This window comes from Rhodococcus sp. 05-2255-1e, assembly GCF_002259025.1.
Taxonomy (GTDB): domain Bacteria; phylum Actinomycetota; class Actinomycetes; order Mycobacteriales; family Mycobacteriaceae; genus Rhodococcoides; species Rhodococcoides fascians.
This window is the reverse complement of sequence record NZ_NOZE01000039.1, coordinates 1-42,831: the sequence shown is the minus strand read 5'-3', so window position 1 is coordinate 42,831 and position 42,831 is coordinate 1. Positions and strand designations below refer to the sequence as shown.

Below are 42,831 nucleotides of genomic sequence, written 5' to 3'. Positions count from 1 at the left end.
GGCATCACTCGCCGAGACCTGAAGTCGGCCGGTGGCCTGTAAGCCATACCGGATCGGTCGACCCGCCCCCGATGGTCAGGGGCTGGGAAGAAGATAACGAGCGGCCTGTGTACCTCGACCTCGCAGCGACGGCTTCAACGTCAACCAGAGGCACGGCATGACCCCGATCAGAGCTACGACACCGACCCAAACCTGGCTGGACGCAGCCAGCTTCCTGCCGCCCGTCACCGGTGCAGCAGCAATAGCCGAACGACTGTTGCTGCTGCTGCACTACGGAATCAACTGGGACACCGGGTGGGTGGGACGCCGGAGAGAGCTGTACTGGGACCACCACCTGCCAGACCGAGTCCGGGTCGCGACATACACCGGCGGAGCCGACCTCGATCGATGGTGGAGCACCGTGGCAACCGATCTCGAGTCAGCGCCGTCGACGAAAGAACAACGCCTCGAACTATCGGTCCTTCTACGCGAGGAATCGATACCGGTCCTGACCCTCTTACGGGAAAACACCACCGCCCTCGTACTCCGAACACGGATCGTGGCCGAAGCTGTTCAAGCGCGCCGGGCCACCACAGCGACTGCTACATCGCCCAGGAGGCAGAAGTGACCTCGACCCTGCGCTGGCAGCTCGACATCACAGCGGTCTCGGCGATCTCGCACCGCGGTGAACACAGCGCCACCACAACGACCTTGTTCCGGCGCGAAAAAATACTGCAGCCCAACGGTTCCGCAGCCTTGGTTCCGATTGTGTCCGGCAACTCCTTCCGAGGGGCGCTCCGGCGGATCGGAGAGGAGCTATTACGGGACGCCCTTGCATACGAAGGGCTTCTCAGCTTGTCTGCAGCTCACACACTTCGGAACGGGGGCAGCCTGACCAAGGTCACCGGAGAGCCACTGTCCGGCGAACGGCTCCACCGGCTCCGTACATTGAACCCACAGGTCAGCGTCTTTGGCGGCAGCGGCGGCGGTCGAATGATCGACGGCTGTCTCCGCGTGGGCAAAGTGATTCCGCACGTCCTCGAAACCGACCACCTCATGAGCCGTCCCGCACCTGACCGTGCTGTCTTGAGCCAATTCGACACCATGGCGCTCGAACGATACAGCCGGTTCGACGATTCCACCGATCATGACTTCCCCACAGTCGCCCGAACCGACGCAGCCACCGTCGACGGTAGCTCTCTGATGCGTTACGAGATCGAAACACTGCCTGCCGGTACACGATTCGAGTCCTTCTTGCGTCTCGATCGCGCAACCGATCTGGACGTGGCCTTCTTCTCCGACGTCGTCGGCAGGTTCGTCGAGTCCGGAACCATCGGCGGGCGTACAGCTATCGGACACGGTCTCGTCCGCACCAGCTTCGAGCGGACCCTTCTCGCCGGCGACGACCCGAAGGAGCTCGACTGGCGAACCCATCTTCGAGAGCGCCGTGAGGAGGCGCTGGAAGTCATGGAGGCGCTGACGTGATGAGGCCGTTTGAGGTGAAAGCACACCTGGCGGTCGGACTTGCGCATGCAGCTCCATGGGCGACGAGCCTCGATGGCTTGCTCGCATCCGAGATGTGGGAAGACGAGAAAGCCGCTGCTCGGGGCCGCGGACAGTACCTCGAAGCCGCCGGCCCCGACGAAGTGCCCGCCGATCTGGATCTGCCACTCGCTCGGTGCACTCTGGGGGGAGGCGACGACTGGCATTGGTGCGCTACATACGCCTATCCCGAAGACCCGGTCGACGCCCCGGAAATCCATCACTGGAGCGGACGCCCCGACCACCGTGCGCTCGAGCAACTCTCGAGGTACCGACCATCGGTCATCTCCGACCGGCAGGGCCGATATCGCGCACGCCAGATGCCGCTCCTACTGACCTCCACGCGGACTGTGCTCTGGCGAGGTGTCGGCGACATCGACCGGGTGAGCGCAACCCTGGCATCGATCGATGCAATCGGGAAGAAGCGCAGCCAGGGTGAGGGGCAGGTGCTGAGATGGGAAGTGCATCCCGTCGACATCGATGCCTGGTCGGCCGGCCACCTCCATCCGAACGGCCACCTCGGTCGCCTGAGCCCACGGATCTGTCTGCAGGGCAAACCAACAGTCGAAACAGGCGGTTTGGGCCGAGGCGCGATACGGCCACCGCACATGCACTGGTCGAGAATGCGCGAGGTATGCATGCCATGGACACCCCAGTGACCCGTGAATCGGCACCGGAAACGTTGCGGGACAGCAACTTGTCGGAGTCGAACGCCATACTGACAACTATGCGAATCCGAACCCTCGATGGTCCACCGCTACCTGCCGAAATCTTGGCCCATGCGGCGCGCGCGGTCGTTCTTGCGGACCTTCTCGCCGGCCAAGACATCTCCTGCGGCGAGAAGCTTTCAGCGAGGAGCGACGCAAGTCGAGACGCTTCAACAATCAACCGCGGTTGACCGCGCCGACTATAACGGGGTCGGCATCACCGGGCAGGTTTGACCGGCGACTCGCGCGTTGATTCACGCTGTGCGGGAGCGTATTCGGTACACCTGCCGGGTGGTGATTCCGAGCTGGCTTGCGATGGACTCGACTGGGACGTTCTGGGCCGAAAGCGTGGCTATCGTGAGCGCCTGTTGTTGATGCCGGGTAGGCCGGCTCTCTGTGGCTGTGGTGTGCTGAAGCTCTTGGCGCTCTCGTGGTGTCTTTCCGCCCCAAATGCCGTGCTGTTCGTTGTACGTCAGTGCATGGGCGAGGCAAGCAGCTCTGGCGGGGCATTCTGCGCAGACCCACTTTGCTCTGCTGGTTGCTCCACCCGGGGGCGGGAAGAACTCCTCGGGGTCTGTCTGTGCGCACAATGCGTCCGAGCGCCATGACGAAATGTCCGCCGCCGCGGGCGGGGGCAGTGGCGCGGCGATGGCTGTTTCGAGCGGTGTCACGTGTTGGGTCCTTTCTTTCGGGCGACCCGGCCTTTTTCGAGTGGGTTCGACGATATCGAGGGACCCGGACACTTCACCCAGCACACGTGGCGGTCCGGTGCTTTTTGAGCCCGGACCGCCACTGTCCCCGGCACTGAGTGCGCCGGGGACAGTGGCGGTTGGTGTGACTGGGTGAAAAGCGTTCTGGCGCGGTATGATTGAGGCGTTCTGTTGTTGGCGAGACTGACCATCTTGCCCATCTTTCGAGGAGTTTCAAATGCCGGATTTGGCGACTGCGGTAACTGTTGTGGATGCGTGCGGAAGGGCTGGTGTCCCGTCGTTGTTGATTTCGGGGCCGGGTATGGGGAAGTCGAGCCTGGTTCGAGCACTTGCTGCATCCGAAGGGGTGTTGTGCGAAACGGTCTTGGGGTCCTTGCGGGAGCCTGCCGACTTCGCAGGCCTGCCGGTAGTCCGTGAGAGTGGAGTGAGATTGGAGGCCCCGGATTGGGCGCGACGGCTACATGCAGAGGGCGGGGGCTACCTCTTTCTGGACGAGCTGACCACGAGTCCACCGGCCGTTCAGGCTGCGATGCTGGCAGTCGCACTGGATTTGAAGGTGGGTGATCTGCAACTGCCGAAGGAGACTCGGGTCATCGCAGGTGCAAATCCGCCCGATTGCGCAGCAGGGGGGTACGAGTTGGAGGCCCCCTTGGCAAACCGCTTCTGCCACATCGAGTTCACGCCGTCTGTCGATGAATGGCTCGACGGCATGGCCACGGGTTGGGCAAGCACAGCCTATTCGCGTGCGGTGACCAGCGACGAGCAGCGGGAGGCGTTGGTGCGCAGTTCCATCATCGGGTACATCCAGCGTGCACCCGAGGCGCTCGATGCGTTCCCGAAGGTCGGAGTGCAGACAGGTGGCGCATGGCCGTCTCGGCGCACCTGGTCGATGCTCGCGAAGGTGTTGCCACATCTTCGCGACGATGACAACGCCGCGACCAACGCGGTGGTGTTCGGCCTGATCGGGGAAGGCACCGGTGTCGAGTTCCTCGAATGGCGTCGCAACGCCGACCTCCCCGACCCCGTAGCCGTTGTCGAAAACCCCGAGACAGCGTTCGATTGGCGCTCGCGTCCTGATCTGGTGTGGGCCGTGCTGTCCGGTGTGACGGCGTGGGCGGCCTCGCGCGGCACTGTCGAAGCGTGGCGCAACGCCTGGGGTCCGCTGATTGCCGCCGCCGAGGCAGGAGCGCCCGACGTAGCCGGGGCTGCGGCACGAACCCTGGCGAAAGCGCGACCGGCGAAGGCCTCCGTTCCGGCCAGCGCGCGCCGATTTGCACCGATGCTGGTGGCAGCGGGCTTGGTCGAGGCAGCGGCATGAGCGGTGTGCGCGCGCTCGAACCGGCTGAAATGCGAGCGTTCCGACTCGCACGGCTGGTGTCGGCCGAACACATGCCCTACTTCATGCGCGCCCTGTTCGCAGCCCAACCCGTGGCGGCACCGGGCCTGGGTACCTTCGCGGTGGATGCTCGGTGGCGGCTGTACTTGGACCCGGATCTGTTGATCGGGCCTTGCGCATGGCCGGTGCCGATGGTCGGTGCAGTGCTACTGCACGAGGTCGGGCATCTGTTGCGGGCACATGCTGACCGCGCCGCCGCTCTGGGGAAGCCCATCGATCACCTGGTGTGGAACTTCGCGGCCGACGCCGAAATCAACGACGACCTGTTGGCTGCGGGAGTCGGCCTGCCCGAAGGGGTGATCACCCCTCAATCGTTCGGCTGCCTTCCCGGAGACACAGCCGAGCAGTACTACGACTACCTACGTGACCCGGTTGTGCAACCGATTGCCGTCGAACTCGCTGGCGCTGAAGGCGATCCGGGATGCGGATCAGGATCGGGGTGCCCTGCGGTCCCCGGCGAACTCATCGGCTCGGGAGAAGTGATCACGGAGGGACTGGACAATGCGGAAGCGGACCTGGTGCGCCGATCTGTCGCGCAGGCAGTTCGCGAAGCAGCTGGTACCGGTCGAGGTAGTGCCCCGGCGGGACTGGTCCGGTGGGCAGCTGATGTTCTCGCCCCGCCGACTGTGGCGTGGGATCGTCTGCTACGGGCCGTAATTCGGCGTGCGTTGGCAGAGCAGGCGGGTAGGACGAACTATTCGTACTCCCGTCCCTCCCGTCGTCGCATTCCTGGAATCGTCGCCCCGGCTATGCGGGGGCCGTCGATCACGGTTTCGCTCGTCATCGACACGTCCGGGTCGATGACGAGCGCAGACCTCGATGCCGCGATGGGCGAAGTGGCGGGAGTTCTCAAAGCTGGTGGCATCGCACGCGACCGGGTTCGGATTCTGGCGTGTGACGCCAAATCCACTACGGCACAACACGTACGATCGGTCGCTGATGTGACGTTGGTTGGTGGTGGCGGAACCGATATGAGGGTGGGAATCGCCGCAGCCAACGCTGCGCGCCCTGCACCCCACGTCGTCGTGGTGCTGACCGATGGCGATACACCCTGGCCCGACCGGCCCACGAGGTCGCACCTGGTGTGCGCAATCATCGGCGGCGTCCAGGGTAGGGGCGTCACACCGGCATGGGCATCGACGGTGCACGTGCCAGTCGGATCGGGGGCCACGCGATGAACGAAAGCGGACCCGTGGAACTGCTCAAGTACGCAGACAGGGTGCTCACCGGCACTGGAATCGCCGCCGCCGATATCCGCATCGTCGTCGCCAGCGCAGCGGCCGACGCCGCCACAATGGCGTTGCGCGCAGGGTGGGAGTGCGCGAGCAACGCCCTGATCCTCGTCGACGGTGACGAGCGATGAGCGTGGAGTGGTTCGACCTCGCGCAACGCCTCTACGCCGCCGAGAAGATGCAACCGGTCCCTCGGCTGGCACATGCAACCTTCAAGCCGTCCACGACCGCAGTGGCCGTGCGTGCGGTCACGCGAGGAACAACGCTGGCCGTGTCCGTCGCTCGAGATGGATGCACCGAAGAGTCCGCGCACGACACCGAGGCTCTGGCCCTGCTCGCTCGCAACGGGGCAACGACGGTGGGTACGGCTGAACCGGCCATGCTGCTCACTGATGACGCCGCGACGATACCGAGCCTGCTGGCCCTGGCGCGTGCGCACGCCCACCACCCTGATCCGGACATAGCGGGGGCTGCCGCCATGATCGGATGGTGGGCCGATCGGGCCGACCATCCCGGAACGTCGGCGGTGATCGATCTGGTTGCTGCGTCGTCCTCGCGTCTGGTCCTCGGCACTGCGCCCGACGCCGAGCGAGCGGCCCGAACATGGCGTTCCTGGCTCGGCATTACCGACGAGAGCGTCGCAGGCCTGCATGAGTGGGCAGCGTGCATCGCAACGGGACCGCTGTTGCCGCTTCTCGATCCGATACACGACGATGACCGATACTCCTGGGATCGGACATTGTCGGCCACGACTGCGGGCCACGACTGGTCACGGCCGGACAACTCAGCTAGTGCAGCCATGGGACTACGGACCCGATGCGATGCCGCCGACCTCAAAGCCGCTGCGTTGCTGAGTGATCCACTGTGGCGAGTACGAGCGCTGCACACGGGACACGTGGCCCAGGGCATCGCATCGGTGGCGGCACCGCCGACAGGTTCACGCCGCCGCAACGTTTCGGTGTCGGTGACCTGCGACCGGCTGGACTCGAGGATGCGGGTTGATTCGGCAGTTACGGGATGGGTCGGATCAGCACTCGATCAATTCTTCGAGCGCTTCTCTGCCGACGTCACGTCCGCACAGGTGGTCAACGGCAAACTGACGCTCGGTCTCGGCTCGGTCGGAGCGCACGCACCGAACGACGGAGACCAGGTGACCTTGATGCCCCAACCGCCTTCACCGGCGACGATGCGAGCAGGACGGGCGAGGTACTGGAATCTGTACCGCGCTCGCCGTTCCTGGCTTTCGACCGGACAAGCCCCGAGCGCCGTGCGCCGCGAAGTCCCGCTCGATGTCCTGATAGCGGGTGCAGAGGATGTCCAGGATCACTAGGGGATCAAAAATGTTCACTGACAACACATTAGAAGAAGAACGGCACAACAATGCGTATCGTCGCACCCCGAACGGACACCCCGAAAACCGCCGCAACACCTTTCACGGGAACCGAACCGTCATCGCCCGCCCACTGGCCCGGATCACAGATCATGGCCGACCCGATCACTGCACGCGTGCTGTTCTCTGTGTGGTCCGGAGACCCCGCCGTCGTCGTCCCGTCACCACCGGGCGCAGGAAAAACTCGACTGGTCGCGTTGCTCGCCGCCGCCTTGGCCCATCGCGCAGACCTACGGGTGGGTATCGCGGCGCAAACCCGAGAACAAGCCGTGGAAATCGCACGTCGGCTCGGCGCGCTGACAGATCGAGCAGCGTTGATCTGGAAAGCGAAAGCGCCCCTCCCCGACAGTGGAAACACTCCCGTAGTGGCAGGACGAAAAGTGCGGTGGTCGAATGAGACTGGCGCAATTCTCATCGGTACCACGGCGCGGTGGCTCTTCTCGGACCCGGACCGAATCGGTGCCGATGTGTTGATCGTGGACGAAGCATGGCAATGCACCTACGCCGATCTGGGGGCGCTCGGCGCGATGGCTCGACAGGTCGTCTGCGTCGGAGACCCCGGACAGATCGATCCGGTGGTCACAGGAGACGTATCGCGGTGGGAGGGCAGCGAGACCGCACCGAACCTGCCTGCCCCCCTCGCTCTGCAAGCAGCTCACGGCGATTCGGTCGGCGTGGTCCGTCTGCAACACACCTGGCGTCTCGGCGCGAGGACAACGGCCCTCATTCAACCGCTGTTCTACCCCGGCCTGCCTTTTACTTCCCGTCGCCCACCGGAGCATCTGACCGATTCCAGCGGCCCCGACCTGCCTGAACTCGCGCATCGGCCAGTGCGGGTCATCGGAGGCCCAACCGACCCCGTCCTGGCCACACAGTGCGCCCTGCGCGCGCGAGAACTGCTGGACGCCGATGTGACCACACCGGACGGGCAGCGGGCCATGACAGCGGCGGACCTGGCTGTCGTCGTCCCTCATGTCACGCAGGCTGCCGCTGTCCGGGCCTTGCTCTCGGATCACCCCGACGTACTTGTCGGCACCGCAAACTCTCTGCAAGGCCTCGAACGCGCCGCCGTTGTCGTGTTGCACCCGCTTGCCGGGTACCGGACAGCCGAGCCGTTCAATCTCGACTCCGGCAGAGCGTGCGTGATGCTCACCCGCCACCGAGCCCACATGACCGTGGTCATCGATGACGCCACCGCCCACGTCCTCCAACACGCCGAACCATCCCCGGCTCACGCCATCCATACCGGCCTGATGGCCGCACTGCACTGCACGCCCATCGTGTAGCGATTCCCACAAAAAGAAAGGCACACAACATGTCCGACGCATCTATCGAGTACAAGGCCGAGCGACTACCTGGCATCGAGACGTCGAAAGAACTCCGCGCATCGGTCGAGGGACGCGAGCGTCCGCGCATCGGCTACACCCTCGATACCCGAAGCCGGGACAACGGTGTTCGAGCGGCCAACGCTGCCGAAGGGCTGATCGCATACGCCAGGCCGATCGGCCTCGAAACCGAGGAGCTGACAACGGTGTTCGGAGACTTTCTGGGCGACCTGCGGCACCTTGCCGACGCCGTCGGCGTCGATTGGGACGCCGTGGACGAACGCGGTCAAGACCACTACCGCTGCGAGCTGTACGGGACCGAGTAGGGGACGCCTTGGGGAGAGGAGTGAGCGGCGGTTCGGTGCGCCGGGTCGCTGCTCGCCCCAGGCCCGTCCCCGGCACTGGGTGCGCCGGGGACGTTTTCGCTGCTGAGCCCTAGCGAACTCCGGGTCCGGTGGGTAGTGTCCTGGCGTATCGGCTTGGTGGGTGGTTCCACGAAGCCGCGGCGTCGACCATTTCGTTGTTGTCGCCGTTTTCACCAGATGAGCGGACTGACCATCCGACTTCCGAGAAGAGCAGAGGTGTGTCGAATATGAGAGTCCTCGTCCGGATCGACGGTAGGAATCATGGACCTGCGAGCAGTTCGGGTTCGCCGCGAGACTGCGCGCTGGCCGTAGCGCGTGGTGTGGCGGCAGTGTTGGCGGTTTTTGCTGCATTTGCCGGATTGGCCTGGGCTGCACTGCTACGCCGGACCGACCATGCCGCCATCGACGGAGATCCGCGCCGTGTAGCGATGGTGTTCGCCGCTTCTTGCTCGGCGTGTGCTGTAGCAACTGGGATCGAGTGGCTGCTTCGACGCCGCAGTGGCGCAATGGATACCGATCCCGTCCAGGGTGTGCGACCACCGAGAGAGGCTTCGTCGCAGCGCCACCGGACTGTGAACTCGAACAGTCGGGCGGCAGGGGAGTTCGACAGACCGGAGCGTCTGGCCGGTGCGACATCGTGACGAGAAAATTCGCCCCCGCACTTCGGATCGAGGTGATCGTCGTCCGCGATCCAGATGGTCCTACCCACATCCAAGTCTTCGTCGACGGTGTTCCGGCTGCAGCAACACAATTTCACATCGACGCAGGAAGGGGATGGACGTGGGGCGACTGGGCCGACACACGAGACTGCGATCTCGCGGTCATCTCATCCGGAGCGCGGGGAGCGCTCGAAGACGCCTACGACGATCCCCCCGGTGGTGACGCCGTCCGCGGCAGGATCGGTGACTGGCTGGACGGCGCTGAAAGATCGGAAAATTAAGCAGCAGAGTGATATCGCGCCGCGTTGTTGGTCGCATAGCGGCACAGAGACCAGTCAGAAATTGATCGACAGACCGACCATCTGTCCCACAGAAACGGGAGTACCCATGCAATCCTCGATCTCGACAACGCGGCCGCCCTCGGTCGACCTCTCACCGCACGCACGAGCTGCCGGCAGTACCGGCTGCAGCTCGAACAGTAAGGCGCACAGCGCCATCGCCAGCGAAGTCCATCGCCGGATGCAACACGGCCTGTCTGAGAGGTACTTTGCTGCTACTCCGAACGCCGCCGACCGCTTCCGACCAACCGTTCCTGACCATGAGCTGACGGACCACGTTTTCGAGGTGGTTTTCGGATTGCGGTGGCGGCAGGTGTTCGACTTGGCGCGCACCCTCGACGTCGAGTCCGATCTGCTGGAAACCGCACCGGAGACGGTCAGCGCCGCGTGGTGGTGCGCACCCGGCTGGCGGAAAGCGACACACGCTGCCCACACGGCGGCCTGCGGCGACAATCGGCGTCACGAACTCACAGCGACCATGAACCTGCTCGGCGTCCTCGGATGCGGGGCTGCCAGAGTCGCTGCCCGCGATGTCGGCCGAGGCTTGGTCGTACGAGATCTGATCGGTTCCGATTTCACTCAAGAGCACTACGACTACCTGACCGGGCCGTGGCGTCGCAACGTCGGCCCGGTCCATCCCGGCGACCGGCCACTAGACCAGTACCCGACGGCCCCGAACTCGCAACGCTTGTGACACCCGGGCGCATATTGCCCGCCCGGTGCGGCCACAGGAGAACGCTCCTGGGGTGCGATTCAGTGGCCGGCTGTCACAGACCTCACCGCGACGCTATCTACCCCGTGCAGGACTGCGTTTGCTATCGCGCTCACTACGAAAGGACTCCCTGATGGACCCACAATCCGGCCGAGACGGCCTCATCCACGACGTAGAGCGCCACCTCGCGGCCGAAGATGGCCGCCGCGAGGCTCGCACTGTTGCGCTTGCATGTGTCGGCTACGTCGTCGGCATGCTCGCGATCTTCAACGGGGCTCTGCCGATCGTGAAGGATCTGGTCACCGTCAGTTTGGTCATCTCCTTGGCCGGCACGTTGCTCGCTGCCTTCTCGGCTCTGACTCTGGCACTACTGCATCGTTGGTCAGACCGTTCGGACCGTAGGCGGCGCGGAAGCTGCGGGCATGCCGACTTGCCGGCGGAGGCGGTTCGATGAGCGCGCGCGGACGACTCCGCATCGCGGTGCCCATCGTGATGGCCGTACTCGCGGTCGGGACGTACACGTTCGGAACGCACGCCGATCCGCTCTCACGACCAGCGGTGGTCGACACCCCAGACCCAGCCGCGGCGAGCACGCCTGTACCCATCGCGCAGCTCCTCGCTCAGCTCGAAACGGTGGACTCGCTCGCAGACGTCGATGGATACGACCGATCCTGCAAGAAGGGCTCAGGGTGCGTGTTCGGCCCGGCGTGGACCGATGACTCGTCCGCCCCTGGATCGCACAACGGCTGTGACACTCGAAACGACGTCCTGGCAACCCAACTGATCGACGTCGAGTTCAAGCCCGGAACCCGCGACTGCAAAGTCGCAGCAGGGATACTCCACGACCCCTACACAGGATCGACGATCGACGACCTCGGGAAGATTCAGATCGATCACGTGTACCCGTTGGCGAGGGCGTGGGACGCAGGGGCGTGGGCCTGGTCGATCGACCAGCGAACCGCCTTCGCCAACGCCGTCGACATCAACTTGCTCGCGGTGGACGGACGTACGAATCAGCAGAAGTCGGACAAGGGAATCGACACCTGGCTGCCACCCAACGCGCCATACCAATGCCGTTACGTCACTTCGTATCTCACCGTGGCCGCGAAATACGACCTCGACATCACCAGCGCCGATGCGCAAACAGCGTCGAGCGTCTGCAGCCAATGACCCAACGTTCGGAGGACGCCATGACCGAAACCGACCCCACCACCGACACAAACGCTGTCCCGCTCCACCCCAACCCATGGATCATCACGACCGCACCTGATCGAAACAGCTACACGATCGAATTGCCCAGCAGGGGGATCTCGTTCGCGATTGACGCCGATCTACGATTCCAGCTCCTCGATGCCCTCCACGACCCGGAAGAGCGATGATGGGCGACGCCACGGCCATCGAATGGACCGACGCAACCTGGAACCCGGTCACCGGCTGCACCGCAGTCTCGTCGGGCTGCGATCATTGCTACGCCCAAACCCTCGCTGAGCGGTTCCGCGGCACACCGGGGCACTACTTCGAGCACGGATTCGACGTCGAGATGCGCCCCGGCAAGCTCGACCAGCCGCTGCGATGGAGCCGGCCACGCCGGATTTTCGTGAATTCGATGAGCGACCTCTTCCATCCAGCAATCCCGGACGACTACATCGCCCGGGTGTTCGCGGTGATCGCGCTCGCCCGCCAGCACACCTTTCAATTGCTTACCAAGAGACCCGCTCGGATGCGGGCACTGCTCCAGTCCGATGCCTTCCGCCGCGCCGTCGACGACGCCATCGCTGGCGTCGTCGCAGCCTTCCGCCCCGCCGATGTCTGGTACCAGAGCTGGCCGCTGCCGAACCTGTGGATCGGCGTCTCGGCCGAAGACCAGAAGACTGCAGACCTTGCGAGTATGGGCGCTGCTGGACACGCCTGCAGCTCTTCGGTTCGTCTCTGCCGAACCGCTCCTCGGACCGATCGACTTCACGCGCCTACGACCCAGCAGAATCGGAGGAGCGCTGACTCGCGACGGGCTCCGTTCGGTCGAAGACTCGAAATGCGGCGGCGAGCGCGAACCAGCGCTTGACTGGGTGATCGTCGGCGGTGAGTCCGGCCGCGGGGCACGGCCTATGCATCCGCGATGGGTACGAGAGATCCGGGACCAGTGCACCGCTGCCGATGTGCCCTTTCTGTTCAAGCAGTGGGGCGAGTGGGCACCAGCGGAGGTGATCGCCAGATTCCGTGACTACCACCACTTCGACGACGGCACCGAAGTTCGACGAGTCGGCCGTAAGGCCGCCGGCCGGATCCTCGACCGACGGGTGTGGGACAGCGTGCCCGACGGAGCCGGACGATGAGTGGATCGCTCGACATCACGGCATCGGACTTCTTCTGCGGTGCCGGCGGATCCACGACCGGAATGATCGCCATCCCCGGGGTGAGGGTATCGGCAGCGTCGAACCACTGGGACAAGGCAATCGAGACGCACCAGTACAACCACCAGCACACCGAGCACATCCTCGCGGACCTCTCTCAGATCACTCCGAAGCTGTTTCCTCGCACGACAATCGGATGGTTCAGCCCCGAATGCACCTGGCACTCGAATGCTCGCGGGGCCAAGCGCCTCGCCGCGCAGATCTCGTTACTGTCCGACGACCTACCGTCCGAGGCCGCCGAGCGATCGAGGGCGACGATGTGGGACGTCGTTCGGTTCACCGAGTATCACCGATACGAATTGGTTTTCGTCGAGAACGTCGTCGAGATCTACTCATGGCCTCTCTACAGGCCATGGATCGCGGCGATGCACGCCCTCGTTTACGAACATCGCCTTATCTGCCTGAATTCGATGCACTCATGGACTTTTGGGACACCAGCGCCGCAGTCCCGCGATCGCCTCTATGTGTGCTTCTGGAAGGCCGGCAACCGGGCACCTGACTTCGAGACCGTGGTCCGTCCGCCGGCAACCTGCTCTCGCTGCGGGCCCGTGCGTGCGTTGCAGGCCTGGAAGAACCCAGGGGTGGCTGTGGGTAAGTACCGTAGCCAGTACTCCTACCGGTGCCCCGCACGTGCGTGTGCGGACACCGTGCTCGAGCCCGACTGGCTCCCTGCCTCGACCATCATCGACTGGACCAAGACCGGCCAGCGGATAGGGGACCGCACTCGTCCGTTGAAGCCGAAAACGATCGCACGAATCCAGGCCGGCATCGACCGGTATTGGGCAGCTCCGCATGCCGAGGACGCGAGAGAAGCCGCGGGCACGCTGTTCGAGTATCGGCAGGCAAGATCACGGCCGTCTGAGGGGCGGGCCCCGGTGTTCGAGCCGTTCGTGTCGGTGCTGCGGGGCCAGTCGAAGAATCATCGAACCTCGGAGGCGCTGTCGACCGTATCCGCGGGCGGCCGCCATCATGCGGTGATCACCCCGTTCATCGCAGAGCTGCGAGGTGGAGGTTCGACTGCGCGATCGGTCAGCGACGCTCTCTGCACCGTGACGGCATCGGGTAACCACCATGGCTTGGTCGTGCCCGCTGCCGCTCACCATCGAAAGTCCACACGCCGACCGATCGCCGTCGAAGACCTGTCCTTCAGAATGCTCGACGTACCGGAACTCAAAGGCGCAATGGGATTTCCGTCCTCGTACGTTCTACGCGGGGGAACCAAGCAACGAGACGTCCGGATGTGCGGTAACGCTGTGACACCGCCGACCTCGCGAGACCTAGTGGGAATTGGTATTCGGAGTCTAGAGGCCGACTGTTCGTGAACACCGCTCACTTTCTGCTTCAGCAGCTTCTTTGTGTCAACCGAACAGCGACGTCCATCCCGAACCGTGTACCTTCTTCATCTCGTTGTCGAAGTCGGTGACGTCCGAGACAGTGAGTACGTGGTGGTCAACCAGCCAACGACTCATCCCTGGATTGAGGCCATCTTCGCTTGCCCATGACAGCTTGTTGATATCGTCGAAATGCTTATCCATGACTCTGTGGAGATTCTTGAATACGCCTGTCTCGCTGATCGAGTAGCTTCCAAGCCACTCTTCTATCTTGCCTTTTCTGACGATTTTGGGATTCGAGAACCCGCCGATAATGAATTCATATTCACGAAAGGTCAACCAGAAAAGAGTGCTTTTGTGCTTGTCGTCGTGTAGCCATTCGCGCAGCGCCCGAGCAATGTGTTCGTTGGATGAAAGCTGTTCGATATGCTCGTTCGGTACGAAAGTCGGGATAAGATCCGAATTCGATGTGTCGGGGCCTGCTTCGGGCGTGTCGACCAGTACAACGTACTCGCGCTGGCGGCGGATGGCGTGGACTGCAAACGCTGGAGGTGGTCCAACCGCTATGCGGTAACGGGCACCAGGTTCTGACAGTGCAAAGCGATTGCCTTTGCGCTCATCGCGGGCGTCTCCTGATTCGCGTGCTTCTCTGGGTAATTGTTCGAGTACTGCGCCGTAGGTGTGGCTACCCAGTCTGTGTTCAGGTTCTGCTGCATCAAGTTTCACCTGCCTGTATGACAAACTGGATGACTTAAGCGGTACGCTCATCGCGACGTATACGGGGTACTCGCTGTGGTTGACCACGTGATATGCGCCCGTCTCCGTGTCCCGGACAACTGCGGGGCACCAGTTGTTGCTCAGTCTTGGGTCGCCCTCGAAATTGTTGAGTATGTATCTTGTGAATGGCGTGTAGATCGATTCGACGTGGAATCCGTGCTGTCCAGTCTCGAGAGGTGGAAGGACATAGGGCGCTTTCAACGGGATCCTCCTTGTTCCGGTTCAGCACTGGGTGACAGATGCGCCACGACCACGGTGATGTTGTCGGCGATTGTGCCGTGGCGTTTGTGCTCAGAAAGGGCCGCACGAACGAGTGCTTCTGCTAGTCGAGCGGGACTGGCATCCGGTGGCTGGGATCCGAGAACCTCACGTATGGCGTCTTCAGGGTCTCGATCAGGTGTGGTGTCCATTTGGGTGTGCGGGCCGGACCAGGCGTTGAGGAAGCCGTCTGTGACCATGATGTAGCGGTCATTGGCTACTGCTGGCTGGTGCCATCGAGACAACTTGTAGGTGTAGCCCGCTGGGGCGTCGGAGAAGAACCCGATTGCGTTGTCCAGGGCAGCGTGCTGATGCAGGGCTGGTGTCATCGCTGTGACGTGAACGGTGTCGTCGGCTGTGTCGGTGTGGGCACGAAACACCTGACTGTCTCCCACGTGCCCGCCGGAGACAGTGAAAGTGGAGGTGTCGAGTGTCAGGACGTCGAGCGTGGAAGGCGCGGCGAGAACCGAGCGTCCGCGGAGTCCTCGAAGTGCTTGATCAGTGGCGGCGAAGACGTCGTCGATAGGCGAGGTGGGCAGAAGGGTTCGTAGTGTCGCGCGTACGGTTCGGGCTGTGAGGACGCCGTCTTCGCCGCCGCCCGCGGCATCGGCAATCGCTGATGTGTGTCCTCGAATCAGGAAAACGTCGTTGTTGTGACGGCGGTCGCCCGCCGAGGTCTCCCCGGCTGCTTGGAGTTTGAGAGGCGCTGCTGCTGCGGGTGCCATTGCCTGCGTGGGTGACTCGTCACCGGCTGGTTGGGGAATAGGTCGTCCGAGTGTGTGGGGCAGGCTTTGTCGCACGGCGGGCGCAGCACGCTCGGTGTGTACCTGTCCGACGGGGATGGTCGGCGGGAAATGTTGCTCGCCGACGTACGTGACGCGATACACCGAAGCCCCCACAATCAGGACCGCGCCGTCGTGTATCTCGAACGGCGGTTGGCCTGCGTACAGGCGATGCCCATCGACGGTGATGGGCGCGCCGGACAACGCTGTCACCCACCACCGACGCGTCTGTGGGTGACGGACGAAGTGCGCACGCTGGCGTCTTGTTTTTCTATCGGTGACGACCGCTGTTTTACCTCGTGCGCGCCCCAACGTCACTGTTTCGCCTCGCAACTCGATGGGTGGAATATCGCTCGTGCCGCGCAGATCATGTAGAAAGACGCGCTGCGTGTTGTCGAGCGACGCCTTGCCGAGGCGGTCGGTGGTGGGCGTGTGCGAGACGGGTCTCAGTTCGACGGTTCGGGCAGCACCGTTTCGTGTGCCGCGTCGAGACGCCAACCACCACAGTCCGCAGCCGGCCAACAGCGCGGTAATGATCGCCATGCCCATCCGCCAATCGATCATCCACAATCCGGCCGCGATGAGAGCACCCACCGCGATGGTCCCGACTCGTCCGATCAGTGGGCAGTGCCGAAGTCGGTCGAGACGTCGCCGCAGCGAACGCTTCGACACGCGTGGCCGTGGAAACCGCCGGCCTGTTGACTTGATGGGCATCGGAACTCCGTTAGCGATTGATGGCGGGTGAGCGCGGCGCGTCCGGATCGTTGTCCGGTGGCAGGTAAGGGGGGTCGTCGGTCGGCACACTGTCGGGGTGCGGTGTTCGCGGCTGGTGCTGCTGTTGAACCAGATGGCCAGCATTGCCGATGACGTCCTGTTGCTGTTGTTGCTTGGGAGGTTTCTTGAAACGCGTGAAGTTACCGACCTGTTGGGCTGCCGGTATCGCGCCGCCTGCGTCTACGTGCAGAGCATCTTGTTTGACGAGTCGTAGCCATCGAATGAGCTGGTCCGCGCTACGTTCAGCTGCTTTCACACGTGCGTCGAAACTGTTGTCCGTCGGCACTACGTGGCGTCTTTCGGGTGCAGGGTCGAGGCATCGACGCAGCAAGTTGTCGAGACCTTCGGGTACAAACGGTGCGAACTTCGAAACCGGGGTGAGAGGCCCACTGCGCAGTCTGCGATATGAGTCCAAGGCCCTTTCGGCACGAGGGTTGCCGTTTTGGAAGTCGTTGAGGGTGATTCCTTGCTGTTCGGCCTCGTACAGATACGGCGGCTTCCCGGTGATCATCTCGTACAGAGTTGCGGCCCAGGCGTAGATGTCGGCGGCAACGAGGTGGGTCGGCCACAGCTGCCCTGCTGAGCCTTGCTCTGGTGGCGAGTAGAAGAGGCTTTGCAACCGCAGCCGTGAGCTGGTGTGTGCGGCCTCATCGAGACTGCGAGAAAGTGCCCAGTCGATGATCTTCGGGGTGCCGTCGTTGTCGATGCAGATGTTGGGGGGCTTCATATCCAGGTACGCGCGAGCCCCCTTCTCTCTTTTCGTCCACGACCAGGCCAGTGCGCTGAGTAGTCGTTCGGCGATCTGCAGTACCAGGGCAAGGTCGAAGCCCCCGGGCTCGTTGCCGTTGATTCGGGCGTCTTGAAATGTATTCAGGGTGTGGGGATATCGTCGGGTGACGATCACCATCTGGTCTTGGTAGATGTCCGAAAAGTAGACGTCTGCGACGGCGTCGTTTATCGACACGCCCAGTGCGGGAACAGCATCGAGTTCGGCGAGGCCTTGGGCCCGATCACGCTTTCGGAGCTTCCAGGAGCGGTCGGGGAGGTAGACCTTGATCACGTATTCGATTCCGTTGTCGGGACTGTCCTCGTCGACGGCGAGTAGAAGAGAACCGCCGTTGACGTGTCGCCAGAACTTTGTGATTCGCCAGTGCCTGTCGAGCGGGTTGTCGACTGTGTCGTCGGGAAACACATTGCCGATCTCGAGTCCGTACTCATCGCGCGGCGAAGCAGCAGGAGGTCTGTGGTTGCTTGCGCGCGGTGCCGGTGCCGGCGCCGGTGGGGGTTGCGGTTGCGGTGTCTGTGGGGGTTGCGGTGTCGGAGTTGGGGTCTCGCCGCTGAGGTCGTCGGGTTGTTGTTCACCTTGCTGTGCGTTGCGCGGGTGTTGTTGTGTGTATGGCTGGGTGGGGGTTGCGCGCGGACGGTGGCGGCGCTCTTTCAGGTGTGCAAACGCGGTCTTGAGATAGTGGTCGGCCAGATCCTTTGCGGCGGCGGAGTCGTCCGACAGTTTGTGCAGCGCTTCACGGGTCTGTGCGACGGCGTGCTTCGCGGCAGCGTCGGCCAGGGTGTGCTCGTGTTCTCGGGTCAGCGAGTCCATCCGGTTGCGGTGCTCGCGTTCGTCGAGGTCACCGGCATGGGCCACAGTGTTCGCCCGGTTGCGGTGCTTGCGGTCGTCCAAGTCGTATTGGGCGTCCGCTTCGCCCTTCGCGCCTTCGATTACTTGGACAGTGGTGCGGGCGCGCAGACGAGCTGCGTCCCGTCGCGCATTTTCCAGGTAGGGAGTGTGAGGGCCGAATAGTTTGAGCAGCAGTGGGGTGAGGTCGACGACAAGTAGCGTGACGATGATGACGATGTAGAACCATCTGTATCCGAGGTCGTCGCCGATGAGTCGGACAAGGGCTCTGTGGCGAGTCACAGCATTGGTGTCGGCGGCGTTGACCGCTTCGTATTTGGCGGCCTTCTCGTCGATTCGAGTCTGGCGGGTGCTCTCCAGCGTACGAACGAGGTCCTGCGCCTCTAGGGCCTTCTGCTGGCTGGTAATTGCAGTCGTGTCGGCTTGGTTGTACACGTATCTTCTGTTGCTTTCCGCGCAGATCTCCCGCGGGTCGCTCGGAAGTAGACAGTTCGCGCTGGGGGGACTGTCGCCGGCGTCAAGCGTGCCTCCAGTCCCCCGACGTTCATCCTGCCAATCAGCCTGGGCAGTCTCCCGGGTGCTATTGGCTATATCTCGAGCGTTTTCGGCGGCTGTGCGCGCATCTTTCGCATCGGCGATTGCTGTGTCGTACTCTGCGCCTATGGATGCTTTGTAGTCGGTGAGGTTGTCGGACTGGATGCTCGGCAGCTCCCGTTCGATTGCGGTGTTGAACATGCCGAGAGCGACCGATTCGGAGATGACGTAACCGACGACGACCGCCATCCCGATGCGTGCGAGGTAGAACCATGCCGAACGCCATGCTCGCCGAAGCCAGTTTTGGGGTCCGACCAATAGGTCGCCGTAGTCGATCGAGGTCATGATCCATCGGTCGACGCAGAATACGAACAGTGCCCACACGGCGGCAAGGACCCAGATGAACCAGTAGTTGAAGCGGTGCCCGACGTTGACTGCCCAGGCACTGGCCAGAACGCCGCCGAAGGCGATGGTAGGCACCAGAATCAGGATCCCGGCTTGGGCGGCAAGTTTGGAGGCGTCGGAATTGTTGTCGATCCACGGGCGGTGGAAGCCGCCGATCCGCAGCAACATTCTGGTGAGCCAACCGCAGTTGTTGTCGACGTCGAACTTCGGCTTCTGACGACCATCGGGCCCAGGGGGGTCCATGCCGTCGTCTTCCTTGGCCGAATTGTCGGGTGGAGGCGCGCCGCCGCTCATCGGATCATCGGGGTCGGCGGAGTCGACGCGTGAGCGGGGACGTCACTGCTCAAGGCGGTTCTCCTCCGAGTGTATTGGGCTAAGAAGTGTCGCACAGGGTCGGCGGTTCGGCGTGGCGAGAACAGCAGGTTCCGGTCAGCGGGCAGCATGGGCACCCGTTCGGTAGAACGTGGCGGTGTTCGTGCCTGATGTGGTGCCGAACGCGATGCGGTCGCCGTCGGCGAGTTCGGTCCATCTGCCGGGGGTTACACGCACTCCGTTGATCCAGGTACCGGTCTTGCTGTTGTCGGCACACCACCACACGCCATCGTTGGAACGCAGGGTGAGGTGATGTCGCGAGATGCTGGTGTCGGCGCTGATGGTGATGTCGCAGTAGGTGCCCCGCCCGACGGTTATCTCGGTACCGACGACGCGGTGCGCTCGACTATCGGGACCGACCAAGGTCGGTCCACGCCCGGGTGAGTCCGGGATGAGAGTTGTTGCCACCTGACTGTCGCTGGGGTGGAGGTCGGTTTGGTCGCCGTAGGCGCGTGTGGGTTCCACTGGGTGGTCGGACATCGGATGCGTGGAGCCACGCAGGGCGTAGTGGCGAGCGCGGACCTTCGGGTTGGAGACGATCTCGACCAGGGGCAGCATTCCGCTCGGAGTGTCCGCGGAGTAGCGGCGCGTGACATCGACGGCTTCGGCGGTGAGATGGGTGATGACGTCGTTGATATCGAAGTGATCGCTGAGGTCGGTGAAGTCGGCGGGATTCAGACCGACGGTAATGCAGTCGGGTAGATACCAGCGCCCGTCGGAGTGACGGAAGACGAGGGTGCAAATGTGTTCGCGGGCGTTGTCGCACAATGCAACTGGATTGCTGCGACCTGGTCGTCGCCATTCCCCGCGCACGAGATGCACAGCGGCGATAGCGACGACGGCGGTCATCACGAACAACACGGTTCCGCCGGTGAAACCGCACACAATCACGAAGATCAGCCACGCTATGCCGAACACGGTGGTTACCGCTCGAGAGTGGGGTGTCCATGCGCGGATCCATTGCAGGACTGCGACGGACGTGGCGCGCAGCTCATCGGAGGCTACGCGGATCAGATCGGTCATCTCCGGGTACTCCATTCGCTGTGACAGGTGGGGACTCTCCTAGGGGAGAACTTAAGGCGCACAGAGGTGGATGAACAGAGTCCGGAAGGTTGGTCAAGTCCAACCCTGAATGGGGTTGACAAGGAGCGAAAGTCGTGGACTAGAACCTCGACAGAGCCCGGGGTCAAGTGAAGTCTGGAATTCGTCACATCTCAAGTGGGTACCCCCAGGTTTCACGATGCGTCAGCCAGTGGGTCAGGGGCCGGACGTAGCGCGCTCAGCGCGCCCGTCAGAGGGCAGCGGCCGGTGACGACAACGAGCCCTCGAAAGGTCAACGCAGGGTGAGCTATGACGTCGTCGGGTGAAAGATCGGGCATCAGGTTCAGTGCCCGGGCAAGTACCATCGCCGACCATGGGTTGGGGCTGTGGTCGGCTCGGCAGTCGTCGCTGGTCCACACCGTGGCGGCGGCGACGTCGGTACGCACGATCCGGCTGCGGGCAGCGGTAGCGCGGAGTGCGTGGAGTACTTCCTCTGGTGTCTGATGACCGTCGGTTGTGGCTATGTCGAAAACGGTCACATCACGGTCTAGTCCAGGACGAACGAGGAAACCAGTAACAATATTCATTCCTGCATCGCACCGAATGAGTAACTGTTATAGCTAGTTGGTGTTGACCCACTTGACAGCCTGCGCGATATACGTTGGCGGACGTGCGTCCGTCCGGGCCGTTCGATTAGTTCAGCACGTACCGTCTGAAATGTAGCAAGTGGACGGTTGTGACCGGATCGTACCGCCCCTGTTGCCGAAACCGGACAGAGAACGGTTTCGGCAACAGCTGATCAGTTCGTATGCCGACGTACGGTCCGGGTACGAACTGCTCCTTCGACGTTATTGAATGCTCGTATTACCTGTGGATCGGCGAATGGTATGAGCTGGGTGAACAACACTCCTGCTGACGATCTATCGTTGTCGGTGTCGGCCCAGTAGTAGGTGTTCGCGCCCCCGGCCCATGCCATGGTTCCGACTGGGCGGCCTGCGGGTGTGACTTGCTCGTTTCGCATGCCGAGCAACGACCACGATGTGTTGATTCCTGGGATCAGGTCGATGTCGTGCGACGTTGCGTAATCAGCGGATTCGATGGTCCCGAAAGATGCTGAGTGGCTTCGTTGTGCGTCGACGAGGGTATCCGGCTGTAGGTACTGCACACCGTTCCAGGCTCCGCCGGCACTGAGCATGCGAAGGAACGTCAGGTAGTCCTGGGGTGTTCCGTACAGCCCGCCGCCGCCTGAGTGGAATTCTGGATCGGTGGGCAGCTCGAATGGTGTGGGTACCAGGCCGTGAGGTGTTTTCGTGTGTACATCCGCCAAGCGAGTGCGATCGGTGATTCCGAACGTTGTGTCGCGCATACCCAATGGGGAGAAGATCGTCTCGTGGAGGTGGGTTGCCAGGTCGTGTCCGGTCAGGCGGGTGATGGCAAGTCCCACCCATTCCAGGCCGGTGCCGTACATGGCGTTGGTGCCTGGGTGGTAGACGAGCGGGGCGTCGACGATCGAGGCGAGTTTGAGTTCGAGGCTCGATGGCACCTTCTTGTCGTGAAGATAGCGCGCGAGATCGGCGTGTAGGAACGAGTAGCCGGTTCCGGCTGTGTGCGAGAGCAGCATTCGTAGTGTGATGGGTCCTCGTGCGCGGACGAGCCGGGGCTGATCCTCGTCGTATCCCTCGAGGACGTACGCCGCGGCGAGTTCGGGCAACAGATCGGTAGTGGGAGTGTCGAGTTCGATGAGACCGCGCTCGACGAGTTGCAGTGCGGCGACGGCGACGATCGGTTTGGTCATCGATGCCAGCCAAGCGATGGTGTCGTCGGTCCATGGGTTTGTGCCATCACGTGTTCCCGCTCCGCCGGAGTACGTGATGCCATCGCGGTCGGCTGTCATGACGTAGAGGCCGGTGACCACTCGGTCGTGCACCGCTGTGGTCAGGATCGTGGAGATGGTGTTGCGCAGGGCTGATTGCCCTGATGGTTCTGGTGTCATGACCAGGTCATGGGGAGTTCGTCCACCCCATAGATGCCGATGGCGTGTTCTCGGAACTTGATGTCTTGCAGGGGTACAGCACGGTGGAGGGTTGGGATGCGCCGGAGCAGGGTGGGGATGGCGATTTGGAGTTCGAGTCGTGCGAGGGGCATGCCCAGGCATTGGTGCGGGCCGTATCCGAAGGTCAGATGTCGGTGCACTGGCCGGCGTAGGTCGAGGCGATCCGGGTCGGTGATCGCTGATGCGTCGCGGTTGGCGAGGTCGCCGGCGATGATGAGGCCGTCGCCGGCGGGGATGGTGATCCCGTTGATGTCGATGTCTTCTGTTGCGACTCGGCGTCGTCCGCCTTGGGGGACGGCGGTGTAGCGGAGGAGTTCTTCGATGGCTCCGGCGATTTCGTCGTGTGTGCGCATCGACAGGAGGGTGTCGCGCTGTTCGGGGTTTTCTGTCAGGGCCAGCGCACTGAGGGAAATGGTGTTGGAAGTGGTGTCGAATCCTCCGAGGAGCATCAGCATCCCGGTCATGGCTGCGTCGTGTTGGGAGATGTCACCGGTGGCGACGTGTTCGTGGGCGAGTTCGGAGAGCATGTCATCGCCGGGGTCTGTGCGTTTGACGGTCAGTAGCTGGTAGATGTAGTCGATCAGGCCTTGGCGGGCGGTTTCGGCGTCCTCTGCGGTGGCGTGGGGATCGATCAGGGATTTGGCGCTCGTTGTGAAGAACTGGTGGTCCGCGTAGGGCACGCCCAGCAGATGGCAGATCACGGTGCACGGCGCGGGTAGCGCGAAAGCTTCGAGGAGGTCGACAGGTCGCGGCCCGGCAAGCATTCGGTCGATGAGGTCGTTGACGAGATCTTCGATCGGAGTGCGCATCGCCTCGATGCGTTTGGCGGAGAACGGTTTGGCCACGAAGTGGCGTTGACGGGTGTGCTCGGGGGCGTCCATGGTCAGAAATCCCAAGCGGTGCATGAATTTACTGGGGGTGGAGTGGGGATAGTTGGGGTGCTCGGGTACGGCGCTGAGGCGTGGGTCGCGCAGCAGTGTCCGTGCTTCGTCGTACCCGCTGATCAGCCAGGGGGTGCTGCCGTCCCAGATCTGCGCGCGTGTGATCGGTGAGTCATTCTGTACTGCACGCAGTTCCGGTGACGGGTCGAAGGGGCACTTGGGGTTTCGGGGGGCGGGGTAGGTGGGCAGGGTGTCTGTGCGCTTCGCGTCGTGCGGTGCGTTGTCGGTCGCGTCCCCTTCTGGGCGGTGCGGGGCGCGCATCACTGGTCTCCGAAGCTGTCGAACAGTTCGTTCGCGGTGTCGAATCGCGGGCCTTTTCGCGGCCCTGGGGCAAACTGTGCGGGCATTGTCACGAAACCGTTGATCTGACCGACCGTGGGGTATCGAACGGCGGCATTGTCGACAAGGCGGTAGCCGGGGAGTCGGTCGAGAACTTGGCCGACGACGACCTCGAAGTCGATTTGCGCGATGTGGCGGCCGATGCATCGGTGCAGTCCGAGTCCGAACGCTGCATGTTTGCGTGTGTCACGGTCGAAGTCGATGGTGAGGGGGTCGGGGAAGACCTTTTCGTCGAGGTTGGCTGCTGCCCAGGAGATCAGGACTCGTTCGCCGGGTTCGACGGTGGCTCCGTCGATCTGTGCCTCTTCGGTGGCTGTTCGTCCGACACAGACAACAGGGGTGAAATAGCGCAGGAGCTCTCCGCATGCTTTCGGTAGGTCGTCCGGGTGATCGATCAGTCGTGCTCGATCATCGGTGTTGCGGTCCAGGTACTCGAACGTCGACGAGAGCAGGGCGGTGGTGGTGTCCATACCGCCGGCGATCATGGCGTTGCAGACGGCGATGATGTCTGCGTCGCTGATGTTCTCACCGCCGATCTCCATCTGGGTCAGGAAGCTGATGAGGTCGTTGCGGGGATGGGCACGGCGGAGGGGAATGGTCTTGATTACTTCGCCGATGAGCATCGCGAAGCCGGTTTCGACCGTCTTGTATTCCGGGGTGTCGGATGGGGTGTAGGCCAGGGCATGCACGGCCTCGGCGTAGATGCGCCAGTTGTCCATCGACAGGCCCACGATGTCGAGGGTGAGCAGAGCCGGCACGGCATTGGCGAGATCCATCACGAGGTCGATCTCGCCTGATTCGATGGCTTGGTCGATGCACCACGTCGTGTAGGCCTCGATCCGTGGGCGGAGCCGTTTTGCAGAGGTGGGAGAAAAGTAGGTGTTCAGTGCTTTTCGCCAGTCCAGATACTCGGGTGGGTCCATTTCCAGTGGTAGGGCACGAAACGTCGACGCGGGGATGATCGTTCCTTGCGGTCGCCCTGGCGTGTTGGGTAGCTCGTGGGCCGAGGAGAACACTTCCGGTCGACGTGCGACTGAGGCGACCTGCTCGTAGCCGCTGACCACGTAGAAGCCACCGTAGTGGGAGCTGTGGGCTACCGGGCACTTTTGGGTCATGGCGGTGTTGACTGCCCACGGGTCTGCTGAGTATTCGGGTGAGTGGTGGTCGAAGTCGATGTTTGGGACGGTGCTGTTCGGCATGACGGGGGCTCCTAGGGGCGTGTGGCGGCCGAGACCGGTTGTGGGAGAAGTTGAAAGCCGGGGTAACCGTCTGCGGTTACTTGCTCGCAGCGGGCGGCGTAATCGGGGAACCCGATGAGGGGCATGAAGACCCTTTTCTTGCCGGGGATGTTCGCCCCGAGGTACCACGAGCCACACGAGGAGAGGAGAGTTCCGGCGGCGACGTCGGTGACGTGTCGACCCCAGTCGTGTTCGGCCTGTGGTGTGGCTTCGATGCTGTGGATGTGATGGTCGGTGAGGTGTTGCAGACAGGTTCTGATCCAGGTTGCGTGTTGATGAATTGCCACCAGCACGTTGGCCAGGACGGACGGGCTACCGGGGCCGGTCATGGTGAACAGGTTGGGAAAGCCGGAGGTGGCCAGGCCCAGGTAGCTGCGGGGGCCCTCCGACCACGCCTGGCGCAGCGTTCGACCGCCGCGGCCGCGGATGTCTATGCGTGTGAGAGCGCCGGTGATGGCGTCGTAGCCGGTGGCGAACACGAGGATGTCCAAGTCGTGCGAACTGTGTGTCGTCCGTAAGGCGGTCGGTGTGATCTCGGTGATCGGGTGGGATGCAATGTCGACGAGGTCGACATTGGGACGGTTGAACGTTTCGTAGTAGCCGTCGCCGAGGCAGATTCGTTTGCATCCCATGACGTGGCGAGGGGTGAGGGTTGCAGAGACTGCAGGATCGGCCACGGTCGAGCGGATCTTGGTGCGGACGAAGTCGGCGACGACCTCGTTTGCCGCAGGGTCGACGAGGAGATCTCCGAAGGAGCGTAGGAGCAGCGGCCCACCCCTGTTCCACAGGTGCTCGAACTGTGCTTCACGCTCTGTCTTCGAGAAATGGAACACCGAGTTCGGGTTGGTAGGAAACCGGGACAATCCGGCTGTGGGAACTGTGTTGTTGCGTGCACGAAATCCCGCGTAGTCGGCCTTGATTGCGGCTTGGAGCTGAGGGTCGAGCGGTTCGTCGCCTGCGGGCAAGGTGTAAGCAGGGGTGCGTTGAAAGACGGTGAGCTGACGAGCGTCTCGGGCGATCAGGGGGATGGCTTGTACCCCAGACGAACCGGTCCCGATCACACCGACTCGTTTGCCTCCGAGTGCCACGTGATGGTGGGGCCACCGTCCGGTGTGCAGGATGTCGCCTGCGAATGAGTCCAGGCCGGGGATCTCGGGCACGTTGGGTTCGGACAGGCAACCTGTCGCGGTGATGACGTACCGGGCGATGATTTCGTGTCCGGTATCGGTCCGGACGGTCCAGGAGGCGGTGGCGTCGGAGTAGACCATTTGTTGTACGCGCGTGTGGAACTCGATGTCGCGTTCGAGGTCGAAGCGATCCATCACGTGCTCGATGTAGCGCATGATTTCAGCTTGGTCGGCGTATCGCCGTGTCCATTCCCAATCTTGTTGCAGCTCATCGGAGAATTGATACGAGTACTCCAGGCTCTCCACATCGCAGCGCGCACCGGGATATCGGTTCCAATACCAGGTGCCGCCGGCATCACCTCCTGCCTCGTACACGCGGACGGTCAGGCCGATCGTGCGTACTTCGTGCAACATCTGCAGTCCTGCGAGCCCCGCACCCACGATCAGAACATCGACATGCTCGTCCATGTCATCGCTCCGTGCTCGTGTTCACGGTCTGCTGATATGGCATCTCCGATGACGGCGCGCGTTCGCTGCGAACTGCCGCGACGCTCGCCGCAGCAATCCAGACAATGACAGCGAACACACTGGCATAGGTGATGAAACCTCCCGCCTTGATGGGGCTCTCGGGTGCCAGGAGCGGAACGCAGCCCAAAATCTGCACCACGACGACGATCGCCGAGAGTGGTTTGAGAAATCCGGGCCATCCTGCGGCGGCGGTGGTGCACAGGGCTGCGGACACGACGATGACAGCGGCCGGGACGGCACTGAACATGAAGCCCAGTACGTAGGCATCGGAAAATGCGTGCAGTAGTGCGTGGGAGTCCGGGTCGGCGGCCCAGCCCGAGAAGATTTGGAACAGACCGAGATAGACCGTGGCGAACCCCACCCACGCCGTGCCGGCCGCCATCATCAGCATCGGCAGCGGACTGTGCGGTACTTCCCGCCGAAACCGCACGTACAGATAGCACAGGAACCACAGGGCGGCCATCAACGCGATGCCTGCGACGAACTGGTAGATGTATCCGCTGGTGGTGTGGGTGGCGTAGAAAGTCACCACCTCGTCCTCCGGTGAGCCGAAAGGCGGGATCGGTGCCAACACGAAGATCGTCGACGCCAACACCAGCAGGCTGATGATCCCACTTGCGGCGTGCACGATGTGGGGGCGGGTGCGATCGGTGTCGCGTTGGGATTGTGGAGTGTCCATTACTGCACCGCCTCGAGGTTGAGTTGTGCTGCGATGTGCAGGGCGAGCGCCGCGGGGCTGGAGTCTTGGCGCATCTGTTTGGGTGTGACCCGAATGTCGAATTCCCGGTTGATCCGGGTGCTGAGTTCGAGCGCCATCAGAGAGTCGAGGCCGTGGTCGCCCAGAGATCGGTCCGGGTCGAGTGCAGCAGCGTCGACGCGCAGAATCTCCGCGGCGTGTGCGGTGAGGATGCTCTCCAAAAATCGTTGCTGCGCTGGGGGTTCGAGATTCTGCAGTTCTGCCAACGAGGTAGATGCGGTCAGGTCGATCCCGCGTTCTGCGCCTCGATCGGCAGGGATGGCCGCGAAGAACGACGAGGTGCGAAGTTTGTCTGCGAGCATCGACTGCCACCCGGGGTCGAGGATCGGGAGGTAACCCGCGCGCGGCCGGTCGTAGCGTAGGAGCGCATCGCACGCGTGGAGGCCCTCGTCGGGGTCGATCATGGCGTTCCCGCGGTCGGCGAACATCGTGCCGCGCCCGTACTCGGCCCACGCTCCCCAGTTGACACTCAGAGCTGGCAAGCCGTGGTCCCGCCGCCACATCGTGAGGCCGTCGAGCAGTGCGTTCGCCGAGGCATAGCATGCCTGACCCGCGAAACCCACGAGTGCCGAGGCCGAGGAGAATCCGAACCACCAGTCGAGTTCACTGTGCGCACACGCCTCGTGCATCTTCAACGCGCCGTGCACCTTCGGTGCCCACACGCGCTCCATCAACGCATCGTCGACCGTGGTGATCGCGGCGTCGTCGACAACTGCTGCTGCATGAATGACCCCTCGCAGCGGCAGTCCGGTGGCGGTGGCAGCACGGACCAGGTCCGTGGCCGTGTCCCCGATCGCGATGTCTCCGCGAACGATCTCGATATCGGTTCCACCCGAACGCAACTCGTCGATGAGTGCCATCGCCTCGACCGAGGGCGCGGATCGGCCGTTCAAGACGACCCGTCCGGCACCGTGTTCGGCGAACCACCGCGCAAGGATGAGGCCGAGACCGCCCAAACCGCCGGTGACCACGTAGGAGCCGTCGGCGCGGATCACCGGTACGTCGTCGGGGCGGATCGCTGCGTGCCCCTCACCGTCCTGTGGAACGGTCAGAACGAGCTTGCCGATGTGATCTCCCGCAGCCAGGGTGCGGAACGCGGTGCTGGCATCGCTGAGCGGATAGGTGGTGTGCGGGGTCGGGGTGAGAGCGCCCGAGGCGAGCAGTTCGTGTACTTCGCGGAGGACATCGCCGAGTTCGTCGTAGGGCAGAACGCCCAAGTCGACACTGTGCAGAGAGATGTTGCGACGGAACGGGAACAGCCCGATCTTGGAGTCGGCGTAGATGTCCTTCTTGCCGAGCTCGACGAATCGGCCGCCGATGCGCAGCAGGTCCAAACCAGCTCGTTGCGCGGCGCCGGTGAGCGAGTTGAGTACAACGTCGACGCCCTCGCCGCCGGTGACGTCTCGGATCTGCTCGGCGAACGCGGTCGATCGAGAATTGAAGACACGTTCGATGCCCATGTCGCGCAGGTACTGCCGCTTGGCGGCGGTACCTGCGGTGGCATAGATGGTTGCGCCGAGGTGTCGAGCAACCGCGATCGCTGCGAGCCCCACTCCGCCGGTCGCCGAGTGGATCAATACCCGCTCACCGGGACGAATCCTGCTCAGCCGATGAAGCCCGTACCACGCAGTGGCGAACACGCTGGGCCGCGCAGCTGCAGCAGCGAACGTGACGTCGTCGGGAAGTCGGTTGACTTTGCATGCGGGGACCACTGCGAAAGACTCGAAGACGCCTGGATGCATTGCGGCCACGCGATCGCCGGGTCGGAATGTGGTGACCGATGATCCGGTGGAGACAACTGTTCCGGCGCAGTCGAATCCGAAGGGCATCGGTGCGCCGTCGACGGTCTTGTACAGACCCATCGCGTTGAGGACGTCGGCGTAGTTCACGCCGAGTGCCTCGACTGCGATCTCGATCTCGTCGGCCGCGGGCGGACGGGCGGTGGTTGCGACCAGTTCGAGGCTGCCGAGGTCGCCGGCGTGTTGGGGAGCGAGCGCGTAGCGATCACGCCCGAAACGAATGGGGCGGTGTCGGCGCTCGTTATCGCGCAGCGGGGCCACTTTCAGCCGCGCCAGGAAGAGTTCGCCGTCGCGTAATGCGATCTCGTCTGCGTCGTCGTCGGCGAGGAGGATCTGGGCCACCAGTGTGGGCTCGGCAGGGGATGACACATCGAGGTGACGGATACCGAGCTCGGGGTGTTCGTGACCGATCACTCGGCACAGGCCGCGTACCGCAGTCTGCTCGAGGTTGCGGCCGTCGCCGGAGCCGACCCTCTGAGCATCATGGGTCACCACCCACAATCGCGGCCGGTGTGTGTCGGTACGTTCGACGAGGACGCGAACGAGCTCGATGAGCTGTCGGATGCGGTCTTGGGCGCGCTGCGCAGTGTCGTGGTCTGCGGTGTTGGTCGGTGGGGCGCAGAGCACCACCACCTGATGCGGAGGATGCGCCGCTAGGTCGGCGTCGAGTGCGTCGGAGTCGGTGTGAAAGGCGCGAATATCGATGTCGTTGCCCAGCGCGGCTGCGAGGTCGACGGTCAGTGGGTCAGTGGTGCTTGCTTCGGTGAGGACGAGCCATCGCCCGGCCTGTGTTTGGGGCGCGGGGAGGTCGGCGCGTTCCCACTCGACGGTGAGGAGTCGTTCGGCCAGTCGCCGGTCTGCGGTGGCCAGCCGCACGCCGGTGGCTTCGGCGACGACGGTGCCGTCCTCGTCGAGCAGTGTTATGCCGCCGATCGCGAGCTGTTCGTCGAGATGGTGCAGTTGAGCAAGGCAGTAGCGAGCGTGGTGGGGGTTGCGGTGTACCCGCAGCGAACCAACTCCGGTGGGGAAGGCGTCGCGGATGAGGGCCGGGTGAGACGCCAAGGTCTGAAGGCAGCCATCCATCAGAACGGGGTGTAGGGAGTACGCGTCGACTTGGCTTCGCGCGGTGGCGGGAAGCGACACTTCAGCGAAGACGGTCTGCGCTGTACCGGTGTCGTCGGACAGGTGCAGCGCGGTCATCGCTGCGAACGCGGCTCCGTGGTGTACGCCAGCCCCGTGGAACTTGGCGTAGGCGTCTTTGGTGTCCAGAGGCGTCGGATGGGAGGCCAACAACTCGGCAACGTCGAGACGCTCGGGTTCGACGGGTGGCCTGATTCGGAGTGTGCCGCTGGCAAGGAGGGTCGATGCATCGCCGTCGTGGCGGGTCAGTGACTCGAACCGAACCGATTCGTGTCCCTCGGGCCGGGTGCGAGAGGACACCACAGTGTTCTCGTGGAGGTGAAGCATCTCGTGGATGACGAGATCGGTTATCTCGACGCTGCCCAGGTCGGCTGCGAAGACCGACTGTGCGGCGACAAGCCCCATCTCGCAGTAGCTCGCACCGGGCAGTGCTGGCTGATCATGGACCTGATGATCGTCGAGGTACTGCAGATCGCGGCCACTCATGGTGGCCTGCCATCGGTGCTCGTCATCGGCGTCTATCGGTGTCATGTGGACGCCGAGCAGCGGATGAGCGTCGACGCTGGCTCCGGGCTTTTTCACGTGCAGGGCCAGGACGCCGAGATCTTCTCCTGCCCAGGTGGGAAGTGGAACGTCGACCAGCTGACCAGAGGGGTATACGCGCTCCCAGTCGACGGTGACGCCGCTGCAGTGCAGGTCCGACAACTGGGGGAGCAGGCCCAGTGACTGGTCTCCGTCGCGGCGCAGCGTTCCGATAGCGGTGGCATCTCGACCGATCGATGTCGCGGTCTCGGTGATGGCGTAGGTCAGGAGTGGATGTGGTGAGAGCTCGACGAAAATTCGGTGCCCGTCCAGCACCGCGGCAGTCACGGCATCTGCGAAACGCACCGGCCGCCTGAGGTTGTCGACCCAGTACCCGGCATCGAAGGCCGCGGGTTTTCTCGGATCTTCGAGCACAGTGCTGTAGACCGGAATCTTCGCGGCGTCGGGGGCGAGGCATTCGAGCTGTAGCGCGACATCGTCGAGAATCGAGTCCACGTGCGGTGAGTGGGATGCATAGTCGACGGCAATGGTTCGCGCATGAAGATCGCGCGCGTCCCACTCGGTGACCAATTGCTTGACCCGGGCGGGGTCTCCCGCAACCACGGTGGAAGTGGGGGACACGATGACCGCGACGGTGACGTCGTCGATTCCGGCGGCCTCGAGCTCAGCGGCGACCTGCAGGTGGGGTAGCTCGATTGTGGCCATCGCGCCGCCGCCGGCGATCCGGGTGACCAATTGGGAACGCCGGCAGATCACCTTGACGCCGTCGTCGAGGGTGAGCGCGCCGGCGACAACGGAAGCCGCGGCTTCGCCGAGCGAGTGGCCGATGACCGCGGCTGGCTCCACGCCACGTGAGCGCCACGCCGCCGCGAGAGCAACTTGCACGGCGAAGATGGTCGGCTGGATCTTCTCGATCCCGGTCACGGTCTCGTCGGCCACGAGTTCACCACGTACCGAAAACCCTGCTTCGCGCGCGATGAGCGGCTCGAGTTCATCGATCATGGCTGCGAACGCCGGTTCGGTGGAGAGCAGTTCGCGCCCCATTCCCGCCCATTGAGACCCTTGCCCGGAGAACACCCACACCGGTGCGCCGCCGTGGCTGCCGATGGCAGCACTGACCACACCCGTCGCGGGTTGCAAGGCTGCAATGCTGCGCAGTTGGTCGGTCAGTTCCTCATGTGAGGCCGCAAGTGCGACAAGACGTTCGGTGCGATGTTCGCGGTGGCGTGCGAGCGTGGTGCCGATGTCGGTGAGCGAAGCGTGAGCGCCGGGGCCCGTCAACCACTGCGCCACGCGGCCGGCTGTCTGTGCCAGGGCCTGGGGTGTGCTGGCCGAGAGCAAGATCGGCTGGGCTGTCGTACTGTCTGCGGGTTCGTCTGCGCTGGGTGCCGTCGCTGCAGCTTCTCCGACAACGACGTGAACGTTGGTTCCGCTGAACCCGTATGACGAGACTGCGGCCAGCCGAGGTGATCCCGGGTTGTCCCATTCTGTCAGCTCGGTCGGAACGTACAAGCGGGTGTCTTCGGAGGATATGTCGGGATTCCATGACGTGAAGTGCAGATTTCCTGGAATCTGCTTGTTGCGCAACGACATCACGGTCTTGATCAGCCCTGCGAGAGCCGATACCGACTCGGTGTGCCCGATATTGGTCTTCACCGACCCGAGAGCGCATGGTGTGTCGCCGTTTCCGTAGACGGCAGACAAGGCTTGGAATTCGACCGGATCGCCCGTGGGGGTTCCCGGGCCGTGCGCTTCGACGAACTCGACATCTGACGGGTCTACGCCCGCCACACGGAGTGCACTGCGCTGCACGGCTTCTTGAGCTGAGGCGGATGGGACGACGATGTTGTCGGATCGGCCATCGGAGTTCGCCGCCGACCCACGTATGACCGCCAGGACACGGTCACCGTCGCGCTCGGCGTCGTCGAGGCGTTTGAGGGCGATCACCGCGCACCCTTCGCTGCGTACGAATCCGTCTGCCGCAGCGTCGAATGCCGCGCATCGTCCGTTGGGTGAGAGCATCGACCACTGCGAAAACAGCACGCCGACCTCGGGACCGAGCTGCAGCATGGCCGCGCCGGCCAGGACGAGATCGGTTTCTCCAGAACGCAGGCTCTGGCATCCCAGGTGCACCGACAGCAGCCCCGATGAGCATGCGGTGTCCACCGCAACCGAGGGGCCGTGAAGCCCGAGGAGGTAGGACACGCGACCTGCTCCCACAGAATGGGCATTGCCGGTCATGACGTACGGGTTGTCGACCAACGAATCGTCGAAGGTGCGCAATAGATAGTCGTGGTGGGCGAGACCGAAAAAGACACCGGTCTGCGAGTCTTTGAGTGAGCCCGGAGCGATGCCTGCGTGTTCGAGTGCTTCCCAGGACATTTGGGTCAGTAGACGGTGCTGCGGGTCCATCGCTTCGGCTTCGTATTCGGTGATGCCGAAGGCCGTGGTATCGAAGCCACCGATGTTGTCGAGAAAGCCGCCCCATCGAGAGACGGTGCGACCGAGGACGCCGGGCTGCGCGTCGTAGACGTCGTCGGCGGCCCAGCGTTCGGGCGGGACCTCGCTCACGGCATCGCCGCCACTGGCCAGAAGATTCCACAGTGCGTCGGGGGAATCGACACCGCCGGGGAACCGGCAGCCGATTCCGACAATGGCGATGGGGTCTACGGTGGCTGCGTGTCGGTCGGGGCTGTTGGTAGCGTGCTGCACGGTGAGATCAGACATGGTTGAGCTCGCTTCTGTCCGAGGTGACGGGGGTGACGATCATGGGGAGGCTGTTCGGGCGTGGCATCGCCGCCGCGACGCGGCGCACGGTGTGGCGGGGAGCCGGAATCAGTCGCCACCGTCCGAGGATCGTTGCCAGTGCAATGACCGCTTTGGCCTGGGCGTAGGACTCGCCTATGCACCGGCGATTGCCCTCGCCGAACGGGAGGAAGGCGGTGCGGTCGGGTAGCTGGTCGCGGTCGACGAGCCACCGCTCCGGACGAAAGGAATCCGGGTCGGTGAAGGCGGAACCGTCGCGGTGCAGGTCGATCTGGCTGAACATGATGTCCGCGCCTGCGGGGAGCTCGACCCCGTCGATGACGACATCGGTCTCGGCGCGGCGGAAGAGCATCAGCAGTGAATATCGACGAAGCACTTCGTTCACCACGGCGCGGGTGTAGGTGAGGTCGTCGATGTCGGTGAACTCGGCCGGCCGGCCGTCGAGCACTGTGCGCAACTCGGTACGGAGTGTGCGTTCGACGTCCGGGTGTTGGGCAATCTCATGGAATGCCCACGTCAGCGTCGCTGCGGTTGTTTCCGTGCCCGCCATCATGATCGACACCAGTTCGTCTCGGATGAGGTCTTCGCTCATCGCCTCGCCGGTGTCGGGATCTCGGGCAGCGCGAAGGTGGGAGAGCAGATCTGCGCCGTCTCCGCTCTGGTCGGTGCGCACGACGTGATCGACTGCTCCGCGCAGGCGGTCGGCTGCGCCCATGAATCGCCTGTCGAATCCCGACGCCTTGCACAACCAGGACGGCAGGACTGTGCGGGCGACCATGCCGTAGGTGAAGATCGGTAACGATCGAATAATCTCTTGCACAACGTCTTTGGGTAGGCTTCCGGTGAACATCGATCGCGCGATGGTGGTCAGCGTGAGCTCTACCATTGCTTTTTGCACGATGACTCGCTGTCCGGGAACCCAGGATTCGGCGAGGGCATGGGATTCGGCGGTCATGATCTTGGCGTACGAGGCAATCATCTGCTTGTGGAACAGGGGCTGGATCAAGCGACGCTGCCGCCGGTGTAGCGCGCGGTCAGAGGCCAGTAAACCGTTGCCGCTCAATGGATGTACGGCTTCCCACACCATTCCTTTGCCGAACGAGCGGGCGTCTTTCACGAGGACGTGGTGGGCCAGCCGTGCGGTGGTGAAGAAGTAGATCGGACGCTTGCCGATGAAAATCTGAACCATGTCGCTTTGCGCGCGCAGGTCGGCGAAGAAGTCGAAGGGGTTGCGCATCAGCGGAAATATGTGGCCGAGCATGGGCCACTTACCGGGTGCGACCGGTACCGCTCGGGTGGGCGGGCCGTCGTGCGTTTGCTCAGTTCCGGTGTACGGGCATTGCGATCCAGGCTGCATCGATGAGTCGCTACTGCTCAAGGTGTGTCTCCGACCAAATCAGGCCTGAAGCCGAGTACCAGCTCCAGGGCGTGGATGTCGAGCGATTCGGGAAGCGAGGCTGTGTGATCAATGGCACTGTACAAGTTACTCCGGCTAAGTGTAAGTAGTTAGTCATTACTAATTTGTAAAAGTTAGGATCGGTGGCATGGACCAACAGCGGAAAATGAGCGGCGCGGACCGGAGACAGCAGGTTCTGCAGATGGCCGCAGACGAATTCGCAAACGGTGGACTACACGGAGCATCGACAGAGTCGATCGCCCGGCGGGCCGGAATCACCCAGGCCTACATCTTCCGAATATTCGGCACCAAGAAAGCACTGTTCCTCGAGGTCATGACCGCGTCGTTCGAACGGCTCACCGAGGGCATGCGCGAAGCCGCCGGCGACGCGACCGGGCAGGACGCACTGGCCCTGATGGGTGCCCGATACAACGACATGCTGACCGATCGCAGCGCGCTGCTGCTCCAGCTACAGGGGTTCGCCGCGTGCGGCGACCCCGAAGTCCGCGACGCGGTCCGGAACAGTTTCGGGCGCATGTGGAAGACCGTCGCCGACATCACCGGGCTCGACGCCGTCACCATCAAGGCCTTCCTGGCCTTCGGGATGCTCCTGAACAATGCCGCTGCCCTGCAGGTATCCGAATTGGAGGAGCCATGGTCCGAAGGCGTGCGAACACGCATTCAGTCCGGTCTGTTCGATCACATCACCAGCGAGACCAACCGATGAGCGCCGACGCGGTCACTCACGAGTCCCAACCGCCGAAGCTGCTGGTTCCATCGTTGGTGTTCATAGCGCTCGTGGTCGCCGCGGTAGGAAGCCTCGGGGCACCACTGATCACCAGTGTCGCCACCACACTGCACGTATCACTTGCCAGCGCCCAGTGGACTCTGACCATCACGTTGCTGGCCGGAGCCATCGCGACCCCTGTCCTCGGACGACTCGGTGCAGGCCCCCACAGACGAGCAACCATCCTCGCGACCCTCGCCGTCGTGGTGACCGGCAGTGTCCTCACCGTGATCCCACTGCCGTTCGCATGGCTGCTCGTCGGACGCACCGCACAGGGAGTCGGTCTCGGCCTGACCGCCCTCATGATGGGCGTCGCCCGCGATCACCTCCCCAAAGAAAAATCGGCCTCCACCATCGCCTTGGTCTCCGTCGCGTCGACCATCGGCATCGGCATCGGTTATCCACTGGCCGGCCTTCTCGTCGAGGTCGGCGGCCTTCGAGCTGCATACGGACTCGGGGTGGTCGTGACCGTGATCGCGTTCCTGGCTGCCTATCGCAGCATCCCGGCCTCACCCGCTGGCCGGTCGGCTCACGTGGACCTGCCCGGCGCAGCACTGCTGGCCGCAGCGCTGTTTCTGGTGCTGTTTCTCGCCAGCGAGACCAGCCTGTGGGAAAGTCACCTCACCGGTGCCCTGGTACTCGCAGTGATGGCAATCGTGCTCCTCGCCGGATGGACACTGATCGAACGTCGCACCAGAGAACCCCTGGTCGACATTCGATTGCTACGGCACCCGGCAGTCGCGGGAGCGAACGTCGCAATGTTCATCGGCGGCATCGGCATGTACCTCTTGCTCACCCTGATCACTCGCTACGCACAAACCCCCAGCAGCACTGGATACGGATTCGGCCTGACCACTTTCGTCGCCGGACTCGTCCTCGTGCCATTTTCCGCGCTCGGATTCGTCGCGGGCAAAGTGACACCGCGGGCACGTGAACGCATCGGTGCCCCTTTGGTTCTCGCGGCCAGCGCGGTGATTGTTCTCATATCGTTCGTGATCTTTGCGACGGCACGCACGAACATCGTCGAGCTATTGGTTGCAATGGCCATCCTGGGCTTCGGCGTGGGTAGCTTCTCCTCGGCGATGCCCGGCGTCATCCTCGCTGTCACCCCTAAAGACGAGACATCGAGTGCAATGAGCGTCAACCAAGTCGTTCGCAGCGTCGGATTCTCCCTCGGCAGCGCTACCGGCGGACTCATGCTCGCGGCCGGCACGACCGGTGAGTTCCCCAACGACGGCGCGTATACCGTCGCGGCGTGGATCGGAGCCACGGTCATGGCCGTCACTGCTATCACATGCATTGTCCTGCATCGGAGGTCGCCGCAACGCGCATCGTGAACACGGACACCCACCCGGCCCGCCCAGAGAAGGAAACTGGGCGAGCCGGGTGGCTGCGCGTACGGGTTTCAAGACTAAGTCGAGAGGTTGCGACTGGTGCGCAGGAAACCTGTCATGTACTCGATCAACGTCCAACCCCCGGACTCGTCATATGAGTTGCTGCTGGACAGATGTCCGAGCGGATACGACTCGACCGCAATCGGTGCGATCTCAGCGGGTCGAATCGACCCCACGCCGAATAGGGCCATCCGCCTGCGTCGAACGTCCTGACGAACCCGGTAGAGGGTGCCGTCGACACCGACTGCGTGCGGATCGCGCATCTGCATGAACGACCAACCGATGACCGATGACTCGAAGATCTGGCGACCGTTCCAGCACGTCCGATTCAAGAAATCAGCATCGATATAGGGGCCTAGGGCCGGCACCGGGCGAGGCGAAACCCCGTACTCCTGTGCCAATCTCACGAACTCAGTGACAGCCAGCCAGCCCTCGGCTTCTTCTCGAGACTCCCGCTCGCGAACCATCTTCAAGCGGGCCCGCTCGGCGTCATCGAGACCATGGATATTGTCCTCTATGCCCACGCGCTTCACCGATCCTTATGCATGAGCTCGACGGCGTTCTCCTGCAGTGAGTCCGCTATCGACCTCAGTTTTGGAGTTGGCCTGATCCAGTGACTGGATGAGTGTCATGATCGAGAGAGTACCTCGTGGATACGAGTCGAAGTGTATGTCGCACGTGCTGTCGATGTTCATATCTGTGTGGCTGCTGGGAAATCGGCCCCGAACTCGTCGATAACGGCAGGACCGACAGGTCTGCGAGCGACAAGGGGACGCAGCAATTGTTGAATGGTGGCCGTGATCGGCCAGTGCTCGACTGGTAGCGAGTCGAGCAGTAGGGTCACGGCGGTTTCTGTGTCTGGGTCGTCCATGACGGCGGATAGCCCGTTGAGGATTATGGGCGTAGTTCGGTCGATCAAAATGGTCAGTGTTCCGAACTCGTGGTCCACGAACGTTTCTACAGTGGAAAAAGAGACGAGGAATGTGTCGAATTTTTGGTACTGAGCGTCGTTGAGCCCGAATCGATCTTGGGTCTCCAGCTCCGCGGTCAAGATATCATAGATCGCTATTCCGTTTAGGGGTGGTCCATCAGCTCGGTGCGCCGCGCGTTTATCCGAGACGGGGGTGGCCCACTTAGTGACCGCTTGCATCGTTTGGGGTGGTAATTCGTTGTTTCTAAGGATGAAGTCAGCTTTGTGAAAAGTCTGTTTGCTATTCCGAAGTGCTCTGAGGAGAAAGTAGGCATTGATCTGTCGGATGCCCCGTCCGCGAAGTGCGGCAGTCAGTTCGGTGAACACAGGAGTCAGGTCATCGCTGTTGCACGCGTGTGACAGTGCTATTGCAAGACCATTGAAGTCCTGTCCGGGGTAGCTGTCGAGGCAACTTATCGCTGCGCTTATGTAGGCCCTTCGGGAACTGGGTGCTCTGGAAGCGAAGCCGTCATCGAGGACGTTGCAGGCCAGCATAGGGGCTGTTGGGACCGTCTCGTGGAGGCCGCCACTTCGGCGATCGCAGGCGGTGACTAGCTGCACCAGATCATTTTGTAGATGTTCGCGTTCTTTGAAGATTCGGCCGGCGGCCAAAAGCCATGTGTTTCGCCAATGGGGGTGGTGGGCGGTGAGTTGAAGCAGGGCGAGGACTTTCGTGTCTTGTCCCATCGTCAGCGCGTTTGCTCCCATCAGTTCTTGCATACTGCGAACTTCGAATCCTACTCGGTCGTCAGTAGGGACGAGTAGAACCAGTCGGTGCGTGGCAGCCCTGACCAGTCTGCTCGCTATAGAGCTCACGTCTCGGGGACCGAACTCCTGGGTGATGAGTCGGGTCCGCACTATCTCGTCGAGTCTCGACGCAGGCATTGTTGCTTCCGAGCGGCTGCTGCTTTCGGCGGCCACGTGCAGTTCGAGCGCGACTTGGCAGTGCAAATGGAAGACATCGGGTCGATGTTCGTTGAGCAGTGCGGACAGGCCATGGACCCCAGGCTTGTCAATTTCCCGTTGATAGACGGTTCGGTAATACAGCTCGAAGAGGCTGTAGCGGTCGAGCGGTAGGGTCCCGAAGCTTTCGACAATGAACGACATGATCGTCACTTGCAGTGGGGTTTCCATCAGCCGTGCTGTGTTCGGGTCTTTGGCCGCGGTTCGTAGCCTGCGTAGGACGGTGTCGCGTCTTTCGGCGTCGTCAGCCAGCCTCAACCGAACGAGGTCGGTTCCGAATCGTTGCGATTGCGTGGAATTGAGGCGACTCAACGTGAGCTCGGTGAACAAGTCGCTATCGAAGCGTTCGTCGTAGCCCAAAGGCCGAGTTGTGGAGACCAGCAGTAGGTCTGCGTCGAGCTGGTCCGCAGCTTCCATGAAATCGGTGATCCGTTCGATCAGGAGTCGACGCATGGAAGCTGCGCTCACCTCGTCGAGACCGTCGAGTACGACGATCCACGGCCATATGCGTAACCACCCTTCAAGATCGCCGGGACTGAGAGTGCGACCGGCGCGGTTGCCGATGACTTTTGAGAGGTATCCGAGGACACTCAAATCCGGGACCGACGACAGTTCGTCTGCGTACAGTGCGAGGTCGATGCGGATGGGCCAACGGAGGTTTCGTGGCTTTGTGATTCCTGAGCGTTCCATCGCGCTCTGCGTGGCCGAGGTGATTGTGGCAACTTCGGGTGTCATGTCACCGCGGGACAGAAGGCCGCTGCGGTAGATCTGTGCGATCAGTGCGCTGAGTGTTGTTTTGCCCTGTCCGGGTCCGCCGATGATGACCCAGTGCGGTCGTCGTACGCGGTCTTGGAGGCCGCTGCGGAGGACTTGATCGGCGTGCTCGATGATGTGCGCAATTGTCTGCACATCGTGGGGGTGTCCGTCCGGACTCTCGTAGCGTCCTGGCAGGTCGCGTCCCGCTTCTTCTAGCTTTGCTCGTTGGCCTGCTGTTGCTCCAGATTCCGAGAATCGAACCCAGTGCTCGTTTCGGAGGCATTGTGCCGCATGAAGTCTCATAGCGGGTCCGAGATCGGAAGAACTGCTTCCTGGTGCAGTGTTGGCACCGATACAGGCGAGAACATCCCCGATCGTTAGAAGGGCAGGGAATGCATAGCGGACACTCGGGTGCCCGTCGATTAGCGCGGTGATCTGCGCATGGTGCCAGATGCGGATGGCGCGAATCCCGAGGCCGTGAATGGGGTCCTTGTCATCGTGGAGCCTGCCGAGCAGGTAGTTGTTCAGTTGATCGATGCCACCGGAGACTCCATTGCTCGACAATCTGACATTTGAGGCGAACACCATGTAGTCAGGTGGACGCATACGCGACCCTTTGTCCATGGCTTCGACCCACCGGAGCAATTCGGCGTCAATTTGCTTCTTGAACCAGACGAGGTTCGATGCCGGGTCACCCTGGTCGTAGTGGAACTTTGCTTGGAATACGGTGTACCCGGTCCAGTGTTCGTGCACGTGATCGTCTGTGCCGGCGGACCAGTCAATCGTGCCGGCGTAGGTCGCTTCGCGGCCTCCGTCGGGGCCGTCGCCGAAGGCTTCTATCCCGGCCCCGATTGCTCGGACGCACAGCGCAACGACGAGCTGCTCGAAGGGCCGGCTTCCCAGCTGATTGATGTCGTAGTCCGGCACAGGATCAATCATGCCCTCTATGGCTTGTCCGGCCCTGTGTATTTGAGTGGAGGCGCACCCAAGGCAGAATCTGGTGCAGCCCGACGAAAACGGGCGTGCGAAGCGATCGGGCGGCCCCCGGCCTGTCCTTTACCGACCGACAGAATGTCGATCCCTGGCGGTTCAACAGCTGGCCGGGCGGGTGCAGACCGCGCGAGTTGGCCATTAAGGGAGCCATTCTGGAGCTCCGAAGCGATGAATGAATTCCAGGTCCAGCTGCTGCAGATGGGGTGCTTGTTGGAGGCCGATGACGCGGGTGGCTGCAAGCCAACAGCTGTCCGGGTCCGATCGCTTGAGAATCAGATCTTGATGCCACTGGCCATTGCGTGCGGTGAAAAAGATCCTCCAGTACGCCGAGTCCGGGAGGCTGATATTCACGTTGTAGTACTCGGCCGGCGCGACGAGGTTCCCCCAGTCGAGGCGGTGTAGATCGGTGCCGGGACTGACATTCATGTCGACGATTCTCAGCGATAGGTCGTAGAGGGGATACTGACCGTCCTTGAGAACTGCGGCGTGTTGAGCGGTGCCTGCCTTCATGTCATAGGTAGAAAGCATGAAACGGGCGGTGGTGTCGCCGCCGGTCTGGTTGCCGTTAACTCGATCGTCTGAGTTCTCGTCTTCGAGATAGAACTGGCGGCGTACAGGGCCCATGCGGGGCATGTCAAGGATCGCTACGCACCGTTCGAGGTGGTAGAGCTCGACATCGCAAGACGCAAGGTTGGAAAGTTTGGTTCGCTCTCCGACCGTCAGAGCTTGGTTGGTTACAAAGACAATGCCGTTGGCACCGTTGGTGGCCACGCCGGCAACGTCTCCCAGAAATTTCTTCTTGACTGCGCTGAAAGTTTTTCTGGTGTTCGGAAAATAGGCCGCCATGACCCATTTCTTGCCGTCGCGGTGGGCTATTGCGTCGTGGGCATTGTCGGGACCGCCCATCGGCTGAGAGGGGTCGAGGTTTTTGAAGTCGTCTGCGAGAAGGATCTGGGCAGCGAGGCGCTCCGACAGTTGTCCGTGCGTCCAGTCGCGGAGTCGGTGCAGCGTTTCATCGGGCCTTTTCGGTGCCATGTCAGTCGATCTCCTGTAGGGAAAGTTGAGCAGTCCTATTCTGTCAGGCTCGGTAAAATCGCCTGCGCACTCGGTCCCCGGCACCGAGTGCGTCGGGGACAATTGCGGCTGCTGCCGGGTTGCGTCCTGCTGATAGTTGTGATCCCAAACGCTCTGTTTATCAACATGTTTCGATGACTCTTACGTCTTCCAGTGCAAGTGTTTCGATGGTAGATTCAGAGGCGTTCTGTTGATCGGCGGACTGACCATCCGTCACCCGAATTGAGAGGCTGAAATCTGCCATGACATCGATCGTCGATTCAGTGTTACCAGTTGCGTCCGTGCTCGAGGTGGCCTTCGACAATGGGTCTCTAGGGGGTGCCGACTGGTCGAACCGGGCCGTCGTGCTCGAGGCCTTGCCAAAGCCCCTGGTTGCGGGATACCCCGCAGAGGGGACCTATGTGCAGATAAGTGATGGACGCGGCGGTATCGCCGCGTCAGGATGGTTCTCGGTCGATGAGCGCAATGCCACCGAGACCCATGCAAGCGTTGCTGTCGTGTGGCGTGAGCCGTTGATGGCCGTGGAGCACACCTACAAGAGCTGGACGGGGTTGGTGCGTCCACGTGACATCTCACCGGTCACTGTGTCACCTG

The 42,831-nt window shown here is 62.7% G+C and carries 34 protein-coding genes and 1 pseudogene; 19 read left to right on the top strand and 16 right to left on the bottom strand.

What is annotated here, in order from left to right:
• Positions 1-157: 157 nt before the first annotated feature.
• The 3 genes from CH262_RS23375 to CH262_RS23365 are packed head-to-tail and all read left to right on the top strand — an operon-like array spanning position 158 to position 2,180.
• Positions 158-607, top strand: a complete 450-nt coding sequence (locus CH262_RS23375; RefSeq protein WP_032364830.1) for a hypothetical protein — start codon at positions 158-160, stop codon at positions 605-607.
• Positions 604-1,464, top strand: a complete 861-nt coding sequence (locus CH262_RS23370; RefSeq protein WP_032364831.1) for a hypothetical protein — start codon at positions 604-606, stop codon at positions 1,462-1,464. The genes CH262_RS23375 and CH262_RS23370 overlap by 4 nt, the downstream gene beginning before the upstream one ends.
• Positions 1,464-2,180 (top strand): hypothetical protein, encoded by a 717-nt coding sequence (locus CH262_RS23365; protein ID WP_032364832.1) that lies wholly within the window; start codon positions 1,464-1,466, stop codon positions 2,178-2,180. The genes CH262_RS23370 and CH262_RS23365 overlap by 1 nt, the downstream gene beginning before the upstream one ends.
• Before the next feature lie 302 nt (positions 2,181-2,482).
• Here the strand turns inward: CH262_RS23365 and CH262_RS28480 are convergent, their stop codons facing one another.
• Positions 2,483-2,899, bottom strand: coding sequence for a WhiB family transcriptional regulator (locus CH262_RS28480; protein WP_256988196.1), 417 nt, complete (start codon positions 2,897-2,899; stop codon positions 2,483-2,485).
• Between the two features lie 256 nt (positions 2,900-3,155).
• On the opposite strand from CH262_RS28480, the gene CH262_RS23355 reads away from it, so the two are divergent.
• The 13 genes and pseudogenes from CH262_RS23355 (at position 3,156) to CH262_RS23295 (ending at position 14,088) form a co-directional block, all read left to right on the top strand.
• Positions 3,156-4,256, top strand: coding sequence for an ATP-binding protein (locus CH262_RS23355; protein ID WP_032364833.1), 1,101 nt, complete (start codon positions 3,156-3,158; stop codon positions 4,254-4,256).
• A complete protein-coding gene (locus CH262_RS23350; RefSeq protein WP_032364834.1) occupies positions 4,253-5,512 on the top strand; it encodes a vWA domain-containing protein in 1,260 nt (419 codons plus the stop codon). Before CH262_RS23355 ends, CH262_RS23350 begins: the two co-directional genes overlap by 4 nt.
• The gene (locus CH262_RS23345) at positions 5,509-5,697 is read left to right on the top strand and encodes a hypothetical protein (RefSeq protein WP_032364835.1); all 189 of its coding nucleotides are present in this window, start codon (positions 5,509-5,511) and stop codon (positions 5,695-5,697) included. The genes CH262_RS23350 and CH262_RS23345 overlap by 4 nt, the downstream gene beginning before the upstream one ends.
• A complete protein-coding gene (locus CH262_RS23340; protein WP_032364836.1) occupies positions 5,694-6,896 on the top strand; it encodes a hypothetical protein in 1,203 nt (400 codons plus the stop codon). The genes CH262_RS23345 and CH262_RS23340 overlap by 4 nt, the downstream gene beginning before the upstream one ends.
• Positions 6,897-6,946: 50 nt before the next feature.
• The gene (locus tag CH262_RS23335; protein WP_032364837.1) at positions 6,947-8,242 is read left to right on the top strand and encodes an AAA family ATPase; all 1,296 of its coding nucleotides are present in this window, start codon (positions 6,947-6,949) and stop codon (positions 8,240-8,242) included.
• A gap of 29 nt (positions 8,243-8,271) precedes the next feature.
• Entirely contained in the window at positions 8,272-8,607 is a 336-nt protein-coding gene (locus tag CH262_RS23330; RefSeq protein WP_032364838.1) for a hypothetical protein, read from the top strand.
• A 676-nt stretch (positions 8,608-9,283) separates the two neighbouring features.
• Complete coding sequence (locus tag CH262_RS23325) at positions 9,284-9,586, top strand: hypothetical protein (RefSeq protein WP_032364839.1); 303 nt, start codon at positions 9,284-9,286, stop codon at positions 9,584-9,586.
• Positions 9,587-9,929: 343 nt separating this feature from the next.
• Positions 9,930-10,337, top strand: a complete 408-nt coding sequence (locus CH262_RS23320; RefSeq protein ID WP_032364840.1) for a hypothetical protein — start codon at positions 9,930-9,932, stop codon at positions 10,335-10,337.
• A gap of 151 nt (positions 10,338-10,488) precedes the next feature.
• Positions 10,489-10,809 (top strand): hypothetical protein, encoded by a 321-nt coding sequence (locus CH262_RS23315; RefSeq protein ID WP_015586223.1) that lies wholly within the window; start codon positions 10,489-10,491, stop codon positions 10,807-10,809.
• Entirely contained in the window at positions 10,806-11,525 is a 720-nt protein-coding gene (locus tag CH262_RS23310) for an HNH endonuclease family protein (RefSeq protein ID WP_032364841.1), read from the top strand. Before CH262_RS23315 ends, CH262_RS23310 begins: the two co-directional genes overlap by 4 nt.
• A 20-nt stretch (positions 11,526-11,545) precedes the next feature.
• Positions 11,546-11,734 (top strand): hypothetical protein, encoded by a 189-nt coding sequence (locus tag CH262_RS23305; protein ID WP_139278549.1) that lies wholly within the window; start codon positions 11,546-11,548, stop codon positions 11,732-11,734.
• Positions 11,734-12,688, top strand: a pseudogene (locus CH262_RS23300) (DUF5131 family protein). The gene CH262_RS23305 and the pseudogene CH262_RS23300 overlap by 1 nt, the downstream one beginning before the upstream one ends.
• A complete protein-coding gene (locus CH262_RS23295) occupies positions 12,685-14,088 on the top strand; it encodes a DNA cytosine methyltransferase (protein WP_032364842.1) in 1,404 nt (467 codons plus the stop codon). The pseudogene CH262_RS23300 and the gene CH262_RS23295 overlap by 4 nt, the downstream one beginning before the upstream one ends.
• Before the next feature lie 36 nt (positions 14,089-14,124).
• Here the strand turns inward: CH262_RS23295 and CH262_RS27390 are convergent, their stop codons facing one another.
• The 12 genes from CH262_RS27390 to CH262_RS23245 form a co-directional block, all read right to left on the bottom strand.
• Positions 14,125-14,823 (bottom strand): hypothetical protein, encoded by a 699-nt coding sequence (locus CH262_RS27390; protein ID WP_141214628.1) that lies wholly within the window; start codon positions 14,821-14,823, stop codon positions 14,125-14,127.
• 248 nt (positions 14,824-15,071) lie between these two features.
• Positions 15,072-16,628 (bottom strand): SpoIIE family protein phosphatase, encoded by a 1,557-nt coding sequence (locus CH262_RS23290; protein ID WP_170945381.1) that lies wholly within the window; start codon positions 16,626-16,628, stop codon positions 15,072-15,074.
• Positions 16,629-16,638: 10 nt separating this feature from the next.
• Positions 16,639-19,554 carry a DUF4407 domain-containing protein gene (locus CH262_RS23285; RefSeq protein ID WP_032364844.1) on the bottom strand — a complete coding sequence of 972 codons (2,916 nt, stop codon included), beginning with the start codon at positions 19,552-19,554 and terminating at the stop codon, positions 16,639-16,641.
• Positions 19,555-19,689: 135 nt separating this feature from the next.
• Positions 19,690-20,655, bottom strand: a complete 966-nt coding sequence (locus CH262_RS23280) for an FHA domain-containing protein (protein WP_032364845.1) — start codon at positions 20,653-20,655, stop codon at positions 19,690-19,692.
• A 212-nt stretch (positions 20,656-20,867) separates the two neighbouring features.
• Positions 20,868-21,212: a hypothetical protein gene (locus CH262_RS27385; RefSeq protein ID WP_032364846.1), complete on the bottom strand. Its 345-nt coding sequence runs from the start codon at positions 21,210-21,212 to the stop codon at positions 20,868-20,870.
• Between the two features lie 260 nt (positions 21,213-21,472).
• Positions 21,473-22,666, bottom strand: coding sequence for a serine hydrolase domain-containing protein (locus tag CH262_RS23275; RefSeq protein WP_052049303.1), 1,194 nt, complete (start codon positions 22,664-22,666; stop codon positions 21,473-21,475).
• Positions 22,663-23,928 (bottom strand): cytochrome P450, encoded by a 1,266-nt coding sequence (locus tag CH262_RS23270; RefSeq protein WP_080733000.1) that lies wholly within the window; start codon positions 23,926-23,928, stop codon positions 22,663-22,665. Before CH262_RS23270 ends, CH262_RS23275 begins: the two co-directional genes overlap by 4 nt.
• Complete coding sequence (locus CH262_RS23265; protein ID WP_032364847.1) at positions 23,928-25,205, bottom strand: cytochrome P450; 1,278 nt, start codon at positions 25,203-25,205, stop codon at positions 23,928-23,930. The genes CH262_RS23270 and CH262_RS23265 overlap by 1 nt, the downstream gene beginning before the upstream one ends.
• A gap of 11 nt (positions 25,206-25,216) precedes the next feature.
• Positions 25,217-26,839 carry a flavin-containing monooxygenase gene (locus CH262_RS23260; RefSeq protein ID WP_032364848.1) on the bottom strand — a complete coding sequence of 541 codons (1,623 nt, stop codon included), beginning with the start codon at positions 26,837-26,839 and terminating at the stop codon, positions 25,217-25,219.
• Between the two features lies 1 nt (position 26,840).
• Positions 26,841-27,578: a hypothetical protein gene (locus CH262_RS23255; protein ID WP_052049304.1), complete on the bottom strand. Its 738-nt coding sequence runs from the start codon at positions 27,576-27,578 to the stop codon at positions 26,841-26,843.
• Positions 27,578-33,865, bottom strand: a complete 6,288-nt coding sequence (locus CH262_RS23250) for a type I polyketide synthase (protein ID WP_094718534.1) — start codon at positions 33,863-33,865, stop codon at positions 27,578-27,580. Before CH262_RS23250 ends, CH262_RS23255 begins: the two co-directional genes overlap by 1 nt.
• Positions 33,858-35,261, bottom strand: a complete 1,404-nt coding sequence (locus tag CH262_RS23245; protein WP_230596631.1) for a cytochrome P450 — start codon at positions 35,259-35,261, stop codon at positions 33,858-33,860. The genes CH262_RS23250 and CH262_RS23245 overlap by 8 nt, the downstream gene beginning before the upstream one ends.
• Positions 35,262-35,448: 187 nt before the next feature.
• Between CH262_RS23245 and CH262_RS23240 the strand changes: the two genes are divergently transcribed.
• Positions 35,449-36,027 carry a TetR/AcrR family transcriptional regulator gene (locus tag CH262_RS23240; protein WP_230591897.1) on the top strand — a complete coding sequence of 193 codons (579 nt, stop codon included), beginning with the start codon at positions 35,449-35,451 and terminating at the stop codon, positions 36,025-36,027.
• Positions 36,024-37,424 carry an MFS transporter gene (locus CH262_RS23235; protein WP_032364850.1) on the top strand — a complete coding sequence of 467 codons (1,401 nt, stop codon included), beginning with the start codon at positions 36,024-36,026 and terminating at the stop codon, positions 37,422-37,424. The genes CH262_RS23240 and CH262_RS23235 overlap by 4 nt, the downstream gene beginning before the upstream one ends.
• Before the next feature lie 74 nt (positions 37,425-37,498).
• Here the strand turns inward: CH262_RS23235 and CH262_RS27980 are convergent, their stop codons facing one another.
• The 3 genes from CH262_RS27980 to CH262_RS23220 all read right to left on the bottom strand — a co-directional run bounded on the left by CH262_RS27980 (position 37,499) and on the right by CH262_RS23220 (position 42,198).
• Positions 37,499-38,014 (bottom strand): hypothetical protein, encoded by a 516-nt coding sequence (locus CH262_RS27980; RefSeq protein ID WP_141215918.1) that lies wholly within the window; start codon positions 38,012-38,014, stop codon positions 37,499-37,501.
• A gap of 158 nt (positions 38,015-38,172) precedes the next feature.
• Positions 38,173-41,097 (bottom strand): NACHT domain-containing protein, encoded by a 2,925-nt coding sequence (locus tag CH262_RS23225; RefSeq protein WP_032364852.1) that lies wholly within the window; start codon positions 41,095-41,097, stop codon positions 38,173-38,175.
• Between the two features lie 204 nt (positions 41,098-41,301).
• The gene (locus tag CH262_RS23220; RefSeq protein WP_032364853.1) at positions 41,302-42,198 is read right to left on the bottom strand and encodes a hypothetical protein; all 897 of its coding nucleotides are present in this window, start codon (positions 42,196-42,198) and stop codon (positions 41,302-41,304) included.
• Positions 42,199-42,479: 281 nt separating this feature from the next.
• On the opposite strand from CH262_RS23220, the gene CH262_RS27975 reads away from it, so the two are divergent.
• On the top strand, positions 42,480-42,831 hold a 352-nt coding region (locus CH262_RS27975), incomplete at its 3' end, for a hypothetical protein (RefSeq protein ID WP_141215917.1).

Coding starts and splice junctions, on each gene's coding strand:
- CH262_RS23375 (WP_032364830.1), top strand. CDS start 158: ATGACCCCGATCAGAGCTACGACACCGACCCAAACCTGGCTGGACGCA.
- CH262_RS23365 (WP_032364832.1), top strand. CDS start 1,464: ATGAGGCCGTTTGAGGTGAAAGCACACCTGGCGGTCGGACTTGCGCAT.
- CH262_RS23355 (WP_032364833.1), top strand. CDS start 3,156: ATGCCGGATTTGGCGACTGCGGTAACTGTTGTGGATGCGTGCGGAAGG.
- CH262_RS23350 (WP_032364834.1), top strand. CDS start 4,253: ATGAGCGGTGTGCGCGCGCTCGAACCGGCTGAAATGCGAGCGTTCCGA.
- CH262_RS23345 (WP_032364835.1), top strand. CDS start 5,509: ATGAACGAAAGCGGACCCGTGGAACTGCTCAAGTACGCAGACAGGGTG.
- CH262_RS23340 (WP_032364836.1), top strand. CDS start 5,694: ATGAGCGTGGAGTGGTTCGACCTCGCGCAACGCCTCTACGCCGCCGAG.
- CH262_RS23335 (WP_032364837.1), top strand. CDS start 6,947: ATGCGTATCGTCGCACCCCGAACGGACACCCCGAAAACCGCCGCAACA.
- CH262_RS23330 (WP_032364838.1), top strand. CDS start 8,272: ATGTCCGACGCATCTATCGAGTACAAGGCCGAGCGACTACCTGGCATC.
- CH262_RS23315 (WP_015586223.1), top strand. CDS start 10,489: ATGGACCCACAATCCGGCCGAGACGGCCTCATCCACGACGTAGAGCGC.
- CH262_RS23310 (WP_032364841.1), top strand. CDS start 10,806: ATGAGCGCGCGCGGACGACTCCGCATCGCGGTGCCCATCGTGATGGCC.
- CH262_RS23305 (WP_139278549.1), top strand. CDS start 11,546: ATGACCGAAACCGACCCCACCACCGACACAAACGCTGTCCCGCTCCAC.
- CH262_RS23295 (WP_032364842.1), top strand. CDS start 12,685: ATGAGTGGATCGCTCGACATCACGGCATCGGACTTCTTCTGCGGTGCC.
- CH262_RS23290 (WP_170945381.1), bottom strand. CDS start 16,628: ATGCCCATCAAGTCAACAGGCCGGCGGTTTCCACGGCCACGCGTGTCG.
- CH262_RS23285 (WP_032364844.1), bottom strand. CDS start 19,554: ATGAGCGGCGGCGCGCCTCCACCCGACAATTCGGCCAAGGAAGACGAC.
- CH262_RS23280 (WP_032364845.1), bottom strand. CDS start 20,655: ATGACCGATCTGATCCGCGTAGCCTCCGATGAGCTGCGCGCCACGTCC.
- CH262_RS23275 (WP_052049303.1), bottom strand. CDS start 22,666: ATGACACCAGAACCATCAGGGCAATCAGCCCTGCGCAACACCATCTCC.
- CH262_RS23270 (WP_080733000.1), bottom strand. CDS start 23,928: ATGCGCGCCCCGCACCGCCCAGAAGGGGACGCGACCGACAACGCACCG.
- CH262_RS23265 (WP_032364847.1), bottom strand. CDS start 25,205: ATGCCGAACAGCACCGTCCCAAACATCGACTTCGACCACCACTCACCC.
- CH262_RS23260 (WP_032364848.1), bottom strand. CDS start 26,839: ATGGACGAGCATGTCGATGTTCTGATCGTGGGTGCGGGGCTCGCAGGA.
- CH262_RS23255 (WP_052049304.1), bottom strand. CDS start 27,578: ATGGACACTCCACAATCCCAACGCGACACCGATCGCACCCGCCCCCAC.
- CH262_RS23250 (WP_094718534.1), bottom strand. CDS start 33,865: ATGTCTGATCTCACCGTGCAGCACGCTACCAACAGCCCCGACCGACAC.
- CH262_RS23245 (WP_230596631.1), bottom strand. CDS start 35,261: ATGCAGCCTGGATCGCAATGCCCGTACACCGGAACTGAGCAAACGCAC.
- CH262_RS23240 (WP_230591897.1), top strand. CDS start 35,449: ATGGACCAACAGCGGAAAATGAGCGGCGCGGACCGGAGACAGCAGGTT.
- CH262_RS23235 (WP_032364850.1), top strand. CDS start 36,024: ATGAGCGCCGACGCGGTCACTCACGAGTCCCAACCGCCGAAGCTGCTG.
- CH262_RS23220 (WP_032364853.1), bottom strand. CDS start 42,198: ATGGCACCGAAAAGGCCCGATGAAACGCTGCACCGACTCCGCGACTGG.